This is a genomic window from Methylosinus sp. R-45379 (assembly GCF_001644125.1).
GTDB lineage: Bacteria > Pseudomonadota > Alphaproteobacteria > Rhizobiales > Beijerinckiaceae > Methylosinus.
On sequence record NZ_LUUM01000265.1, the window covers coordinates 1 to 52,215 of the forward strand.

Annotated in this window: 51 protein-coding genes; 39 read left to right on the forward strand and 12 right to left on the reverse strand. The window is 62.5% G+C overall.

Features of this window, described 5'->3' with window-relative positions; translation table 11 throughout:
- The 4 genes from repC to A1351_RS26225 form a co-directional block, all read right to left on the reverse strand.
- A partial coding sequence (repC, locus tag A1351_RS15625) for a plasmid replication protein RepC (RefSeq protein WP_256388646.1) occupies positions 1 to 745 on the reverse strand: 745 nt, incomplete at its 3' end.
- Between the two features lie 191 nt (positions 746 to 936).
- Entirely contained in the window at positions 937 to 1,929 is a 993-nt protein-coding gene (gene repB, locus A1351_RS15630; RefSeq protein ID WP_064033413.1) for a plasmid partitioning protein RepB, read from the reverse strand.
- Positions 1,930 to 2,000: 71 nt separating this feature from the next.
- Entirely contained in the window at positions 2,001 to 3,182 is a 1,182-nt protein-coding gene (gene repA / locus A1351_RS15635) for a plasmid partitioning protein RepA (protein WP_024881650.1), read from the reverse strand.
- A gap of 348 nt (positions 3,183 to 3,530) precedes the next feature.
- Positions 3,531 to 3,917, reverse strand: coding sequence for a Fic family protein (locus A1351_RS26225; RefSeq protein WP_083967361.1), 387 nt, complete (start codon positions 3,915 to 3,917; stop codon positions 3,531 to 3,533).
- Between A1351_RS26225 and A1351_RS25440 the strand changes: the two genes are divergently transcribed.
- The 6 genes from A1351_RS25440 (at position 3,831) to A1351_RS15665 (ending at position 10,608) form a co-directional block, all read left to right on the forward strand.
- The gene (locus A1351_RS25440) at positions 3,831 to 4,028 is read left to right on the forward strand and encodes a hypothetical protein (protein WP_024881651.1); all 198 of its coding nucleotides are present in this window, start codon (positions 3,831 to 3,833) and stop codon (positions 4,026 to 4,028) included. The genes A1351_RS26225 and A1351_RS25440 overlap by 87 nt on opposite strands.
- Before the next feature lie 394 nt (positions 4,029 to 4,422).
- Entirely contained in the window at positions 4,423 to 4,830 is a 408-nt protein-coding gene (locus tag A1351_RS15645) for a biopolymer transporter ExbD (RefSeq protein ID WP_024881652.1), read from the forward strand.
- A complete protein-coding gene (locus A1351_RS25445) occupies positions 4,830 to 5,522 on the forward strand; it encodes a hypothetical protein (protein WP_198022807.1) in 693 nt (230 codons plus the stop codon). Before A1351_RS15645 ends, A1351_RS25445 begins: the two co-directional genes overlap by 1 nt.
- Positions 5,523 to 5,541: 19 nt before the next feature.
- A complete protein-coding gene (locus A1351_RS15655) occupies positions 5,542 to 8,025 on the forward strand; it encodes a TonB-dependent receptor (RefSeq protein WP_024881654.1) in 2,484 nt (827 codons plus the stop codon).
- Positions 8,026 to 8,027: 2 nt separating this feature from the next.
- On the forward strand, positions 8,028 to 8,639 hold the full coding sequence (locus A1351_RS15660) for a MotA/TolQ/ExbB proton channel family protein (protein WP_064033414.1): 612 nt from the start codon (positions 8,028 to 8,030) through the stop codon (positions 8,637 to 8,639).
- Positions 8,640 to 8,700: 61 nt separating this feature from the next.
- Positions 8,701 to 10,608, forward strand: a complete 1,908-nt coding sequence (locus tag A1351_RS15665; RefSeq protein ID WP_064033415.1) for a bifunctional 2',3'-cyclic-nucleotide 2'-phosphodiesterase/3'-nucleotidase — start codon at positions 8,701 to 8,703, stop codon at positions 10,606 to 10,608.
- Between the two features lie 115 nt (positions 10,609 to 10,723).
- Here the strand turns inward: A1351_RS15665 and gspD are convergent, their stop codons facing one another.
- Positions 10,724 to 13,051 (reverse strand): type II secretion system secretin GspD, encoded by a 2,328-nt coding sequence (gspD, locus tag A1351_RS15670; protein WP_245291662.1) that lies wholly within the window; start codon positions 13,049 to 13,051, stop codon positions 10,724 to 10,726.
- A 172-nt stretch (positions 13,052 to 13,223) separates the two neighbouring features.
- On the opposite strand from gspD, the gene A1351_RS15675 reads away from it, so the two are divergent.
- The 14 genes from A1351_RS15675 to A1351_RS25875 all read left to right on the forward strand — a co-directional run bounded on the left by A1351_RS15675 (position 13,224) and on the right by A1351_RS25875 (position 28,508).
- Entirely contained in the window at positions 13,224 to 14,894 is a 1,671-nt protein-coding gene (locus tag A1351_RS15675; protein WP_064033430.1) for a GspE/PulE family protein, read from the forward strand.
- Position 14,895: 1 nt separating this feature from the next.
- Positions 14,896 to 16,101 (forward strand): type II secretion system F family protein, encoded by a 1,206-nt coding sequence (locus tag A1351_RS15680; protein ID WP_024881659.1) that lies wholly within the window; start codon positions 14,896 to 14,898, stop codon positions 16,099 to 16,101.
- Complete coding sequence (gene gspG / locus A1351_RS15685; protein WP_064033417.1) at positions 16,098 to 16,562, forward strand: type II secretion system major pseudopilin GspG; 465 nt, start codon at positions 16,098 to 16,100, stop codon at positions 16,560 to 16,562. The genes A1351_RS15680 and gspG overlap by 4 nt, the downstream gene beginning before the upstream one ends.
- Positions 16,549 to 16,992, forward strand: a complete 444-nt coding sequence (locus A1351_RS15690; protein ID WP_064033418.1) for a type II secretion system protein — start codon at positions 16,549 to 16,551, stop codon at positions 16,990 to 16,992. The genes gspG and A1351_RS15690 overlap by 14 nt, the downstream gene beginning before the upstream one ends.
- The gene (locus A1351_RS15695; RefSeq protein ID WP_024881662.1) at positions 16,982 to 17,401 is read left to right on the forward strand and encodes a prepilin-type N-terminal cleavage/methylation domain-containing protein; all 420 of its coding nucleotides are present in this window, start codon (positions 16,982 to 16,984) and stop codon (positions 17,399 to 17,401) included. The genes A1351_RS15690 and A1351_RS15695 overlap by 11 nt, the downstream gene beginning before the upstream one ends.
- A gap of 13 nt (positions 17,402 to 17,414) precedes the next feature.
- Positions 17,415 to 18,188, forward strand: coding sequence for a prepilin-type N-terminal cleavage/methylation domain-containing protein (locus A1351_RS24830; protein WP_198162436.1), 774 nt, complete (start codon positions 17,415 to 17,417; stop codon positions 18,186 to 18,188).
- Positions 18,185 to 19,087, forward strand: a complete 903-nt coding sequence (locus A1351_RS15705) for a type II secretion system protein GspK (protein ID WP_198162437.1) — start codon at positions 18,185 to 18,187, stop codon at positions 19,085 to 19,087. Before A1351_RS24830 ends, A1351_RS15705 begins: the two co-directional genes overlap by 4 nt.
- Position 19,088: 1 nt before the next feature.
- Complete coding sequence (locus A1351_RS15710) at positions 19,089 to 20,135, forward strand: PilN domain-containing protein (protein ID WP_198162438.1); 1,047 nt, start codon at positions 19,089 to 19,091, stop codon at positions 20,133 to 20,135.
- A gap of 3 nt (positions 20,136 to 20,138) precedes the next feature.
- Entirely contained in the window at positions 20,139 to 20,699 is a 561-nt protein-coding gene (gene gspM, locus A1351_RS15715) for a type II secretion system protein GspM (protein ID WP_024881666.1), read from the forward strand.
- The gene (locus tag A1351_RS15720; protein ID WP_024881667.1) at positions 20,696 to 21,172 is read left to right on the forward strand and encodes a hypothetical protein; all 477 of its coding nucleotides are present in this window, start codon (positions 20,696 to 20,698) and stop codon (positions 21,170 to 21,172) included. The genes gspM and A1351_RS15720 overlap by 4 nt, the downstream gene beginning before the upstream one ends.
- A 645-nt stretch (positions 21,173 to 21,817) precedes the next feature.
- Positions 21,818 to 22,672, forward strand: coding sequence for a molybdate ABC transporter substrate-binding protein (modA, locus tag A1351_RS15725; protein WP_024881668.1), 855 nt, complete (start codon positions 21,818 to 21,820; stop codon positions 22,670 to 22,672).
- Between the two features lie 559 nt (positions 22,673 to 23,231).
- Complete coding sequence (locus tag A1351_RS15735) at positions 23,232 to 26,510, forward strand: S-layer family protein (protein ID WP_024881669.1); 3,279 nt, start codon at positions 23,232 to 23,234, stop codon at positions 26,508 to 26,510.
- Between the two features lie 28 nt (positions 26,511 to 26,538).
- On the forward strand, positions 26,539 to 28,260 hold the full coding sequence (locus A1351_RS15740; RefSeq protein WP_024881670.1) for a ShlB/FhaC/HecB family hemolysin secretion/activation protein: 1,722 nt from the start codon (positions 26,539 to 26,541) through the stop codon (positions 28,258 to 28,260).
- A gap of 71 nt (positions 28,261 to 28,331) precedes the next feature.
- Positions 28,332 to 28,508, forward strand: coding sequence for a hypothetical protein (locus tag A1351_RS25875; protein ID WP_245267458.1), 177 nt, complete (start codon positions 28,332 to 28,334; stop codon positions 28,506 to 28,508).
- Between the two features lie 670 nt (positions 28,509 to 29,178).
- Here the strand turns inward: A1351_RS25875 and A1351_RS15750 are convergent.
- The 7 genes from A1351_RS15750 to A1351_RS15780 form a co-directional block, all read right to left on the reverse strand.
- Positions 29,179 to 29,490: a hypothetical protein gene (locus tag A1351_RS15750; protein ID WP_157096330.1), complete on the reverse strand. Its 312-nt coding sequence runs from the start codon at positions 29,488 to 29,490 to the stop codon at positions 29,179 to 29,181.
- A gap of 6 nt (positions 29,491 to 29,496) precedes the next feature.
- The gene (locus tag A1351_RS15755; RefSeq protein ID WP_024881673.1) at positions 29,497 to 30,087 is read right to left on the reverse strand and encodes a hypothetical protein; all 591 of its coding nucleotides are present in this window, start codon (positions 30,085 to 30,087) and stop codon (positions 29,497 to 29,499) included.
- A gap of 76 nt (positions 30,088 to 30,163) precedes the next feature.
- The gene (locus tag A1351_RS15760) at positions 30,164 to 30,958 is read right to left on the reverse strand and encodes a hypothetical protein (protein WP_024881674.1); all 795 of its coding nucleotides are present in this window, start codon (positions 30,956 to 30,958) and stop codon (positions 30,164 to 30,166) included.
- Between the two features lie 51 nt (positions 30,959 to 31,009).
- Entirely contained in the window at positions 31,010 to 31,618 is a 609-nt protein-coding gene (locus A1351_RS15765; RefSeq protein WP_157096331.1) for a hypothetical protein, read from the reverse strand.
- Between the two features lie 272 nt (positions 31,619 to 31,890).
- On the reverse strand, positions 31,891 to 32,280 hold the full coding sequence (locus A1351_RS15770; protein ID WP_064033424.1) for a hypothetical protein: 390 nt from the start codon (positions 32,278 to 32,280) through the stop codon (positions 31,891 to 31,893).
- 155 nt (positions 32,281 to 32,435) lie between these two features.
- Positions 32,436 to 33,755 carry a hypothetical protein gene (locus A1351_RS15775; RefSeq protein WP_157096332.1) on the reverse strand — a complete coding sequence of 440 codons (1,320 nt, stop codon included), beginning with the start codon at positions 33,753 to 33,755 and terminating at the stop codon, positions 32,436 to 32,438.
- Between the two features lie 41 nt (positions 33,756 to 33,796).
- Complete coding sequence (locus A1351_RS15780; protein ID WP_134188231.1) at positions 33,797 to 34,288, reverse strand: hypothetical protein; 492 nt, start codon at positions 34,286 to 34,288, stop codon at positions 33,797 to 33,799.
- Positions 34,289 to 35,179: 891 nt separating this feature from the next.
- On the opposite strand from A1351_RS15780, the gene A1351_RS24835 reads away from it, so the two are divergent.
- The 19 genes from A1351_RS24835 to A1351_RS15860 all read left to right on the forward strand — a co-directional run.
- Positions 35,180 to 35,629, forward strand: a complete 450-nt coding sequence (locus A1351_RS24835; RefSeq protein ID WP_134188209.1) for a hypothetical protein — start codon at positions 35,180 to 35,182, stop codon at positions 35,627 to 35,629.
- 107 nt (positions 35,630 to 35,736) lie between these two features.
- Entirely contained in the window at positions 35,737 to 36,237 is a 501-nt protein-coding gene (locus tag A1351_RS15785; RefSeq protein ID WP_024881679.1) for an RNA polymerase sigma factor, read from the forward strand.
- Positions 36,238 to 36,302: 65 nt separating this feature from the next.
- Positions 36,303 to 37,292: a FecR family protein gene (locus tag A1351_RS15790; protein ID WP_245267459.1), complete on the forward strand. Its 990-nt coding sequence runs from the start codon at positions 36,303 to 36,305 to the stop codon at positions 37,290 to 37,292.
- 155 nt (positions 37,293 to 37,447) lie between these two features.
- A complete protein-coding gene (locus tag A1351_RS15795) occupies positions 37,448 to 39,958 on the forward strand; it encodes a TonB-dependent receptor (protein ID WP_036309976.1) in 2,511 nt (836 codons plus the stop codon).
- 63 nt (positions 39,959 to 40,021) lie between these two features.
- On the forward strand, positions 40,022 to 40,999 hold the full coding sequence (locus tag A1351_RS15800; RefSeq protein WP_064033425.1) for an MbnP family copper-binding protein: 978 nt from the start codon (positions 40,022 to 40,024) through the stop codon (positions 40,997 to 40,999).
- 419 nt (positions 41,000 to 41,418) lie between these two features.
- Positions 41,419 to 41,517 carry a methanobactin gene (gene mbnA / locus A1351_RS26230; protein WP_161912153.1) on the forward strand — a complete coding sequence of 33 codons (99 nt, stop codon included), beginning with the start codon at positions 41,419 to 41,421 and terminating at the stop codon, positions 41,515 to 41,517.
- Positions 41,518 to 41,596: 79 nt separating this feature from the next.
- Positions 41,597 to 42,430 carry a methanobactin biosynthesis protein MbnB gene (mbnB, locus tag A1351_RS15805; protein ID WP_024881683.1) on the forward strand — a complete coding sequence of 278 codons (834 nt, stop codon included), beginning with the start codon at positions 41,597 to 41,599 and terminating at the stop codon, positions 42,428 to 42,430.
- Positions 42,402 to 42,986, forward strand: coding sequence for a methanobactin biosynthesis protein MbnC (gene mbnC, locus A1351_RS15810; RefSeq protein ID WP_024881684.1), 585 nt, complete (start codon positions 42,402 to 42,404; stop codon positions 42,984 to 42,986). The genes mbnB and mbnC overlap by 29 nt, the downstream gene beginning before the upstream one ends.
- Positions 42,983 to 44,263 carry a hypothetical protein gene (gene mbnM, locus A1351_RS15815; protein WP_024881685.1) on the forward strand — a complete coding sequence of 427 codons (1,281 nt, stop codon included), beginning with the start codon at positions 42,983 to 42,985 and terminating at the stop codon, positions 44,261 to 44,263. The genes mbnC and mbnM overlap by 4 nt, the downstream gene beginning before the upstream one ends.
- A gap of 66 nt (positions 44,264 to 44,329) precedes the next feature.
- Positions 44,330 to 45,985 carry a methanobactin biosynthesis FAD monooxygenase MbnF gene (mbnF, locus tag A1351_RS15820; RefSeq protein WP_064033426.1) on the forward strand — a complete coding sequence of 552 codons (1,656 nt, stop codon included), beginning with the start codon at positions 44,330 to 44,332 and terminating at the stop codon, positions 45,983 to 45,985.
- 120 nt (positions 45,986 to 46,105) lie between these two features.
- Positions 46,106 to 46,468, forward strand: a complete 363-nt coding sequence (locus tag A1351_RS15825) for a hypothetical protein (protein WP_157096333.1) — start codon at positions 46,106 to 46,108, stop codon at positions 46,466 to 46,468.
- Positions 46,465 to 46,725 carry a hypothetical protein gene (locus tag A1351_RS25450; protein ID WP_064033428.1) on the forward strand — a complete coding sequence of 87 codons (261 nt, stop codon included), beginning with the start codon at positions 46,465 to 46,467 and terminating at the stop codon, positions 46,723 to 46,725. The genes A1351_RS15825 and A1351_RS25450 overlap by 4 nt, the downstream gene beginning before the upstream one ends.
- A 161-nt stretch (positions 46,726 to 46,886) precedes the next feature.
- On the forward strand, positions 46,887 to 47,162 hold the full coding sequence (locus A1351_RS26235) for a DDE-type integrase/transposase/recombinase (protein WP_371441497.1): 276 nt from the start codon (positions 46,887 to 46,889) through the stop codon (positions 47,160 to 47,162).
- Positions 47,131 to 47,334, forward strand: coding sequence for a hypothetical protein (locus tag A1351_RS26240; RefSeq protein ID WP_371441498.1), 204 nt, complete (start codon positions 47,131 to 47,133; stop codon positions 47,332 to 47,334). The genes A1351_RS26235 and A1351_RS26240 overlap by 32 nt, the downstream gene beginning before the upstream one ends.
- 475 nt (positions 47,335 to 47,809) lie before the next feature.
- Positions 47,810 to 48,412 carry an energy transducer TonB gene (locus A1351_RS15840; protein ID WP_245267460.1) on the forward strand — a complete coding sequence of 201 codons (603 nt, stop codon included), beginning with the start codon at positions 47,810 to 47,812 and terminating at the stop codon, positions 48,410 to 48,412.
- 138 nt (positions 48,413 to 48,550) lie between these two features.
- A complete protein-coding gene (locus A1351_RS15845; protein WP_051592398.1) occupies positions 48,551 to 49,282 on the forward strand; it encodes an STN domain-containing protein in 732 nt (243 codons plus the stop codon).
- A gap of 176 nt (positions 49,283 to 49,458) precedes the next feature.
- Positions 49,459 to 50,001 carry an RNA polymerase sigma factor gene (locus A1351_RS15850; RefSeq protein WP_024881690.1) on the forward strand — a complete coding sequence of 181 codons (543 nt, stop codon included), beginning with the start codon at positions 49,459 to 49,461 and terminating at the stop codon, positions 49,999 to 50,001.
- Positions 50,002 to 50,375: 374 nt separating this feature from the next.
- The gene (locus A1351_RS15855) at positions 50,376 to 51,362 is read left to right on the forward strand and encodes a FecR domain-containing protein (protein WP_245291663.1); all 987 of its coding nucleotides are present in this window, start codon (positions 50,376 to 50,378) and stop codon (positions 51,360 to 51,362) included.
- Positions 51,363 to 51,658: 296 nt separating this feature from the next.
- Positions 51,659 to 52,215, forward strand: a 557-nt coding sequence (locus tag A1351_RS15860) for a POTRA domain-containing protein (RefSeq protein WP_371441499.1), incomplete at its 3' end; no start/stop codon positions are given.

Here is a 52,215-nt window from a genome sequence, read left to right on the forward strand (position 1 = left end):
TATTTTGAGCTTTTATGTGTATTTCCAACGCCTTGTGGATTTCAGCCGCCAACGTGGCAAGTTCCTCCGCCAAAGCCTCCAGATCGACACGGGAAAGCCCACGTCCGTAGCGCCCCGAGAGCGCCGCATAGCGCTGATGCGCGCCGTCCCAGTCGCCCGCTACGCCCTCCTCCAGTCCGGTCTCGATCATCTTGACGATGTCGCGTCTGGTGAGCGTGATCTTTTCCCTGAGCAGCGCGATCGCACGGTTCTCGGCCCGCACCTCCTCGGCGAGGTTCTCGATTTCGCTCGAGCGCGCCACGAGCGGCGCGAGATCGAAGCCAAATGCGTCCTCTATGGCTCCCCCCTGCCCTTTTCTGGCGAAGCGCTTCCCGTTCGGGGAATCGCGGCGGATGATCAACCCGGCGTCGACCAGGCAGGCGAGATGCCGCCGCAGCGTCGCCGGCGCCATGCCATGCGCACGGATCGACAGTTCCTTGTTCGACGGGAACACGACGATGCCGCCGCCAGCTGAGCCGGCTTCCGCCGCCTTTGCATTGGTCTCCGGCAGACTGAGCGCGGTCTCCTGATGGAAGCTCAACAACGCGTGCAATACGGATAGCGCGCGCTCGGTGACGCCGAGCGGCTCCTTGGCTTCGGTGAGCGCGCGAAACAGCCGCCATTTGTGGACGACGGTCTCGGATGCGCCCGGCTTTGCGGCGAAATTTTCGGTCGCGGTCTGGCTCGCCACCATGGCGAGCGACAACGGCCGCCGCCCGAAGGGCGTCGTTGGACGTGTCTGCATGTTCCTTTGCCTCATTCAGGCAAAAGAAATCCGCTCACCGAAACGGTGCCAAAATGCTTGACAGCGATTCGCGGAAGTGTGATTCTCTTAGGTGCGAACTTTGAGAAGGGCTTCCGGGACGTTACGTTTCGGGGGCCTTTTTCTTTTGCTGGTCAATCTCCATTATTGCCGATTGTCTTTTCCTGCCGAAACGCCTGATACAGGTCGGCCAGTCGTTCCGACAGATATTCTCCGAACGCTTTTGCGTCAGGGCCCTTCGCTTTTAGCGACACCGTATACCGCTTGCCTTCGGCCTTCATTTCAGCGGCCAACAATCCATCTTCGGACGCCCACTGCAGCTGATGTCCGTTTCTTACGCGGTTCATCGACTTTTTGGATTTGAGCCGAGCCACAATGGCGTTGAATCGCTCATCGCTGGAAAGGCCAGAAAAGCTAGCGTCCTCGATTGCTGTCAGCGCGCCATCGATCGAACCGGGCCTTTCGAGAAGCGCCTTGAGTTCATACCAACGATCCCGTCCGACCCCCTTTGCTGGCCCAATCGCTTCCAGGACTCGCTGGGGCAAGCTCGCAACCGAGAGCATTTTGGAGAGCGTGCTTCGGTCGATTGCAAGAGCCGTGAGGATCGTCGAGCTGTCTTCGTCATAACGCAGCTGCGAGAGCTTTGCGGCGAAGAGCGATTTCTCGATGAAGGACAGGTTTGCTCTGGCTGAATTTTCCTGCCCTTGCGCGACGACGTGCTCCCGATCCCCAAGGTCTTTGACTACGGCGCGAACTTTTCGCTCGAGTATCTTTGCTGCCCGCGCGCGTCTATGGCCGAATACGATCATGTAGCGACCGGCCTTAGAAGGATTTGGTCGAACTAGGATCGGAGAATCCTGCCCGCGCTCACGAATAGCCGCCAAAAGCTCATCGAACTCTCGATCATCCTCGGCGAGACGATCACGAACAAACGAAACATCGACGACGTCGGGGTCGAGCTCGACGACCGTCTCGCCTTCCATGAGCTTGTCCGCTCGGGCGGCCAACTCGTCGATCGAGCTCAAAATCGAACGAGATGCGCCTTTCAACGCATAATCGAGGGCAGGGGTCTTTTCGTCCACGCCACCTTGATCCATGAGGTTGGCGAACGGGTTTTTTCGAGCCACGATCCACTCTCCTCACTGATCTAGTTTATTGAAAACAAATCTCGTTTTCGCTGATTTTACGGCCGTCAACATCAGAGCCTCCCCCACGCCTGGTGAATGAGGCCTTGGATTTCAAAATTGACGGCGTCCATGCACTCGATCGCTCGATCGTAGGTGTCTCTGTTAAAATTCGCTCTTTCCACCTCATACAATGTCTGCTTCGTTAGCCCGGCGTCGGAGATCGCTGTCGACTTGAGCATCGGGCTTTTTAGAATCTCCTCGGCCAACATGGATTGCATGAACCCGAGCATTTGAGCTTGAGGGACATCCGTCGGCTCGTAACGCGTGATGAGGTATCGTAACCAGTCCATCTGCACGCGAGCCCCGACCTGCTTGATGGTCCGGGTGATATTGCCGAGCATGAGCAGGAATTGACTCATCGACATCAGGTCCAGCATTTGCGGATGCACGGTGATCAATACGGACGTTGCGGCGGCGAGCGCAGTCAAGGTCAGATATCCGAGCTGGGGAGGGCAGTCGATAATGACCGCGTCATACCGGTCATCCACCTCCTCCAGAGCGTTCCCGAGCCGGACGAAAAACCGCTTGCCTTCCTTCGAGCCCTGCATCGCGAGCGGCGTGGCATATTCATATTCCTGCAGCTCAAGATTGGCAGGAATAATGTCGAGAGAAGGAAAGTTCGTCGCCAAAATCACATCATGGATAGGCCTCTTGTCCTCGTCATAGCGAATGGCGTCGTAGAGTGACGGATTGCGGTCGATTTCTGGCTGGAATCCATGCAATGCGGAAAGAGACGCCTGTGGATCCAGGTCGATGACCAGCGTCCGATGCCCGGTCAAAGCGAGGTGTTGCCCGAGATGGGCGGCCGTCGTTGTCTTGCCGGATCCCCCTTTGAAATTAACCACCGCGATAACCTGAAGCTTCTCTCCGACTTTTCGGTGTGGGACGTATTTCTTGGCGTCCGAGCGACCATTCTTGTCCAAATATTGCCTCAGCTCGAACATTTGCTCCGCAAGATAGAACCTGCGGCCGCCAGCAGCGATCGTAGGCTCCGGCCCCTTCTTCTCGAGGTGAAGCCGCTTCAGATTATTTGGACTTACCCCGAGGTAATGCGCCACCTCGGCCATCGAGAATTGACGAAGAGTCTTCTTGGCGTTGGGAGGAAACTTCTCCAGCCGGAGCTGGTTGAGCTTCCGCGATATCTCGGCGCCCTGCGCGAGTATCTTATCGTCGAATTCGAATGTCGGAAGCATGCGTTATTGCCCAGTGTCGTCAAATAGCGCCAGGAAGACCATTCCTGCAGATTTAGCGCCATTATGTGCGATTCTCTCAGGCTGGCAAGAACAATAGGATTACCAAAATCCTAACGCCCTCGAGCTCTCGGGCTTTTGCGCTCTTGCTCGCAGAACTCGGCGGCCTGCGCATATCCAACTGAATTAGCGTTGCTTTATTCGATATTTTACGGCCGTCAACGCGTCGACAGACGGATGCCGCCGTAATGACATGTACGGCGGCAAAAAATGCTCGCGCCCGAGAGCTTCGACAGAGCGCCTCCTTCAGCGAACGGCGCGCCGTAGCGCGGGAGGACAAAGACCCCGCCCTCATAGATCAACGTTGCGAGATGGGTCTTCAGATAGTGGCCAAGAGAGGAGGGGAGCGCGCAGCACGTCATTTGCGCAAAGGAACAACATCGCCAAAAAGCCGTTGCCGTCGAGCAACGGATGAATGGTCTCGAACTGGACGTGCAGTAGACAGGCTTTGATCGGCGGCGGAATTGCGATCGGTTTTCGTGAATGAATTGCGCAAGGCGCCGAGAGAGCCGCCGAGTTCGCTCGGGGGCACGAACAGCGCGTCGCCCTTGCGCGCCGCCGATCCAATTCACCGGAGTCTTTCGTCTCACCATGCCAGCTCTGGAGGAGGAGGGCGTAAAGCTCACGAATGAGCAGAAGCGAGAACGAAACCTCTTCCTCTCGGATGTCGTCGATCATCTGAGCAGACTGCGCCTCGGCTGCTCCGTCGAGGCGGCCGAGCGCAAGCTCTTTGGCGCCGAGGCGACCGGGCCGATGGGCGGAGCTGGAATTTTCGCGCCGAGCTTCTAGCGAGAAGCAGATCGAGCTGCCGCGGCGAAGACACCGAGCGGGTTAAGCACTCCAAGCACCAAAGCCACATGTCGAGCCGCGTCGCATGCTGCACGGCGCTCGACAGCGGTCGAAGCCGTGGAAAGCCCCCAATCGCCTCCGCAGACAAAAATCGCCCCCCACGAGCGTGGACCGAGCGCATAGCGTCGATTTCTCTGCGCCTGTGGCATAAGCGCAACAATCACGCATCCCGCGCCGCGATACGTGTTTCTCCTAAGAAGATCGGGCTTCCCCAAAGAATCAAGGCGGAAACGCGTCAATTTTCTGAATTTTAGATGACTTTTTCGGTCATGAACCTGAATCAATGGTTCTCTCATGAGTAGATCGACGTCGAAATCTACCTAGGGGATCGTCGATGCGGAACTGGCCAGCGCGCCGCGAAAGACACGCGCGCATCGAAATCATTCCTATGATCGACGTGATGATGTTCCTGCTGGTCTTCTTCGTGCTGATCAGTATCAATGTGCTTCCGGCGCTCGGGCTCAAAGTCACGCCGCCGACCTCTGCACATCCAGACAAGGTCGTCGAGCGCACACGCGTGACGATCGGCATCGATCGCGCCGGCGATACCTATATCGACGGCAAGCCGATCTCGCTCGCCGAGCTTCCCGAACGCCTGCGCGGCCTTGCGAGCGAGGACAGGCCACTCGCCGTCGTCATCAGCGGCGACGAGGGCGCGGGACTTCAGAGTCTCGTCTCCGTCCTGGACGCGCTCAAGTCGGCGAAGGTCGCGAGCGCCTCCATCGTCACGAGGCCGCAATAGTGCGGGCCAGACCAGCGATGGACAGGCTCGATGTCGCGAGCAACGCCGCCGGACTCGCCGGCGCGCTGACGCTGCTCGTTTTGTCGCTGACGATGGCGCCTGAGACAAATCGTGTCTCGCCGGCCGACCCCGGCGCGCAGACGATGGAGATCGCGCTCGATCTGCCGGTCGAGGCGGAGGCGTCCGAGCCCCCTTCGCCGGAGCCGCTTCAAGAGACGCCCATTGACGCGCCGCAGCCGCAGACGCTCGAGGAGACGCCGCCGCCGAGCGATGCGCCCGCGCCCGTAGCCGCGCAGCCAAAGCCGCAAAAGCCCGAAAAGCCGAAGCCGAAAGCCGAAGTGCGTCCGCGCAAGGAACGCGAGTCCAAAGCCGATTTTAAAAAAGAAGCGCCCGAAAAGCCTGCCGGCGCTCGGCGGGGCGAAACCGGGGCGGAGCGAACGTCGCGCGCCTCCGGCAATGCCTCCGCCTTCCGCGCCTGTCTCGCCGGCGCGCCCTATCCGACCTCCAAGGACGCGCGGCTGCAAAAGCCCTCGGGCGCCGTCGGCATCGCGGTCTCTGGCGGCTTGGCCTCCGTCACCCACAGCTCCGGCTCCGCCCTCCTCGATTCCGCCGCGCGCTCGCGCGCCGTCGCCTGCGCGTCCGCAGCGGGCGGAGGCTCGCTCAGCGGCGTCGTCGTCTTTCACCCGAGATAGTCGCAACAGAGGTCCACCGATGAAGTTCCGTGTCCTGACTTTCGCTCTGCTCGCCGGCGTCTCGACGCCGACTCTCGTTCTGGCGCAATCGGCCGGCGAGCCGCAAAAGCCCGCGCATGACAGCCGCTCGCAGAGCGGCCTCACCGCGGCGCCGACCGATTTCGGCCGCGTCGACATCTACGGCAACGGCGCCGCGCAGCCGGCGCCGGACGGCGTCAACCGCCAGGATCTGGGCGGCGGCTATATGATCGAGGAAGAAGCGGTGAAGACGCGCTCGACAGTGACGCGCGACGCCATCGCCAAAATGTCGCCGACCGCCAATCCCTATCAGATGATCAATCTCCTGCCGGGCGTCGTCATCACCAGCACCGACAACTCCGGCCTCAATGGCGGCAACATACGTATCCGCGGCTACAACAGCGATCAGCTGGGCCTCACCATCGAGGGCATGCCGGTCAACGACTCCGGCAATTACGCGCTCTATCCGCAGGAATATGTCGACAGCGAGAACATAGAGCAGATCTCGATCGCGCAAGGCTCGCCCGATCTCGACAGCCCGCATATCGGCGCCTCTGGCGGCGTCATCAACATCTATATGCGCGATCCGTCGAAGACGCGCGGCGGCTTCGTCGATTTCTCCTACGGCATGCACAGCACAGCCCGCGAATTCGCCCGCGCCGAGACCGGCCAGATCGGCGACTTCCGCGGCTATGTGTCCTATTCGCATTACACGGAAAATCACTGGTCGGGTCCGGGCTCGAACGAGCGCCAGCATGTCGACTTCAAAGGCGTGTGGGAGCCGAGCCAGGGCAATCGCGTCGGCCTCTCGGTGATCTTCAACGACGCGCTGAACAATTTCTATCAATATCCGACGCTCGGCAGCTACAATACGCTCGGCGCGCGGTCGGTCGGCTACAATAACGCGCTGCCGGCTTCCTATTTCGTGCCGTCGGCAGGCGCCTGGGACCGCTCCGCCAATCAAGCGAACCTCTATTACAAATGGCGCATCAACCCGTTCCGCAATCTGATCGTCAGCGCGCCTTCGACCTTCGCCATCAGCAAGGACGTCACTTACGACGCCATCCCCTATTTCTGGTACGGCTACGGAAGCGGCGGCGGCGTGACCTCGGTGACCGAAAACGCGACGACGTCGGGAAGCTCGTTCTATTACGGCCGCTTCAACATCGGCGCGGCGGATTGGAACAACAATGGCGTCGTCACCAAGAACGACAAGGGGATGTATTACAACCCCTCGATCACCGAGACGCTCCGCCCCGGCCTCATCAACAAATTCACCTTCGATCTCGGCGATCACAAGCTGATGCTCGGCTATTGGTTCGAATACGCGAACCACCGCCAGACCGCGCCTTACGCCTTCCTCAACGCGGACGGCTCGATCGTCGACCCCTTTCTCGACTCCGGCGCGATCACCATTCCAGGCGTCGGCGCGCCTCAGTATCGCGATCTGCTGACCCAGACCGTCACCAATACGGGTTTCGTCAGCGACACTTGGTCGTTGCTCGACGACACGCTGACGATCGAATCGGGCGTGAAGGTCGCGTCCATCCATCGCTCGGTCTATAATTTCCTGCCCGGCGTGACGCCGCTCAACACACAGAGCGATCTCGTCGCTCTGCCGCAGGCCGGCTTTCGCTACAAGTTCTGGGATTACCACCAAATCTTCGGCTCGGTCGGCACCTCCTTCCGCTCGACGCCGAATTTCGCGCTCGCCGACACGGTGAACACCAGCAGCGGCGCGCTGACGCCGGCCAATCGTCTCGCCCCGGAAAAGGCGGTCACCGTCGAGCTCGGCCATCGCTATCAGAGCCCGTTGTTCGCCACGTCGGTGTCTCTCTATGGCTCGCATTACGAGAACCATCAGATCAGCACCTCCGTGTTCCTGCCGAACTCCAGCTCTTCCGTGAGCACGACGATCAACGCCGGCGCGGTCGATCTCTGGGGCGTCGCGGCGGAGATCGGCACGCGGCCGATCTATAATTTCCGGCCCTATCTCTCAGCCAATTACCTGCAGACACGCATTCTCGACAATCTGTCGACATCGGGCACGACCCCGGCCGGCTCGCCCATCTCGTCGATCAACGACTTCCTGCCGACCAAGGGCAAGCATCTGCCGAGTTCCCCCACCTGGACCGGCGCGCTCGGCGTCGACTATGACGACGGCCATATTCTCGGCAATCTGGCCGCCAAGGTGACGAGCCGCCAATATTCGACCTTCATGAATGACGAATCCATCTCGCCCTACGCTCGCATCGACGCGATGGTCGGCTATCGCTTCGACGACATCGCCTTCGGCAAGAAGCCGGAGCTGCGCGTCAACCTCTACAACGTCACCAACACGCATGCGCTGACCGGCCCCAACAGCGTGAAGAACAATGCGGTGGCGACGCGCGGCATTTACGGCAACGTCGTTTCCGCCAGCGCGCCGACCTATTACGTCGGCCAGGGCTTCTCGGCGACGGCGACCTTCTCGATGGGCTTTTGACCATGCAGATCGATCACGCCTTCTTCCACGAGATCTGCATCGACATTCTCTATGGATGTCTCCTGCTGCTCGCCTTCGTGCTGATCGAGCGGCTCGTCTATTACGCTCTGCTGGCGCTGCGCGCGCGCAAGATCAACGATGCGATCAAAGCCTATGCGCTCGGAACCTCGACGACGCCGAAGCCTTTCGGCGACGACGAGCTCAGCCGCAGCTTCGCCCAATATGTCGCCGCGCAGAACATGCCCGGCTGCACCCGCGCCCGCGTCGAGGATTTGTCCTCGGCGCTGTTCATCCGCGTCGACGCCAAGGTCAGCGCGCGCCTGTGGATGCTCGACACGATCGTCACCGCGGCGCCGCTGCTCGGCCTACTCGGCACCATTCTCGGCATCATGGACACGTTCAACGCGCTGTCGTCGGGCGGCGTCTCCGATCCTGCCGCGGTGAGCCGCGGCATCGCCGCCGCGCTCGTCGCCACTGCAGTCGGCATCGGCACGGCGCTCGTCGGGCTGATCGCCCATAATCTGCTGCACCGCCAAGCCGATGTCCTCATCGAGGGCTTCAAGAGCGCGCTGCTCGCAGCTACCCGCGACCGCTTCCCGGCAGCCGCAGAATAAGCGCCATCTCGGCGTTGGAGAGAGATCGGGGCAAAAGAGCCGACCGACCGGAGGAGCGAGGATGCCGATCACCAGACGCGCGCTGCTCGCAGGAGGAACGGCTCTCGCCACCGGCTTTCCGACGATCGCGCGCGCCGCGCCGCGATTGCCGCTGCGCCTGCTGGAAACGTCCGACCTGCACATGTTCGCGCTCGATTGGGACTATTATCGCGAGCAGCGTGATCCAACCGTCGGACTGAACAAAATCGCAAGCCTCCTCGCGCGAGCGCGCGAGGAGGCGCCGAACGCTTTGCTATTCGACAATGGAGATCTCATCCAGGGAAGCCCGCTCGGCGACCATGTCGCGCATGAAGGCGGCCTCGCCGCAGGCGCGCGCCACCCCATCTTCCGCGCGATGAACTATCTGCGTTATGATGCGGCGACGCCCGGCAATCACGAATTCAATTTCGGATTGAACTTTCTCGAGCGCGCCTTGACGGGCGCCGCCTTTCCCTATGTCGGCGCCAATATAGAACGCGCCGACGGCTCCGCCTTCCTTCCGCCCTTCCACATTCTGACGCGTCGATTCACCGATGACGGCGGCGCCGCGCATGAGCTGCGCGTCGGCGTCATCGGCTTCGCGCCGCCACAAATCATGATCTGGGACAAGGCCAATCTCGACGGCAGGCTGCGCTGCTGCGACATGGTGGCCGCAGCGCGCCGTCATGTGCCGGTTCTGCGCGCGAATTGCGACATAGTGGTCGCGCTGTGCCATTGCGGAATCGACCCGCACGCCGGCGTGGGCGCGGAGAACGCCGCGCTGCAGATCGCCGCCGTGCCCGGAATCGACGCGATCATGCTGGGGCATTCGCATCGGGTCTTTCCTGGACCAGATTACGCCGGCGTCGAGGGAGCGGACGCCGAGCGCGGCGCGCTCGCCGGCATTCCCGCGGTAATGCCCGGCTTTTGGGGAAGTCATCTCGGCGTGATCGACCTCGCTCTCGCACGCGACGGCGATCGATGGATCATCGATCGGTTTCATTCGCAGGCGCGACCCATCTATCGGCGCGAGACCGGCAAGATCGTCGCGCTCGCCGGCGTCGATCCGCAGATCGAGACGATCGTCGCGCCCGAGCATGAGGCCACGAAGCGCCGGGTCGACGCCCCTGTCGGCGAGATCGCGACTCCGCTCTACTCCTATTTCGCATGGATCGGCGTCGATCCGGTCGGCGCTCTCGTCAACGCCGCGCAACTCGCTTATGCGCGGCCGCTGCTGGAGGGAACGCCTTTTGCCGAGCTTCCACTGCTCTCTGCCGTCGCGCCGTTTCGCATGGGCTACACGCCGGACGCCTATATCGACCTCGATCCAGGTCCCGTAGCGCTGCGCCATGTCGCCGATATCTATCCTTACCCCAACACGCTGACAGCCGTGCGCGTGACCGGCGTGGAGCTGCGCGAATGGCTGGAATGCGCGGCCCGCGTGTTCCGGCGCATCGATCGCGACGGCGAGGGACCGCAGCTCCTCGTCGATCGGCGCACGCCCTCTTATAATTTCGACGTGATTGCCGGACTGCGCTATCGCATCGACGTCACGGCGCCCGCGCGCTATGACGCGAATGGCGAGCGTCGCCCCGAGAATGCGCGAATCGTCGATCTGCGTTACGCCGACCGGCCTGTCGATCCAGCGCAGCAGTTCATCGTGGTGACGAATAATTATCGCGCCGACGGCGGTGGCAAATTTCCCGGCCTCGACGGACGCAATATCGTGCTGCGCGCGCCCGACTCCAATCGCGACGCCGTGGAACGTTTTCTTCGCCGCGGCGCCGCCGTTCCCGATGACCGTCCCTGGTCATTCGCGCCGATCGGACGCCGCGTGACCATCGCTTTCGATTCCGCGCGAGCGGCGACTCGCCGTCTCGCCGAAGCGCCCGGCCTGCGCGCGACGCGTGAAGAAGCCGGCTATCTGCGCTACGAATACGACCTCGCCTGACGACGCGAAAACCGCTGCTTTCGCTCCGGCTGCGCCTCGGCGAACGAATAGGCCGGAGGTCGCGGTCCGCAACCGCCGAAAGCGCGCCGGCTGGCGGACATGCTTCGAGGCCGGCTCACTTGCGAATTCTCGTCGCATCATTGCCAGTGACCACCAAAGGCGCGCTCCGCATCATATCGAGGCGCGAACGGAACTCCTCGGCGACGCCTTGCGCGTCGAGCGAGTCACGAATAATGCGGGGCTTGATGAAAATGATGATTTCAGAGCGATCCTTGTTCCGGGTCGTGCTGCCGAACAGATCGCCGAGATAGGTGAGATGCCGAAGGCCAGGAATGCCGTCCTTGATGTTATTCTCCTGTTCGCTGATCAGGCCGCCGAGCAGAACTGTCTGCCCGCTCCGGACCGAGACGGTCGAATGCACGCGCCGCTGCGAGATCGTCGGGGTTAGGCTCGAGCTCACTGGATTGGAGATTTCTTGCTCGACCTCGAGCTGGACAACGCCATTGCCGTGCACATGCGGCCACACTTTTAGAATGACGCCGGTGTCACGCATTTGAATCGAGTTGACGATGGTGTTGGAAGTCGACAGCACCGTCGCCGATCCGGTCGAAATCGGGACTTGCTGGCCCACTTGCAGAAGCGCCGGTTGATTGTCCGATACGACGAGCGAGGGGGAGGACAGCACTTTGACGCTGGTCAGCGTCGTCAAGGCGTTCAGCACCACATGAGGCTGCGTCTCTGGTCCCAGCAGCAAATTGAAGCCCGGCAGCACGCGTTGAAGGACGAGGTTCGATACGACATCCGTCGTGGAGGAGGTGGTGGAGGACGAGGAGGTCGCGGCGGCGGTCGTCGCGTTCGTCAACGATCCATTGGCTCTCGAAGAGTTTCCGAGATAATATTGCACGCCATATTGCAGATCGTCGTTCAGCGTCACTTCCGCGACCGTCGCCTCGATCGAAACCTGCATCTGCGGCTTGTCGAGCGCGCGCAGCGACCGCTCGACGACGAGATAGTCGTCTTGGCTCGAGTAGACGACAATGGAATTGTTGGCGTTGTCGGCCGTGATGCGCATGTTTTGGAATACGCCCTTCGGCAGCGAGCCGGAGACGCCGCCGCCATTGCCTTTCTCTTCATTGTCGGCGTTCTTCTGCTCGGCGAAATTGCTGAAGGCCGCCGAGATCTGATTGCCTCCGCCGGAGCCGGCGGCGGACTGTTGTCCGTTCGCGCTGTTCTGTGAGCCAGTCGCCGAAGCGCTTCCGTTTCCCGAGAAGCTGCTGCCGGTCGAAAGCTGGTCGAGCTTGGTTTGGGCGACGCTGGTTCCAGGCGCGAGCTGGCTTGCAGCAGAATCTGTCGCCTGGCCCGCGCCCTTGCCGACGAATATCTCGTTCAAGATTTTTGCGATACGCGTCGCATTGCCGTTGACGAGCTGATAGACGCGCACCGTCGATCCGCTCACATCCGATCGATCGAGCCTCCTCAGCCATAGGGTCGCGCGTTCGAGAAGCTGGCGATTGCGGGTCACGATGAGAACGGCGTTCATCCGGGGCATGGGCTGAAAGGCGATCGTTCCGGCGCCCTGGCCGTTTTCGCCCGTGTCGAATATTCGCTCGAGCTCACGGATGATGTTGTCGGGAGAGGTCGATTTCAGCGGATATATGCCGACCGAACGATTGCGCAGCCATTCGACGTCGAAGCCGGAGACCATGTCGACGACGGCTTGGCGTTCACTCGAAGTTCCATGAACGAGAAGAAGATTGCGCGCAGCATCGGCGCGGATGGCGCCGGCGCGCGCGATAAAATTCTCCGCCGTTTTGGCGAGCGCGACGGCCGAGGTGTTGTGCAGCGGGATGATTGTGACGCCATAGCCCGGCTGCACGGGACCGATCGCGGTCGGCCCGGCGCCATTCGCTTCCGAAAGCGGAATGATGCGAATGATCCGGCCCTCGCGGAGAAGCGCGGCGTTGGACATGCGGATCGCATTTTCGAATGTGGGCAGAACGTCTTTTTTCGGGATGGGGCCTGCCGAGACAATGGTGATCGCGCCATGGACGCGCGAATCGATGGCGAAGTCGAGGCCGAGCGCGTCGCCGAGCAGCGCTTTGGCGACCGTTTGAATTTCCGCCTGCTCGAAATTCATTTCTATTTCATCGCCGCGCGACGTCACGCCGGGCTCCGTCGGCGCCTCGCCCGATGAGCGCTTTGGCGAAGCGTCCGCCGCGCCAGGATAGAGAGCAGGTCCGGCGGCGCTCTTGTCGAGACGCGAGCCGCCAGAGCTCGTCGTCGGAAAATAGGCGGAGAAGTCCTTCATGCGGGCGACATCGACGCTGTCGCCGGGACCGATCCCCATCAATTGCTCGGTAGAAGAGCAGGCCTGCAACAAGACCGCGATCAGGAACAGAAGCTTCCTGGGATGCGCCGTCCGAAACCGAAAAACTCGCGTCACTCTATGCACTCCGACACCGCCAACTATAGAGCTTTCATATATTGCGCAGGACTCGACAAGCCTTGTCGAGCAAGATTCGCGCCGCTAATTCGCTTGCGCCACGGCTTCGCTATGTATAAATACCATATGACGGTTGCGCAAGAATCTTGCATTGGCTGGCGACGTGAATTCGATGTCCCGCGAAGCGTTCTTGAAATATCTCGCTCATGAGGGTGGGCTTCGCGAGGCTGACGGGTTCGAGCCCGTCCGGCGCGCCAATGGGAGCGAGGCGTCCGCCGAATTCGATTGGGCGAGCGCGACAAAGCTATCGGCGTCGGCCTTCGCCGACGAGCTCGCAAAGTTCTACTCCTGCGAGCGCGTCACGCGCGGCGGGCTCACTGGCGTGACCTTCGGCGGCGGGCATTTGTCGACGCGCTTTCTCAAGGAAGGACGCCTCTTTCCCTTCATGCGTGACGACGAGCTGGTTCTCGTCATCGCCGCGCCTCTCGAGGACGAGATGCGCTCGGCCGTAGAGACCGCCCTCGGACGGAGCGCGCGCATCGCCGTCGCGACGCCGGAGGAGATAGAGGCTGCGCTCGGCTCCGTGCAGGAGCGGACGACGACCGAGAGCGCGGAGACAACCAGCGCCGAAGCCGCGTCCGACGATCTCGACGATCTTCGCGACCTCGCACGCGGCGCGCCCGTGGTGCGCGCGCTCGACGATCTGCTGCGCCTCGCGGTCGAGCAGCGCGCCACAGATCTGCATATCGAGCCCTTCGCCGGAGCGTTGCAGGTCCGCATGCGCGTCGATGGGCTGTTGAAGCCCGCGCCGGCGCCGCCGACGAGCATGGCCAAGGGCCTGCTGTCGCGCCTCAAAATCATGGCGGGCCTGAACATCACCGAGCGGCGCCTGCCGCAGGACGGACGCGCGCGTATCGTGGTCGGCGGCGCGGAGATCGATCTGCGCGTCGCGACCTCGCCCACTCTCTATGGCGAGGGCGCGGTCGTGCGTCTCCTGCGCAAAGGCGCCGGCGTCGTCGAGCTGAGCGAGCTCGGCCTGTCGCAGCGCGACGGCGCAATATTGCGTCGAACATTGCAGGCGCCTTTCGGCATGATCATCGTCACCGGGCCGACCGGCTCCGGCAAGACGACGACGCTCGCCGCATCGCTTTCCGAGATCAACGAGCCGACTCGCAAAATTCTCACCGTCGAGGACCCGGTCGAATACCAAATCCCGGGCGTCAATCAGATGCAGATCCATCCGGGAATAGGCCTGACCTTTGCGGCCGCATTGCGCTCCTTTCTGCGCCAGGACCCGGATGTGATCATGGTCGGCGAGATGCGCGACGGCGAAACGGCCCATATCGGCGTTCACGCGGCGCTCACCGGCCATTTGGTGCTGACGACCTTGCACACGAATACGGCGGCGGGCGCAATCACGCGCCTCATCGATATGGGAGTCGAGAGTTTTCTGCTGGCCTCTTGCGTGCGCGCCGTCGTCGGCCAGCGCCTCGTGCGCATCCTCTGCCCGGATTGCAACGAGCCGCACGAGCTCACCGAGGCCGTCCTGGAAGCCGACGCGCGCTATTCGGCGCTCGGCTTCCGCGCCGGCGAGATTCTGCATCGTCCGAAAGGATGCGAATGGTGCAATTTCACAGGCTTTCGCGGCCGCAAGGGCGTCTTCGAGGTCATCGAGGCTTCGGCCGCGCTGCGGGCCGCCATCGGGCCGAAAGTCGATGGTCATGAATTGGAGAATGTCGCGAAAGGCGAGGGGATGACGTCTATGACGCAGGACGGCGTCGCCAAATGCCGCGCCGGCCTGACGACGATCGACGAGATTTTCCGCGTCACCACGAGTCTCTAGAATGCCGCAATTTCGCTATCGCGCAGTGACGCAAACCGGAGAAATGGTGGCCGGCGAGGTCGAAGCGGCGACACGCGAAGAAGTGCTGCGACGTATCGAATATCTCGGTCATCTGCCCATAGAGGCGGAGGTTGCGTCTCGAAAGACGCTCGGCGCCGCCTCCACTGGAGGCGTGCGTGCGCCGGCGCGCGACGTCACGATCTTTCTACGGCAATTGGCGCTGCTCGTCGGCGCAGGGCTCACGCTGGACGCCGCCCTGCAGACGCTGGCGGAAGATGCGAGCAAGCCCATTCAGCGCTTCGCGACCGGGCTACGCTCGATGATCTCCTCGGGCGAGAGTTTCGCGGAGGCGTTGGAGCGACATCCGCATATCATCGATCCCGCCTATGTCGCCATGGCGCGGGCAGGGGAAGCCTCCGGCAAGCTGCAAGCGGTGCTCGCCGCGATCGTCGAGGATCGCGTGCGGCGCGAGCTGCTCTCCGAGCGCGTCGGCTCGGCCATTCGCTATCCTCTGTTTCTCATCGGCGCGGCGCTGCTCGTGCTGTTTTTCTTTCTGCTCTATGTCGTGCCGCAGTTCGAGCCCGTGTTTCACGATCTCGGCAATCGGTTGAATGGAGGCGTCGCCTTCGTGCTCGCGGCCTCCGCCTGGCTGCACGCCAATCTCTATTCTTTTCTCGCCGCATGCGCGGCGCTCGCGCTGGGGCTGCTCTACGCCTTCTCGCGGCCGGGCGCGCGCGCCGCGGCGATCTCCGCGGTCGGGCGCGTTCCGGGCGTCGCCGGCCCTATGCAGGATTGGCGCACGACGCGTGTCATCGGAGCGCTCGGCCTTCTCCTCGGCAATGGCGTGTCCTTGCCGACTACATTGAAAATTTTACGTGATGTCGTGGTGGAGCCACAATCGGTCGCGGCGATCGACAGGATACACGAGCAGGTTCGCAGCGGCCGCCGCTTCGCCGACGCGCTCGCCGAAACGCGGCTGCTTCCGCCGCTCGCCGTCCGCATGCTGCGGATCGGCGAGGAGACCGGCGATCTGCCCGCGATCGCAGCCCATGCGACGCAATTCTACGAGCATCGGCTCGGCGCCGGGCTCGATCGGCTCATGGGCGCGATCGGCCCAGCGGCCATCGTCGTCGTCAGCGTTCTCGTCGGCGCTCTCGTCACTTCGATCATGAGCGCTCTTCTCAGCATAACGGATCTCGCCCAATGACCCTCGCTTGCACGCCGCATCGCGGTCTCAGTCGCGTCCCGAAGGGCGGGCGCGGCGGCTACACGCTCGTCGAAATGCTGGTGGTTCTCACCATCATCAGCCTCATCCTCGGCCTCGTCGGTCCGCGCGTGCTCAATTATCTCGGCGAATCCCGCGTGAAGACGGCGCATTTGCAGATCGAGAGCTTCGCTTCGGCGCTCGATCTCTTCTACATCGACGTCGGGCGCTATCCCTCCTCTTCCGAGGGGCTTGCCGCGCTCGTGCAGCGGCCGAGCGGCGTGGATATTTGGAACGGTCCCTATGTGAAAGGCGGGCGCCTACCCAATGACCCCTGGGGCAAGCCCTATATGTATCTCTTCCCCGTCGATCACGTTCCGCCTTACGAAATCGTCTCGCTCGGCTCGGACGGGCAGGAGGGCGGCGTCGGCGTCGCGGCGGATATCTCCAATGTCGAACATTGAGCGGCGCGCAGGCTTCACGCTCGTCGAGATGATGGCGGTGATGATGATCGTCGCGCTGCTCTCCGCTCTCGTCGTCACATGGACCTTCGGCTCGGGCCGACCGACGCTGAAAGCGGTCGCGCTCGAGGCTGCGGCGCTGCTTCGGCGAGAACGGCTCGGCGCCATGTCGAGCGGCCATCCCCGTCACGTCGCGCTCGATGTCTCGACGCGGGTGCTGATCGGCGAGAGCGGCGGAAAGGTAGCCGTGCCTCGAGATGTCTCGCTCGATCTTCTCGCCGCAGAAGCGCCGAACGGCAATTTGCAGGGAGTCGCGCGGTTCGAGCCGGACGGCGCCTCGACGGGCGCCGTCCTCGCCTTCGCCAAGGAGCGCGCGCGCTATGACGTGCGGGTCGATTGGTTCAGCGGAAGAGTGTCCGTCGATGCGCCGTGACCGAGCCCGCCGCCGCGCCGGCTTCACCCTCATCGAGGCGCTGGTCGCGCTCGCCCTGCTGACCGCCTTCGCCGCGGCGCTCGGCCCGCAGCTGTTTCACGCGCGTGGCGCGCTCGCCAAGGGCAAGGGGCGAGTCGTGGCGGAGCAGCTGCTGCGCTCGCTCATCGAGGCTCCGTTGGACCGCGCCGGCCCTCTCGAGACGCGGGAAGGGGAGCGTGGCGGCTTTCGTTGGCGCGTCGCCGTCGAGCCGATCTTTCTCGAGACGCCGAGCTTCCGGGAGTCGACGCCGGTAAAAGAGGGCGCCGATGAACGCAAATGGTCGGCCTATCGCGTGGAGGCGCGGGTCGCTTGGGGCTCCAGTGGTCAATCCATCGCGGCGGAGACGATCCGCCTCGCGCTCGCCCCTTAACGGGAGGAAAACATTGCGAAGCAGGGCAGGGACCGGACGCCGCGCTGGCTTCACTCTCGTCGAGACGCTCGCCGCCCTCGCTGTGGCTTCGTCGATCATCGTCGGGGCGGCGGCGCTCACCCATCATGTCGCCGCTCATTTCGACCATGGGGCGCGCGGCGTGAACGAAGCCGAGCGTTTCGCCCTCTCTATGGAGCGTCTGTCGCGCGACTTTGGCGCGGCGAGCTATGTCGCGCTGAAGCCGTCCGGCCCCATAGCGCCGCCCGCGCCGGCGTCCGGTAGCGCGCCGGGTAAGAAGCCGGAGGAGCCGCCTGCTCGGGTGGCTTTCGACGGGGATGGCCAAAGCGTCGTCTTCGTGACGGCGAGCGCCATCGGCGCGCAAGCGGCGCTGGAGGAGATCGTCACGCTCTCCGTCGAGCGCGTCGGCGAGAGCGCGCGTCTCATCCGCCGGCGCAGGCCATGGCTCGGCCCACGCGCCGGGCTCGACGGAGGGCAGGCTCGAGACGATGTCGTGCTGCTCGAGGGGCGCTTCGACATCTCCTTCGCCTATGCGCGCGTCGAGAAGGGCGTTGCCAGCTGGAAGGACATTTGGCGCGGCGAGAGCGAGCTGCCGCGCCTCTTTCGCCTCGATCTGCGCGACCCGGAGACGGGCGCGAGCCTGTCGCCGGGAGCGGAGTTCCTGCTGCGCGCCGACGCGCCGGCCGGCTGCGCGAGCGCCAAAGCGCAATGCCTTCCGGCGGCAAAGAAAGCGCCGCAGTCGCCGGCGCCGCGGCGGGCGCCGACATGAGGCCCCTTCGGAGCCTCCGCTCGCGTCGGGGCGTCGTCCTCGTCGCCGTCTTGTGGACGATCGCTCTGCTCTCGGCGCTGGCCATGGCGGCCTCGGCGAGCCTGCGCAGCTTTGCGGGACTGCTGGCGGTCGATCGCGACCGCGTCCAGGCGGAGGCGCTGATCGCCGCCGGCATAGAGGCGGGCGCCGATCTGCTGATCAAATATCGCGGACGGCCGCTGCTTCCGATCGAGACGCGTTTTTCCCTGCGGAACGGCGAGGGACGCGTGCGGATCAGCGACGAGCTCGGCCGTATCGACATCAACAAGGCGCCGGTCGAGACGCTCGCTTCTCTGCTCGCCGGCCTCGGGGCGCCGGACGCAGAGGCCGCGGCGCTGGCGATCTCGCGCCAGCGTGACTCGGCCGAAGCGACCGCTCCAAAGGTGGCGCAAAAGCCCGAATCGTCCGAAAGACGCCATCTCGACCAGAGCTTCACCAATGTCGACCAATTGGCGCAGATTCCCGGCGTTCCTGCCGAATATGCGCGTCTCGTCGCGCCTTATGTCACCGTCTTCGGCGAGGAGACGGTGAACGCCGCGACCGCGCCGGCGGAGACGCTCCGGCTTCTGCCGCAAATGACGCTGTCGCGCGTAGAACGCCTGCTGGAAGCGCGCGCGGAGCGGTCGCTCGAGGCGGCAGATTACGAGCGAATTCTCGGTCCCGCTGCGCGTTACGTGAAACCCGCCGATCACAGCGTCGCGAGGCTCGAGATCGCGGTTGCGCTCGCCGACGGCTTCGCCTCCGAAGCCGAGGCGATCATCGTCACGCTGCCGAAGGACAGCGAGCCGTATCGAGTGCTCGCCTTTCGCCAATCGCCCCGGGCTTCGGCCTATGCCGGCGGCTTTTCGGAGGCGCGCTGAAATGCCGAATTTCGACATTCTCGTCCGCTGGCTGGACATTCTCTCGGGCCTCCTCCTGCGTCTCGCGGACGCGCGGCGCAACCGGAATATGTTGCGCGTCACACGCTCGGGCGATCGAATTCTGCTTCGCTCGGGCGCCGATCCCGATGCGCAGCCACTCGCCGCCGCCCCGATTGGCGCGACCTTGCCGGAGGAGATCCTGCAACATGCGCGCGGCGGCTTCGTGCTGCTCGAATGGCCGCGCGAGATGACCGTCACGCGCACTCTGGCGGCGCCGGCGCAAGCGCGCGAGTTTTTGGCCGGCGTCATCTTCAATCAGCTCGATCGTCTCTCGCCCTGGCCGGTCGGCCAGATATTGCACGGCTATAGAGCGACGCCGGCGGAGGCCGGACGTGTGACGGCGCGGGTGCTGATCGCGCGGAAAGCCGATATCGACGCCACGCGCGCCGCGCTCGCCGAAATGGGGCTTTCCGTCGATCGCGTCGTCGCCGCCGCGGACACGTCCCACGAGCCCATCATCTTCTGGGCGAAGGGGGCGGCGCCGAGCGACGCGGCGCAGCGTCGGCGCATGCGGCTTTTCGTCGGCGGCGGGATTGCCGCCTATGTCGCGCTCTGCGCGCTCACCGTGCTGGGCGCGTCGCTTTCCGCCAACGCGCTCCAGGAAGAGGCGTCGATGCTCGCGGCGCGCGCCCATGCGCTGCAAAAGCGCGCCGACGCCGCCAAGAACCCAGCCGTCGTCGCCGCTCTGCCGCCGCCCGAGCGCGCCTGGGTCTGGAAAGAGGCCTCGACGCCCGCCGTCGCTCTCATCGACGCGCTCACGCGCGCCATTCCCGACAACGCCTTTCTCGAGAGCCTCGGCTTGGAGGGCGGCAAGCTGCGCATATCCGGGCTCGCCGAAGACGCCCCGCCGCTCATCGACGCTCTGGAAAAGACCGGACGATTCTTCGACGCGCATTTTTCTGCTCCGACGACGCGCGCTTCCGACGGGAGACTGTTTCGCTTCGGCATAGAGGCGCAGCTCGCCGCCGCCACGAAAAAGGGAAAGTGATCCATGCGGAGCGATTTCGATTTCGAGCTCGATCGCGAACAGAGTCTCGCGCTCGGCGCGCTCGCACTTCTCGTGGCTTGCTTCGCCGCCGCCGCGGTCTTCGCCCTCGGTTCTTGGAGCGAGGCCGCCGAGGAGGCGGCGCAGCGGCGCGCTATTCTCGCGCAGGTGGAGGCGGCGCAAGGCCGCGGCGGCGCCCGAGGCGGCAAAGCAGCGATCGCGCCCGAGGCGGCCTTTTTCGCCGCGCCGACGCAAGGCCAGGCGAGCGCCTTGTTGCAGGCCCATCTCACGAGGCTGGTCGTCGCGCAGCATGCGAGCGTCACGACATCGGCCACGCAACCGACGACGCGTGAGGACACGTCCGACGTGGTGCGGCTCCGAGCGACCTTCGATTTGGGTCTCGCCCCCTTGCAGAAGCTGCTCTACGAGCTCGAGACCGGCGCGCCCTATGTGTTCGTCGATACGCTCTCCATTTCGCCACAAGGCGGCGGCCAGAAGGGCGCCGAGCCGCCCGCGCTGCGCGTCACCTTGGATTTGCGCGCTCTCTGGCGGAGGACTCGGATATGAGGCGATGGCTTTACCACACGCTCGCCCTGATCGCGGCCTGCGCCGTCGCCGAAGCGCAGCAGACCGGCGAAAGCACCTCGGCCAATCCGCTCGCGCGCCACGAGCTGAAGGATTTCGCGGCAACGCTGCAGCGCCCGCTGTTCGCCGCGACGCGGCGTCCGCCGGCTCCTGCCGCGGCTCCGAGTCGCGAGACGCCGCCGCCTCCCCCGCCGTCGCCGCCATCTCTCACCTTGGTCGGCGTCGTGAACGACGAGAAAGGACATCGCGCGATTGTCGAGACAGGTCTGCCGGCGAAGGTGCGCAGCCTGCAGCGCGGCGACGAAATCGAAGGATGGCGAGTGCTGGAGATCGCAGCGCAGCGCATCGTGTTCGAACGAAACGCGCGCATCCATGCCGTTGCGCTGTTCTTGCCTCGATCCCACTCTTCACGAATAGCTTCGACGCCGCCGCCGCCGCCCCTCGACGGCGACTAGAGGCGCGGCCGCCTTCTCCGGCGTCTCTCAAGAGCCGAGACGCCCAAACGATATACAGCGCTGTTATATGTCATGGCGTCCCTGCAAAAACAAAAATAGCGTGCATCATCTGCCGAGCGAACAGGCACCCGCGCTGACGATCTGCGAATATAGTGAGCATTATATTGGACGACAGCTTAGAATATGCCTCGACGAGCGGGAGCAGAAATAAATTTTCTGTGGCGCATTAGGAATACACACCAAATAATATTTACAGTGTAATGAATTAATATAACTACAATTATGCTGCAGTATCGTTCTTCCACGCAGCACGAGGCGTTATATGAGGGGACTGGTGAGAGATAAGCACGTAACGACCTATCAGGGTCTCATTCAGCGGTCGCCAGAATGCCGAGAGTGAATAGGAAATCTACCACACTGGAGGCGCTAGTCCTGCGGCTCCGGTCTCCGAGCGAGGCTGTCGCCCCGATGTTGTAAATTTGCCCAAATGCTCGCCTTGACAGATATGCGTAATGTATCGTAGTTATATATTGCTCGACGGCAGCGATAAATCTGTCGCAACCGGGCAATTACAAAACATATTGGACAACTTTGCGGCGACACATATCGTCGTCGTGAACGTTTTATCGCGAGAGAGGTAGCAATATGCCTAGCAAATATAGCGCCGTGCTGGCCCTCGGCGTGTCGTTTCTCACACTGACGATGGACTCGTCGGCAAATGCGACGTCGATCAACGTGGCGGTGGCGGCGAATTTCGCCGGAACCTTGAGCGACATCAAGTCCGCCTTCGAAAGCGACTATCCGGGAGACACTTTCGTCATCACCTCGGCATCCTCGGGAGTCATCACCACCGCTATCACGTCCGGCAACAGCCCGGGATATGATCTGTTCTTGTCTGCCGACACATCATATCCTGCGACCGTCGCGTCCGCCGGATGGGCGACGGGCACGCCGTTCACCTACGCCAAGGGCGAAATTCTGCTATGGTCCTCCACCAACGCCGGTTCCAGTCTGAATGTCAGCGCGGGACTCGAATCGCTGGTATCTGGCAGCTTCCCACACAGTCTGGTGATCGCCGACCCGAGCAAAGCGCCTTACGGCGTCGCGGCCAGCACCGTGCTGTCGCAATCTCCGTGGAGCATATCATCGGGCTCGCTCCCGTGCTGCAACGTGTCGTTTGCCACCAATATCGACAACACCTATACGGCCGTGGCGAACGGCACCAACAAGCAAGGCTTCATCGCAAAATCGAAGGTCTGCAGATATGATGCTTCGACGAACACATATACCTTCAATGCGACAGGAAATACCTATTCATACAAAGAATATCCTTACAACGACACAACTCATCCGTACAGTCAAATCGTCCAGAATGCGGTCGGCGTCGTGAATAGCAGCCGCACCTCCGCCCAGGACACTGTGCTGGCCAATCTCATCAGCTATCTGACGGGATCGACGGCTCAAGGTTACATCACTCAATATTGCTATATTCTCCCGTAATCGGATCAACGAGGAACCGCCTGCTGTTTCCGAGCGGTCGCGAGAGACGAGAGGCGCCGTCGTAGTCGAGCTACGGCGGCGCTTTTTAGCGTCGAGTCTCAGCGAAACGCCGCCACGCCGAAATATGGCTCGGGCTATGTGAACGCGAAGACCTCCATAATCGACGCGCGCCACCGGACTATTTATCCATACTATATTTACGCACAAAAATCCGCGGCCCGGGTTGAATTAAAATGCGTCAAGAGCCGACTTCGAAACAGGCAAAGGCCTGCGTGATAGTCAAGCATTGGCCCAGCGCCGCCTGAAATAGATGCAAACGCTTTCGCGCTTGCAATATGCCCTCGATTATTTGCGTCCATGCTCCATGGTTGTCACGCGAATCTCACGCGCAGCTGATTTTTTTTAATTGACTGAGGCTTCGCCATTCATAATATAACACAGATACATATTGTCGAAATCCCGAGACGCCCCGATGATCCCCAAAAAGAGCAAGTCATGTGCCGCGACATCCCCATCGCGATTGGCCGGCCGGCCGCCGTTTTCCGATCGCGCGCGAGGCATGCAAGTTTCTTTCGCGACGATGACGGCGATTGCCGCTCTGATGGCGCCGCCTCGGGCGCTCGCCAATCCGACGGGCGGCGTCGTGGTCGACGGCGCGGCGACCATCTCCTCCACGACCAGCGTCACCAATGTCACCCAATCCACCAATCGCGCCATCATCAATTGGCAGACCTTCTCCATCGGCGTGGGCGAGACGGTCAATTTCTATCAGCCCTCGGCGCTCGCCGTCACGCTCAACCGCGTCGTCGGCAATGAGCAGAGCATTATCGCCGGCGCGCTCAACGCCAATGGCAAGGTGTTCATCATCAATTCCAACGGCATTATGTTCACCAAGGACGCCCAGGTGAATGTGGGCGGGCTCGTCGCCTCCACGCTCGACATCTCCAATTCCAATTTCATGGCCGGAAACTACACTTTCTCCGGCTCCTCCGCCGCCTCCGTCGTCAATAAGGGGACGATCAGCGCCGCGGACGGCGGCTATGTCGCCCTGCTGGGCAAGACGGTTTCCAACGAAGGGACGATCAACGCCAAATTGGGGACGATCGCGCTCGCCTCGGGCGATGCGATCACGCTCAATTTCAGCGGCGATTCATTGCTCGATGTGACGATCGACAAGGGAACCTATGACGCCCTCGTCGAGAATAAGGGACTGATCAAGGCCGACGGCGGCAATGTGGTGATGACCGCCAAGGCGGCCGATGCGGTTCTCTCGGCGCAGGTGAACAATAGCGGAATCATCCAGGCGCGCACGCTCGCCGATCTGACCGGCGGCTCCTCATCCACGGGAAGCGTGAAGATCGGCAAGATCAAGCTGCTGGCGCAGGGCGGCACGACCAAGGTCTCCGGCACGCTGGACGCTTCCGCTCCCAATGGCGGCAAGGGCGGGACCATCGAGACCTCCGGCAATAAGGTGACGATCGCCGACAGCGCCGCGGTGACGACGGCCTCCTCCACCGGCGAGACCGGCTCGTGGATCATCGATCCCGACGGCTTCACCATCGGGACCGGCGGCGACATCACCGGAACGCTGCTCGGCAGCCTGCTCGCGAGCAATAATATCACGCTCTGGTCGACGAGCGGCAGCGGGACGGACGGCAATATCTACGTCAATAGCGCGGTGAGCTGGTCCGGCAACACGATCCTCACGTTGAATGCGACCAACAACATCTACGTCAATGCGCCGATCACCGCGACCGGGACGAGCGCCGGCCTCGTGATGAATTACGGCAATTACGCCTCGGCCGGCAGCGCGACCTCGGGGACCAATTATTATGTCGACATCGACAATGGCGCGAAGGTGACATTGAGCGGGACGAGCGCGAGTCTCACGATCAACGGCAAGGCCTACACGCTGTTTCACAGCATGGCCGATCTGGCGGCCTATTCGAGCGTAACAGCGACCGGATATTATGCGTTGGCGCAGGATATCGACGCCTCCGGCACGACCTATTCCAAAGCCGTGATCGGCACGCTCACCGGCACGCTCGCCGGCCTCGGCCATACGATCAGCAATCTGACCATCAACGACACCACGGCGACTGGCTTCGCGGCGCTCATCGGCACGCTCGGCTCCTCCTCTGCGACATCGGCGACGGTGCGCGATATCGGCCTCGTCAATGCGAATGTCTATATGAGCTCCGGCTATGCCGCGACGCTGGTCGGGCTCAGCTGGGGCACTGTGAGCAACGCCTATGCGACCGGCACGGTCATCGGCACCTCGCCGGTCGGCGGCCTCGTCGCGCGCAACCAATATGGATATGTCACCGATTCCTGGGCCGATGTGGACGTCTCCGGCTGGTACAACGTCGGCGGCCTGGTCGGATCGAACTACGCCAATAGCGCGACCAATGGCGTCATCAGCAATTCCTATGCGATGGGCGAGGTGACCGCCCGCACCGCTCCCGCCGGCACGGTGCGCACCGCTTTCGGCGGCCTCGTCGGGCTCAATTACGGGGGTATGATCAAAAGCTCCTATGCGACGGGAGATGTGGCCTTCGGAGCGACCGACGCCGTCCTCGCGAACAACGGCGGAGTCGTGGACGGCAGCGCCCTCGGCGGGCTGGTCGGCCAGAACGGGGTGAACGGCAGCTATATCGGCACGGTCGTCAACTCCTATGCGACGGGTGATGTCTCGGGACCCGGCAACTATATCGGCGGGCTCGTCGGCTATAATTACGGCGGAAAGATCGACAGCTCCTACGCGAGCGGCGATGTGACGGGAAACGCCGTCAACAGCAGTCAGAACGTCGGCGGTCTGGTCGGCGGCAACCTCGTCCCCAATTCGACACTGGCCGCATTGGGATCAGGCTCGATCACCAATTCGAGCGCTTCCGGAAATGTCTTCGGCTACACCCAGGTGGGAGGGCTGGTCGGCACCAACTTCGGGACGATCACCGGCTCCAGCGCGACCGGAAATGTGACGGGGCAATATGCCGTCGGCGGCTTCGCCGGCGCCGCCGCCGGCGGAGTCATCAGCAACTCCACCGCCAGCGGAGATGTCACGGCGAAGGATGTCGGCGGCCCCGCCGCGGAGACCACCGCAGGACAACAGGCCGGCGGCTTCGCGGGAACGAACGGCGGCACGCTCGACCACGTGTCCGCGAGCGGCAATGTGACAGGAATAAACCAGGTCGGGGGGCTTGTCGGCATGAATGTCGGCGGCGTCAGCAATGCTTTTGCGTCGGGCGACGTCTTCGGAGTGAGCGCTGTCGGCGGCCTGATCGGCTTCAACGGCTCCACTCAGCTGAGCATTGGCACGGTGAGCAACTCTAGCGCAATTGGAACCGTGAACGAAGGTGGCGGATCGCTGATCGGCAGCAACACCAGCACGGGCGCGGTCACCAACAGCACCTATCGTGACGAGAAGGCGGCGGCGCGCACCGCCGCGCAGCGCGCCGCCGCGCAGCGCGCCGCGACGCAGCGGACGGCCGCGGCTGCCGGCAATGTGATCGCCAACGCCGCGGAAGTCGCCGCGACGAAGCGACAGAATGCGGCGGCCTCGACAGCCGCCGGCAAAGCCGCCGTCGCCTCGGCCAACGCCTCGGCGAATGTCGGTGATAATCTCACGGGCCAAGAGTCGACGCAGACGCAGCTTCCAGCCGCGCACGCGCCGGCGCGCCATGCATCCGCGGCGACCGCGGGCGGCGCGCGCGGGACCCATGCCCCTTCGCCCGGCGCCGGCTATCGCGCGCGCATCCGCAGCATCGAGGTCGACGGACAGCATTTCGACCTCGGTCCCAATAGCAGGGATCTCGCGCCCGCGCCGAAAGCCCAGTGAACCGCTTCCATCAGAAAAGTCGATCCAAATGAAACTTCGTGTTCTTCTTCTCTCCCGCGTCACCGCGCCGGTCCTCCTCCTCGCCGCGCCGCAGGCCTTCGCGCAGAGCGCGCCTACGCCCATTCTGCCCTATAATATCGGCGACGCTGTCCGTCAGGCGGAAGAGTCGCGGCCTGTGGCGCCGCGTCCGAGCGCGCCCGTGCTGCCGCAGATCGCCGAACCGCGCTTCACTCTCGCCAGCAAAGAGACGCTCTTCGTCAAGCATTTCATTGTCGAGGGGCCGCTGCTCGTCGAAGAATCCGAGCTGCGCGAGATTCTCGCGCCCTATGAAGGCCGCAAGCTCACGCTCGGCGATATCTATGGCGCCGCAGATAAAGTCACGCTGCTCTATCGCGCCAAAGGCTATCTCGTCGCCAAGGCCTATGTGCCGGCGCAGGATGCGCGCAGCGGATCGTTGAAGATCAAGCTCGTCATCGGCAAATATGGCAGCGTGCTCGTCAAGAACTCTTCGGCCGTCGACACCGACTTTCTGCAAGGCGTCGTCGACACGGCGCTCGAGGATGAAGCGCTCATCCACAAGGACGCCCTCGAGCGCGCGCTGCTGCTCGTCTCCGATCTCCCCGGCGCCGGCGTGCCGCGCATCGTCGTCTCGCCCGGCAAGGCGCAGGAGACGTCGGACTTTCAATTCGCCGTGCCGGAAGGAAAACGCGTCGAAGGCTATCTGCTCGGCGATAATTTCGGCTCGCCCTACACGGGCCGCGATCGCCTGAACGGCGGCTTCAACATTAATTCGCCGCTCGGCTTCGGCGATCGTCTGTCGGGCTCGGCGATCGTCTCCGAGCGCGCTGCGCTCGCCAATGGCCGCGTCGCTTATTCGCTTCCGCTCGGGCCGGATGGTCTGCGCGCCGAGATCGGCGCCTATCGCACCACTTATGCGCTCGGCGGAACCTATAAGGATCTCGACGCCACCGGCAGCGCCTATGCGCTCACCGGAACTCTGAGCTACGCCTTGCAGCGTCAGCGCGAAGAGAGCATTTCCATTTGGGCGAATTTCACCCACAAGTGGCTGAACGACAAGATCGCCGACACATCGACCGCCAATCGCAACATTGCCCTCGGCACGCTCGGCGTGACGCGCGACACGGCGCAAGATCTGTTCGGCCTGCCGCTGGCGACGAGCTCGACGCTCTCCTTCACCTCGGGCTATGTGAATTATCTCGATGTGACGCAGAAGATTCAGAACCGCGCCGGCGCCGACACGGTCGGCAATTTCTATCGCATCAATCTCTCGGTGAATGCGACGATCGCACTCGATGAGAAATTCTCGCTGTCGACTTATCTGCGCGCGCAGAAGGCGCTCTATGGCAATCTCGACAGCAGCGAGCAGTTCAGTCTCGGCGGCTTCTGGGGCGTGCGCTCATTCGACGAAGGCTTGGCCGGCGACAGCGGCTATATCGTGACGCCGGAACTGAAATATGCGCTGCCGCAGATCGAGAATTACCGCCATGCGCTGGGCGTCTTCACCGACATAGGCGGAGTCTGGCTGGAGAATGGCTCCTATACGACAACGCAGCGCAGCTATACGGGCGTCAATGATGTCGGCGTCGGCTATTATGCGACCTATGACATTGGCGGCGGCAGTCTTCTGGTGCTGAAGGCGCAAGCCGCGCACACCTATGGGACGAACAGCGGCGCGACGGCCTACGACCGGCACACAAAGGGGCTGTTGCAGGTCGGCTTCACCTTCTGAGCAAGGTGGCGTCAGGCGATAAGTCGAACGAAGGAAAGATCGGCGCGTAAAGCGAACAAATGGAGTGCAGCGTGGCGTATCTCATAAGCGAGCGTGGCGAACAGTTCGATCGGCGATTCCTCGCCGCGAGTGAACAAAAGCTCGCCGATGTGATCGTCGCGGCGCTGCCCGACTCGGTCACGCCTCTGCGCCTGACCAAGGTCGGCGTCATTCATTCTCGCCTGCTATCTGCTGTTCTCGGCCTATAATTACGTACGGACGATCGCGCTTCACGCGCGGCCAATGAGCGACATCGGTCTCGGCCCCGACCGAGTTTCGCATTCTCATGGCCACGTGGCCATTCGTCGCGCAGGCTGGGGGTATCGACGCGGCCACGAATGACGCCCCGACTCGGCGGGATACGGCGATTCTGATCCTCGCCGCGATTGGAGTTGCCGGACTTGCCGTCAAGGTTCTCTCCGACGCCCGGCAGCTCGCCGCGGAGGAATAACTTACGAGAAACCGCGAGGCTCGTGGTGGCTCAAATCCGGCGATGAGGCTTTTGGATCCGGAAATCCTGACGGCACATTTGGACCGGTTTCGAAAAAGTCGGCCGCCGCCAGCCGTCGGGGACACAAACTCGCCAAGAGACCTTTAGCCGGACCGCGCAGGCTTCGGGTGTCTATAGCCAGCCGATCCGTTCCGCGAAGGCCCGCGAAATCCAGGAAAAGCGGACCTCCGGGTCGCCCAGACAAATGGCCGCTATTGGCGCGAGTTCCCCCTTCCCGACGGCGACGGGGGAACTGTTACCCCAAGCGGGCATTCGCGGAAGCTGCGCCACTTTGGACCGAAGCAGCAGCGCCACGTCTTTTGCACGACCCGACCCATCGAAAATTCGGCTGAGCGGAGACCGCGCAGACGCGCCGGACGCGCCTGCGATCAGGGGTTCTTGCATTCCGTCACGGCGCGACGCCCCCGGCCGAGGTCCGAAATCGGCTCCACGACGACGACCTTGCGGAAACCGCCAAAAGCCGCCATCTGCTGCTCGTTGACGACATGGCAAATGTCCGCGCCGATGTTCGGGGCGACGCCCTGTCCGCTGAGCCGGTAGACGGCAGGTTCGTTGCTGCGACGGTAGAATCCATTGGGCCAGCCGCAATCGCCCGTCTGCCGACCGACCATCGCGAGCACAGGGACTTTCTTGACCTGCGCGAAGCCGCCATAGGCATTCATCTGGTCCGGGCTATACACATGGCATCAGAGAGAGTCGGTGTATTGGTACATCACCGCCGGCTGGCCCTTTTGCTGGTAGAATTGGCCTTTCACGGCGGGTTGATCCGGGTCGTTCGGCATGGCCGCCGCATTTTGCGACGCAGCGGCGACGAAGGCCACGGCGAGGCCGGCGGAAAGAATTTTCGCGACTATCTTCAAGACACGGTTCTCCTGTTGGCCCATGGCGTCGTGCTCGCGCTCCGCTCGGCGCCCGTGATCAGGGCGGCGCTCGGCGGTGGGCGACTTCGTGAGCACGATTTTTGCTGCTCTACCTGACGTCGACGCCCTGGCGCGCGCAGCGATGCGCGACGCCGGTAATATGGATGAGCGCCCCTTTTGCATCGATTGAGGGGATTGGCCCAGACACCAGCGCGCATGGCGTGGTGCGTCGAGCCATTCATTGTTGCGACGCACATCGCAACCCTTGCCTTGCGCGCGCTTGATGATCGAGACTGCCCATTTGCCATATTCGCCGCAAGACATCTCGCCGTTGCCGAACGCCGGAAGCCGTTCCGCCGACGCTGGCGTCACCGCCATAAAATTCACGCCGATCATCGCGCTGCGCCACGTGATCATCTTCCGTCCTCAGCTTTGTGGCCCGACCGACATTTTCAGTCCCGCCTCATCGATTCGCGTCCGCGCGCCAGCACGGTCAATCGAACCAGACTTGGAAATTGTTGTTCTCCGGCCCGCCGTCCGGGTCCGGCATGAACACCTCGCGGAAGCAATTGCCGCGCGCGTCGGTCGCGACCCAAGGATGCGTCGCGAAGGTCTTCTGGTTCACGTTTTTGTCGGGTCCGAGCGTGTGGTATTTCTTCCACTGCCCATCGAACCCGATCCAGTATATCTCGACCGGACGCTTCGAGCCGTTGAAAAAAGTCACCGTCACGGGGCGGGCGCTGTTCTGCGACCGGTATTTGCCGGGCGGCGGGCAGTCCCGGCCGGTCCCGGGCGTCGGCGATACAGCGGCCGCCGCCTGCTTCTGGCCTTTGCTACGCGCGCATGCGCTCGCCTTCTCGATCGCGGCGCCGGCGCCGGACAGCTTCCAGCTTTGCAAGCCGCGATCGAGATTGATCGAGAAGGACGGATTGCTCAGAAACGCGTTCAACTGGTCGCTGTCGATGGCCAGAAACGCCCAGCCCTCTTCCGACACCTTGAAGTCGGCCTGCTCGGCGGCGTCGCCGAAGCCGTAATAGCCGGCGATTTTCTTCTTGCTTTCGTAATAGGGAACGCCGACGCGCCAAGTGTCGCCATTGGTGGCGAGCCGAAGCTGCACTTTCCCATTGTCGACATCCGCGGAGCAATAGGCGAACTTGCCGCCGTTCGAGACAGCGGCGACGGACCAGCGGCCCAGTTGCTCGAAGGCCGTCTCGTCCGCCGAGGCCGATAGGGGAGAACCGAGAGCTGCGAGGACGATTCCTACGGCGAATGACTGGCGAATGGTCACGTCTTTTTGCTCCTGTTTGTACGCTGATCGCGTTCGGATCGCGGTCGAAACTCAGTTCGAGCCGATGCAGGCGTAGAGCTTTTCGAGCGCCGTGTTCGCGCCGGCCAGAGGAAAGGCTTGGTTACGCTTTTTGCCTTCGTCCGGATAAGCGAAAGTGATCTTCGTGAGCGTCCGCAGCTTGTCTTTTAGGCCGGTCTCGCCGCCGCTCTGCGACGCGCTCAGCCATTCCATGTCATCCGGCGATTTGACGATCCTGGCCTCGATCGTCTGCGCGCCCGCCATGTCGTCGTCGAACCAATAGGTCACTTTGACGGGCTTCGTGATCAGCCCGGTTCCAACGCCCATGAAGCCATAAGTGAGCGCTCGGCTGGCCTTGTCGACAGAGACTCGCAAGCCGATCTCCGAACCGGTCAATTTCACCGCGTCGCAACCGACGACGGTCTTGCCGGCCTTGTCTTTCGTGAAGTGAAGCAAGGCCCAGTCATGGGACAGCTTTTCCCAGTTTCGGAACAGACCCGGCGCGATTTCTTCTATATCCGCGGCGGTCGCGACGACCTCGGCCGCCGGCGCTCCGGCGCGCGGGGCGGAATTGGCTTCGGGAGCGCAAAGGCTCGTCGCCAGCGCAGCGAGGATGACGGGCAAATGGCGGCCGTTTCTCAAGACTGCTTGCTCCAATTCACACTGCTTGCTCCAATACACTTGGGCGCCCCGGTCGCGCCGGAGGCCGATGCTCGAATGGAACGCTTCGCCACATCCCTCGAGTGAACCATTTCCATCAAGCTTTTCCGATGCTTGAACTAGACCGTTCGACTTGTATCAAAGTTTCCGCCAAAGACGCAAGCGCCGGCAGACGGACGAGAAGGAGCGACCCCTATGTCATCGATCAGGCCGATTGTGATCGTCATGATCGCGAGCGCCGTGGCAACCTCGTCCTATCGGATATTGGCGGACCAAGGCTTGGGGCCTTTCGCCCAGTCGCAGCTGTACTGCCCGGTGACGTTGGAGCCCTTGATCGTTCCGCTGTATTGACAGCCCTTGCCGACGCCTGGGCCGGATGTGTCGCGGCGAACGATCGACACCGCATCGCCGGTGATGCTCATCGTCAAATCTGCGCGGACCTCGCGATCCCCCTTCGTCCAGACTGCTTTGTATTTTTCGGTTTTCCCGACACGGGTCCAGCTTCCCTGCCATCCGGCTTCAGTCTCGTTCCAGACCGTGCCGAGAGCGGCCGGCGACTGATCCGGATCGTTAGGCATCGCCAATGCGCCCTCTATGCTGGCGAAAACCCCGAGAGCGAACGATAACGCGACATATTTTTTCATCTTCACCCTCTTTGAACTCGATCTGGCGGGCGATCCCCGCTCGAATCTTCCCAAATTTGCCGCCTTTGACAAAGCGACTTCACCTATCGAGAGCGGACGCCGCCACACTGCCGCAGATGACGCCTGCAAGCTCCGCTCTCGCTGTTGGCTGCTGCTCAGCAACCTTCCTCCCACCGCAGCGGCAACGCGCCCGCGCCTCCGGGGCCGCTCCATTCGAGGCTTCCGTCGCCGCCCTGGCCGCCGCCGTCGTTCTTGTATTTCGGATCGCGTTTGCCCTTGATCAGACGCAAAACCGCGCCACCCGAATTCCCTGTCCAATAGGCGCCGGGGCTCGCGGCGGACGCCTCGATGGTGGTCAGCTTGCCGTCGATCTTGAAGACCGCCCTCTTCTTGGGATGTTCGATGTCGACGAGAACGAGCATGTCGTGGCCGCGCGACAAGGTAAAGCTGCACCCGCCAAAATCCAGCTTCGACAGGTCATCGTTGGAGACCGGTTTGAAGCTCGAGGCCGAAAGACCGCTGGCCGCGGTTTGCGTCTGCGCACTTGCCGGCGCCGTCGCGTTGGCCACGGGCTGCGCTGCGCCTTTCACGCCTTGCCAGCTCAGCGTCTGGTCGAGCGCTTTCGCGCAGGTCTTGCTGACGAAGGGCTGTCCTGACGCGATCTGGCTTTCCTCGGGACGCCCTTTCAGGCCGAGGCAAAGCGCTTCGCCGGCCACGGCGCCGACGGATCGCTCGTCTGCGTTGTAAACGAGAAGGCTGGCGGTGGCGCACTCACCGACAAAAGCGGGCTCTCCGGCACGATCTTTGGAGGCGACGCAGAAATCGGGAGCTTGTGCGAGTTGAACGATATTGTCGGAGCCGAGGACGAAATGGGCATTCGGCCCGCTGCACTCGTCTCCCTTGCCGATCACCAGATGCGCGCCCTTCTTGGGACTTTCCGCGATCATGCACGCCGTCCCGCTGCGCATCCCCGACAGCGTCAGCAGGCCGGCCTTTTGCTCCGCCGCCTCGAGAGAGGGAGTCGCGATGCGAGGCGCCGTCGCCTGCGTCGCCACTGGGGGGACGACCTCGGCGGTCGGGCGCGTCGGCGCTTGGCCAGGCTGCCACGCACAGAGAATCGTGCGCTTATTGGACCAGCAAGCGCCTTGCTGGCGAACTTCACCGAGCGGCGCTTGCGCATGCGTCGATGAAGGCTGCTCATTCCAACTGGCGTCCGCGACGCCGGGCGCGTTGACCGTGACGTAAACGAAAATGCCGCTCTTAGCTCTGAGAATGAAAGAGCCGTCCTTGCCCAGCGCTTCGAAGTCGCAATCGCCGTTCGTAAAGCTCTTGCCGTCGACCGTCAGCTTGCATTGCACCGGCCGCGCCGCCGCCGAGTGCAGCATGATCGGGCTCGCCGCGAGCGCCAGCCCGACCAAGGCGCAGCGATACATGCGTTCAGCACTCCTGAGAGCGCCCGAATTCAACACGTTCATTATCAATTCCTGCGTTGGCTGGATCACGATCCAGACGGCGGTCAACCTCCGTTGGCGACGATGCATTCCTTCAGGCGAATGAAGGCCTTGGCCGCCTGACTGCCGAGCGGCGCCTTGTCGGTGTCCTCGCTGCCGCCGAGGTAAAGGTCATAGCCGCCGCGCTGCATGATGGTCTCGATGAAATTGCGGTCGACCAACATCCACATGCGCTTGCCGTCGGCTTCCACCGTGCCTGGGTATTGCTGACCATTGGACGGCTCGCGGAAGGGGACGATGAAGGATTCGGCCCAGCGGCCTTTGCGGTCTTCAGCGCGAACGCTCACATAGTCCTTGCGATCTGTCTTCAGCGCGATGATGTCGTCGCGCCCGCCGACCCTGCGCGTAGCGCGGCAATTGGTGACGCCCTTCCCCTCTTTCGTCGCGGTGAAATTCCAGTTGTCGAAACCCGGGCCAAATCCTTTGACCTGCGCCGGCGCAGGGCTGGCGCAGACGAGCGTAGCGGCGACGACCAGCAGCGGGAGTTTCATGTTCATCGTTTCCTTATCTTCCGATTTGGGCGGAACGGGCTCGTGTCGGCCGCCGGGGGAAATGCTCGCCGACATCCGCCAGGACGCCAGTCGTTCTGGAGCTCAAGCTCGCTGATTTTGCCGCCCTCGACAAGGGCCGGGTCAATTCCAACGGGGATTTCAACGGGATTCGAGACAGGGGCATTCCAAAAGAACGGCGGTCGAGCACGCGCCGCCCTCGCCAATGCTCTGTCGACGCGTCCTTGCCGAGCGACGGCGCGACCTCCCCTGTCGGGCCGCGAAGTGGGATCTATGACCCATTGCGGCCCCGTCGCGCCCGCAGGGCCAACGTCTGGTTACGCCGGAAGCTGACATTCCCGGATCCGGCGTCACTGGGCGTAACGTACGGACGCTCTTGGTTTGGGTCGGGGGGAAAGACCGCTGGAAAAGTCCGCACCTCTCGCCACGTTGGGATTCTGCAACAGACAAAGAGCTTTTGCTGGTCCGCCGGCCCAGACGTTTCCTTTCGTGACGTTGACAAGCTCACGTCGGAAGTTACCAATGCGCCTATGGTCGAAGTCGAGGCGGTCAGGCGGAGGAGAAGACGGGCGCTCGGCGCGGGTGTCCGAAGATGTTCAGAAAGACCGAGGGAAACAAGGCGGCGATCGCGATCTGGCCGAATGGAATCGCCCGCGTGTCGATCGTGGGCCTCTTGGCTCGGTCTCTCTTCATCGTCAGGTAAGGCGGCGGCCGCTTTGTCCGATGCCGTCGACCGCGGCATGTCGCTGCGAGCGTCAGTCATTGCGTCGGCGACGACCGTCGCCATGCCCCCGGCGGCATTTTCCTGTCCCTGCCGCATTCCTCGCGAGTCCGCTCGGCTCGACGATCGCGCTGGAACTTTCTCGGTCCTTCCTAAACTTGACCAATGACAAGGGGCGGGCTTACAAATCACGCATGATGAACTGGGGCGCACAGCGAAAACTATCGGCGAGCGCCATTATCGGCGCTTTGATCTGTTTCGTCGCATTGCAGAGCAGTTTTGCCTATGCGCGCAATGTGGAAGCGCTCCGTTCTCACACCTCCGCCGCTTTCGAGTCTGGAAATTATGAGATTTGCAGACTCGCCTCCGCGTCGGATCCAAAAGCGCCGATCCAGGACCACCATACCGCCGATCAATGCTGCCTTCTCTGCGCATCGGGTGGTCGTGACGATCAGCCTACTCTGCTTTTCTTCCTCGGCGTTGTCTCCGATTTTCTCGCCCCTCTGACCTCGACCGACGTCGCCGATACGTGCGTCGACGACATCGACCGTCACCTTACGACCTGGACGAGTTCTCACTCTTCCCGCGCTCCGCCGCGTCTGTCCTGAACGCTTCTCCCGCTCTGGAGCGGGAAAATCGTTCGGGGCGGGGCCCGCTCGGGCGGCCTCTCGCTTCGCCGCCATCGCGAGTTCGAGGCTCCAGCGGAAGCCACATCATGTTCAGAACCAATGGCCGTTCGATCGGCGAGCTCTTCGAGCGCAACAAGCGCGATCTTCTCGACTGTCTCACGCGTCGCGTCGGTTACGAGGACGCTTTCGATCTTCTACAAGAGACCTTTGTGCGGATGCTGCGGCGTCGGGAAGTCGGACCGATCGCCGACGAGGACGCCTATCTACGAACGACGGCGATCAATCTCGCGCGCGACTTCTCCCGTCATTCCAAGACCATGGCCAAGCACGTCGCGCCAGGCGACATCCCGGCCGAGATCGCCGAGACCGGACTCGATCCGTCACAAGTTTGCGAGGCGAAGGAAAGCGCCCGCTTGCTGTACGCCGCGATGAAAGGCCTGCCCCCTAAGTGTCGGGAAGTCTTCATCTTACGTCGCTTCCATGATCTTTCGCCGGACGAAATAGCTCAACGGCTGGGCATTTCCCGAAACATGGTCCTCAAGCATCTGCGGCTGGCGCTGGAGAGGTGCCATGCGGCGCTCGACTAAATTTTCACATCGAGACGCCCACCTTATATCACTGTCGGCATCCGTCCTGCTAAAGTAGTGGATCAATGGCGGCGATAACGCCCTATAAGAGGCAGATTGGCGCGGAGATGGAGGAGGATGACGCTCCCCGTGATCGGGCGAACCGTCGGAGAGCGGCCATCGAATGGTGGACGCGCCTGGACAGTCGCGCTCCGACTCCGCAGGAGCGCGAGGCGTTCGTCATTTGGCTGACGCATGATCCGGCCAACCGCGAGGCATTCGAGAAGGTTTGCCGTATCTGGGGCGATCTCGAAGACCTGCGGCCGCTCATAGACGCCTTCGAAGTGCTTCCGCCGCGCCGAACGCGGCGCGTTCGCGTCGCCGCCGTCCTCGCGGGGCTCGCCATAACGCTGTTGTCCTATGTCTTTTTCGACGACGCCTGGATCATGTTGAGGGCGCAGACCCGCACCGGCGTCGCGGAGACGCGGACCATTCGGCTCGTCGACGGATCGCGGATCGAGCTCGGCCCTCGCTCGGCCATCTCGCTCGATTTCGACGAAGGCAAGCGCAATGTGACCCTCCTGAAGGGCGAGGCTTGGTTCGACGTCGCGCCGGACGCCGGCAGGCCCTTTTCCGTTCTGGTCGCCCGCGGCTCGGTGACGGCTCTCGGCACGAGCTTCGACATCTCGACGACGGGGGAGCGAACGGAGATCACTGTCGCGCAGCATCGGGTGCGCGTCATGACGGGTGGCCCGGCGATCATCGTCGATGAAGGCGAGCAGAGCGCTTTTGGGCCGGGCGTCGCCGCGGTCGATCCATACCGGGTGCAAGTCGACCATGTCGCCGCATGGCGTCGCGGAAAGCTGATATTCGACGACAAGCCGCTCGCCGAGGTCGTCTCTGTGCTCGGACATTATCTGAGCGGATATATTCTCATTCTCGATCCATCGATCCGAGAAAGGCGCGTGAGCGGCGTGTTCGACGCGGCAGATCCGATCGCCGCCATCTCCGCGATCGAGAAGGCTCTCGGCCTTCGCGCTCTCGATCTCGGCTATCTCGTCGTGCTCACGGGATAAGAGAGGATTTTTTTTGCTCGTCGACCTCCCCGCGGGAGGGGTCGGTTCGTCCTTGTCTGAGTGGGAGGCGTGGTGTCTGCCGCCAGGAGACGGGACAGGACCAAAACGAGATGTCGGATCGGATTCCTCACGGCAGCAAGTCAGCGAAGGGTGGGATGATGGGGGCGACGGCCATCCTGACCGCGATGGGCGCTCTCGCATTCGGATCGAACGCGGATCGCGCCGAAGCGCATGCGCAGATGCCGCAGAAGGAAATCGCCGAGATCGTACGAAGCTACGACATTCCGGCCGGCCCCATCTCGACTGCGCTCAACAGCGTCGCTGACGCGAGCGGCGTGCGCATCGTCTATGACTCACGCTTGACCCGCTCGTATCGGACGAGAGGCGTCTCGGGATCGCATAGTCTCGCGGCGGCGCTGTCGGAAGTCCTGTCGGGAACGGGGCTGAGCTACGAGCTGTCTCCCAACGGCAAGTCGGTGCTGATCGTCCTGGCTCAAGCCGGCGACACTCGCAACGATGCGAGCGCTGGCGGCGCCACGCCTCTGCCGACGATCGATATCGGCTCCGAGCCCAATCGTCCGACAAGCCGCCCCGGCTCGGGCGCAGGCAGCCAAGGGCCGGGAGATCGGCACACCGGCTACAACGCCGTCCGCGCGCCCTCGACGCTGAAGACGGACACGCCGCTACTGAAGACTCCGATCACGGTCGAGGTGGTGACGCGCCAGACGATGGACGATCAGCAGGCGATCTCCGTCAACGACGCCTTGCTCTCCAATGTCAGCGGCGTGACGCAAGGGATCAGCGGCATCGAGCTGTTCAAGGTTCGCGGTTTCTACAACACCGTCGGCAACGTCTACAAGAACGGGCTGATGGAATATAGGCTGCGCAATCTCGACACGACGAATCTGCAAGCGATCGAAGTGCTGAAAGGTCCGGCCGCCATGCTGTTCGGCAGAGGCGAGCCCGGCGGCATCATCAATCTGGTCGTCAAGCGACCGCTCGAGACGCCTTATTATTCATTGCAGCAACAGGTGAAATCCTTCGGCGGGACACGAACGACTCTCGACGCTACTGGGCCGCTGAACGACGAGAAGAGCGTTCTCTACCGGTTCAACGGGGAGTTCTACAGCACCGATTCCTACCGCAATTTCGTGACCGATCGAAATCTTTTCATCGCGCCGACGATCACCATTCGTCCGGTCGAGCAGTTCAAGATGAACATCGATTTCGAATATCAGAACAAGACCTATGTCGACGATTATCCGACCTTCCCTGCGATCGGCGGCGCTCCGGCCAATATTCCGGTGAGCCGATATTTGGGCGAGCCGTCCATTATGAAATCGACGCCGAACCACTTCGAGCGCAAGCGCATCGCCTATGATGCGACTTACGAATTCCTTCCCGGCTGGAGCCTGACGAACCGGCTCAGCTATTACCACATCGACACGAACAACGAGAATCTCTCGATACTGGGCATCAATCAGGCGACGGGAGTGATGAACCGTGTCGTGAATTTCCTGCCCGGCTATGGCGAGGACAGCTTCGGCGCCAATGTTGATTTGAAGGGCCGTTTCACGACCGGGCCGATCGAGCATTCCGTGCTGTTCGGATATGATTATTTCGGGACCTACCTGCCCGTGAACATCACCTATTTCTTCAGCCCGATCAGCACGATCAATATTTATGCGCCCACTTATTGGCTGCCGGAGAATCCCTATCGAGGGACCGCCAGCTACGGCGCCGCGGGTCAGAAATGGACCGGCGTCTACGGCCAGGACATGCTCTCCTTCTTCGACGATTCGGTACATGTGCTGCTCGGCGGCCGCTACGACTGGACGGAAACGGGCTCGAACAAGATCGGCACGTCCGACTATGCCGCGCGCGCCTCTTATGTGAATGTCTACTCCAACGCCTTCAGCCCGCGCGTCGGAGTCGTCTACCAGCCGCTTCCCTGGCTTTCGCTGTTCGGCGATTTCACGCAGTCCTTCGGCGCGAACAACGGCACGACGCAAAATCTCGCGCCACTGGCTCCGCAGAAAGGCGAGCAATATGAAGCAGGCATCAAGGCGGAGCTCCTCGACAAGCGCCTCTCGCTGACGATGGCCTATTTCGACATCGTCAAGTCCAACGTCCCCTATACCGATCCGACGAACACGCGAAACACGCTGCTGATCGGCAAGGCCCGCAGCCAGGGCTTCGAATTCGATCTTACGGGCCGCATCGACGACAATTGGAGCGTGATCGCCAATTATACGCATGACGATGTGCGCACCGTGGAGGGATCGCCCTCCTATAATCCGCTCACCCTCATCACGACCCAGCTCGCCGTCACCGGAAAGAAGCTGGCGGGAAGTCCGCGCAATTACGGAAATCTCTGGATCAAATATGACGCGGACGGCGCTTTCCGCGGCCTTGGCCTCGGAGCCGGCGTGTCGGTCTCGGAGAGCTATCTCGGCGACAATGCGAATTCCTTCGTCGTGCCGGGCTATGCGATCGTCAATGGCATGATTTCCTACACGACGCAGATCGCCGGCCTCACCGTCACGGGTCAGCTGAATGTGAAGAATATCGGCGATGCGAGATATTTTCCGGCCTCTTACGACCGCTACACCATCCAGACCGGCGCGCCGCGCACTTTCCTCGGCTCTCTGCGCGTGGAGTTCTAAGTCCGTTTGCGAATTCGGCGGCCGACTGAAACGAGGGTGCGATCCAGCTGGTAGGAGCGACGAATGATGCGGGAACAAAAGTCGAAGCTCGCGGCGCTGCTGATGGCAGCTCTCACAGTCGGAACCTGTCACGGCGCCGCAGCGCGGGACCAGGCGGTGACGCTCCGCTTCGCGCTGACGGCGGATGGTAAGGATGTCGGTTGCGCTGCGCCTCTGTCCAATCTCGGTAGCGGGCGTCTCGAGACGAAGCTGCACGACGCCCGCTTCTATATTCACGACGTGAAGCTGATCGACGCGAAGGGCGTGCGCACGCCCGTCGCTCTCGCGCAGAACGACTGGCAATATGCCGGCGTCGCTCTGCTCGACTTCAAGGACGCGCGCGGCGGCAACACGCCTTGCACCGACACCAATCCCGCAAAGAACACGACGGTCGGCGGAACCGCGCCAGCTGGCGCCTATGCAGGACTCGAGTTCTCGATCGGCGTGCCGGTCCAGGGCATGGCGGACGACAAGATCGTCTCGCTCAATCATTCGAGCACGGAAACCGCGGTCCCGCCGCTCGACATCGCCGCCATGGCGTGGAACTGGCAGGCCGGCCGCAAATTTCTTCTCGTGGAAGTCATCCCGCCCGCGCCGTACATCACCAAGTCCGACGGCTCGAAGACGCGGATATGGATGACGCATCTCGGCTCGTCGGGCTGCAAGGGCAATCCGGCGACGGGCGAGATCGTCTCCTGCGCGCGCGAGAATCGCTTCACCGTCACCTTCGACCGATTCGATCCCAAGACCCAACGCGTCGAGTTCGATCTGACGCGCCTGTTCGAGAACACCGATCTTCTTGTCGACAAAGGTGGCGCGATCGGCTGCATGACCGCGCTGGACGATCCAGAATGCCCGGCGATCTTCTCGGCGCTCGGTCTCAATCTCGCGGAAAGCGCTCCAGGCGCTGGCGACGCCGGCAAGCAGACGAAGCCCGGCGTCTCGCCGGTCTTCAAGGTCGGCGCCGCCAAGCCGGCGAAGATCGTGGGCGGCAAGCAATGAAACGCGCACCGCTTCGCTCGCGTTCGTAGCCGATATCGCCGCAGCGGCGACCGCGCCGCAACATTGTGGCGCGGTCGCCCTGCATGCATGACGGGACGACCGCGACGCTCGAAGAGTTCATCGATAATCACGCGCAGCGCTGCCGCTGGATCGATCTCTCAGCGCGCGTCTCCGGCCCATTGGAGGCCTGCGCCACAAAATGTATTTGTGCAATCTATACTACGTACGCAATGTATATATTTTTTACACTCAGCTATTTTCGGCCAACGGCGAGAAAAATATGCGGTTTTGTATTGCAATTGGAGAATTTTCAGCCATTATATATTTGTCGCATGGCTGAACGCCGCAGATGCGCTGCTTTGTCTATTCTGTATAATACAGTCAGACTGGCTCAACTCGGCGTTTTTCAGGAGGAAGCAATGGCTATCAAGATCGCCAAGAAGGAAGTTCTCCCGGTCGTCGGTCGTCTGGGCGCGATGTGCAGCTCGTGCCCGATGTGCGGCCCGCTCTGCCCCTGATCGGCAGGCCGCCCCCGTCGCATTCGCCGGGGGCGGCGTCTCGAGACCTACGGTCATTTTCTTGGAGGCCTGTTTCGATATGCTGATCGGCTTCAATTTCACGCTCAACGCGACCCTCGACATGGTCCAGCGGATGATCAAGGCGCGCCAGATCGACTATTGTGAGCTATTGATCGACAATTTTCTCCATGTCCCCCCAAAAGAGCTGGAGACGACTCTCGATTGCCCGATCGCATTTCATATCATGTTCTCGAAATTTCTCGAGAGTGACGACGAGGTCCTCGGCAAGCTGGCGAAGCGGATACGGATTCTCATCGACGCATTGAACCCGATCTACGTGTCGGACCATTTGCTACGTTTTACACATGAAGGCAGATGCTTCTACAACCTGGGCGAAATAGATTACGAGACGCAATTCGACGCCGTTCGACGGCGCGTCGAGAAGTGGCAGGATTTGCTCGGACGTCGCCTCTATCTCGAAAATTTTCCATCGATCATGGAGGGCGGATGGGATGCGCCGGCCTTTTATCGGCGCCTATCCAAGGAGACCGGCGCGGGAGTTCTCTTCGACGCATCGAACGCCGTCTGCGCGAAGCACAATTGCGGCGCGCCGCTCGACCTCTGGAACGATATCGTCGAGACGACGCAGCATTTTCATGTCGCGGGCTATGCGCAGTCATTCAGCGCGCCTCATGTCATCGTCGACGCGCATGATCGAGAGATGGCGCCGGATACGATCGAATTTCTGTCCTCGATGCGCTCGTCATTCGACAAGCCCGGCGCGACGATCACCTACGAGCGCGACATCAACATCGACTATGATTCGATTGCAGTCGATCTGCAGCGTCTGCGCGAGATATTCCCCCACACTCAGGAGCTCGAGCATGCCGATCTTGTCGCCTGCGCCAGCTAGAATCGACGCCGATCTCTATGCCGATCTTATCGACCCTGCGCGGCTCGCGACCTATCCACGCGAGTCACGTTCCTATATCCGCATCGACATAAGCCTTCGCGCCTATTGGCACACGCTGTTCGACACCTGCCCATTGCTGCTCGATCTGTCCGGCCCGGACGGAGCGTCGATCTTCCATCCTTTCATGGCCTGGGCCAGACAGGAGAAGCTGTCCTTCGATTGGACCTATTTTCTGTGGGTCTATCAATGGCTGGCGCAGTCGGAGTTTCGGGACCGGCTGAGCGAGGAACTATTGTTGTCGATGATGACGGCCTCCGCCGCTCGCTGGCTCGGCTATGATCGCAATGTCGATGACCTCGGCGTCGTGATCGGCACGCCTCTGATCGATGGAGTGGTGGTCGGCTGGAAGATGGACAGCGTCTATTGCGGCCTGAACCAGGTGGAGCGCCTCGAGTTCGAGGAGCCGCTTCCGGCGCCGGACGGCCTGTTCGGCTATTTCTTCACGCCAAGTCTCAGACTCGGCCATTTTCCCGGCTGGCGGCCGATACCGCGATGATCGAAAGCGGCTTCTGGCGCGGATATTGGCCATTGCTCGTCAGTATCGGCTCCACGCAGCTCGTGCTGCAGGTGGATATCGTCACGCTGGGGTGGCTGGGAGGCGACGCGCAGAGCGCCTATGTTCTTCTCACGCGTCTGGCGCTGCTCGATCTCGTGCTGATGACAGCCATGGGAACGGTCGCCTCGACCATCGTCGCGCAAAGGCGACGCACAGCCGACGGGGCGACAGCGATCGGCGGCGCGCTGTTCCTCTCGGCGATCGGCGGCCTGTTCTGCGGGCTTCTCGGCTTCATGTTCTATCCCAGATTGGCTGCGTTGGTGGCAGGCGAGGGCGAAGTCGCGGCGCAGATCGAGACGGCTATCTACCTGTACACGGTCGCCACGCCCCTGCGCTTCTCCGTCACCGCCGCCATTCTCATTCTCCATGCGCTGGACGAAGGCGTTTCCATCGTTCGCTGGAAATTGATCGAAGGCGCATTGAAGATCGGTGGCAATCTCCTCTTCATCGGCGTTCTGGGCTTGGGGCTTCGGGGCTGCTTCGCGAGCGGGCTCGTCGTTGCGATCGTCTCGTCCATATGGTGTTGGCGCATCCTCTCTTCGCGTCACGCAGCGCCGTTCCACATTCCGAGCTGTTCCTTGGCTAGGAGTTTCTTTCGTTCGACGGCGTGGGAGTCGCAGCGAACTGTCGCGGTGCATTTCGCGGTAACGGTCGGCGTCATGCTTTTCGCGGCCCCCTGGCTCGGACATTACGACATTTCTCGGCTGAGCGCCTATGCCGCCGGACAGACGCTGATGCTCCTTGTCTTCGCGCCATTGCTGGCGCTCACGCGCTTTCTCTCTTTCCGACTGGCGCGCGTCGGGGACGACGTCATCGCGCCGCTCGTCCGCGCGCTTTGGCTTCGCGGCGCGCCCGTCTCTTTCTTCGCTGCGCTCGTGCTGTTCACAAGCCGCGATCTGCTCGGCGATCTGTACGGTCAGCAGGGGCCTTGGTGGTCGTCCCTGATCGTGGCGCTCGCCGTTTCACTACCGCTTCGACACGCGGCCAATGTGACGAGGGCCGCGCTGCTGTCGCGCGGAGCTTTCGCCGAGGTCGCGAAAGCGGACAGCGTCGCGCTCTGGTCCTGCGCCGTGCCTCTTTTGGCGTTGGGACTCGCGGCCGATTCGCCGCCGTTGACCTATACGTCGCTGATCGTCCCTGAGGCTATCTGCGCGCTGTGGCTCTGGCGGCGTCTCACACTGCCCAGGAGCAGCGTGCGCGCGAACGCGGCCCTCTGAAAAGCCATGATCCGCGAGGGGCGCCGAGAGAAGACGCGACGCGAGAGAGCAGGAGGTTGCAGGACCATGCCATCCGAACATGCGCCAGTTTTGATCGTGGGCGGCGGATATGCGGGGCTGACGGCCGCGCTGATGCTTTCCATCCGCGGCGTTCCGTGCCGGCTCATCGAGCGCCGCGCCGCGCTCTCCGATCATCCCAGAGCGCACGGGTTCAATCTTCGCAGCCTCGAGCTGCTACGGCAGGTTCCTGGCCTCGAAAACGACCTGCGCCTCGTCACGCGAGCTGCGCCCGGCGACACGACGATCATGGTCGCTGAGACGGTCACGAGCTCGCCCATAAAGATAATGGCGACGCCGGGCGGATTCGATCCGCGCCCGCTCTCGCCGGCAATGCTTTGCAGCGCCGGCCAGGATCGCGTCGAGCCGGTGCTGCTTCGCCATGCGCGAGCGCATGGCGCCGACATTCGCTTTTCGACCGAGCTCATCCGTGTATCGCAAGACGTGGACAATGTCCGCGCCTGTCTGCGCGACACGGAGAGTGGAGAGGAGACGATGGTCCATGCCGACTATCTCGTCGCCGCCGATGGAAGCAGCAGCGCTATCCGCAGAGCGCTCGGCGTCGACATGATCGGACTCGACGGCGTGTCTCACGCAGTGTCCATTCTCTTCCAAGCCGATCTGTCGATCGCGATGGGGAAGCGCGGCTTCCTTCTCTGCTACTTACGTCATCGCGACTTCACGGGAGCCTTCGTCAGCTGCGACGATCCCGACCGTGGGCAGCTCAATGTCGAATATGACGCGGCTCGCGAAACCGTGTCGGACTTCGATGCCGAGCGATGTGAGAAGCTCGTGTGCGCGGCGTTGGGTCAACCCAATCTCGACGTCAGAATTCTGAACGTCCTTCCCTGGCGGATGTCGGCGTTGCTCGCCGAACGAATGAGCCTCGGCCGTGTGTTTCTCGCCGGTGACGCGGCCCATATAATGCCGCCGGTCGGAGGACTTGCCGGCCAAACAGCGATCCAGGATGCGGCCGATCTCGCCTGGAAGCTCGCCATGGTGATCAAAGGCGAGGCCGGCCCGGCTTTGCTGGACACCTATGACGCCGAGCGCCGTCCCGTCGCGCAGCTCTCGATCGCGCGTGCGACCGAGAATTATGTCGAGCGGCTTCGTCAGGACCGCTCCGATCTCTCTGACGCCTTCGGTCGAGTCAACTATCTCGACGCCGCGATGAGCTATCGCTATCGATCGCCGGCTATTTCCTTGGACGAGCCAGACGATGGACTGCCGGCGGACGATACGCTGCATCCCAGCGGAAAGCCCGGGTCCCGACTCGCGCATGTTCCGCTCGTCAGAAACGGCGTCGAGATTTCGACGCATGATCTCGTGGGACAAGGATTTGTGCTGCTGGCCGGTCCCTCCGGATCCGCATGGATCGAGGCCGCGCGAGCGCTCTCTCGCGAAGAAGACGCGCCGTTGAGAGCCTTTCTGATCGGAGTGGATGTCGATGATCCGACCGGCGCATTTCTCTCGCGAACCGGGCTCGGACCGAGCGGAGCGCTGCTCGTGCGCCCCGACGGCTTCATCGCATCGCGATCAGTCGACGGGAGCGCGGATTCCGAAGCAATTCTGAGGCGTTCCCTCGATCGCGCGCGCTGTCTCGATCGGCGCGAAATCCCACCTTCGCCGCCTGCTTACGCGTCGATGGCCAAAGTCGTGCCGTGAGGAGCCATGTCAGCCCCAAAAAGCCCGCTTCCTAAAATCCCGCCAGCTCGCAGAGCGTTCCGAGGCGTTGTTTTCGCACGCAGCCGAGCATGCTCGGCTTTTGTCGGCGCCGGAGGCGTCATGCTGGGGCTCGCCGCCACATACGCTGCGCTCGCGCTCGAACCGACAGTGAGCTGCCCCGCGCCGGCTATTGGAGATGGGACCGGCTGTCACGACAAAATGATCGAGACGACGCGAGGAAACGCCGAGGCCGACTCGGACATTCTGCAGCTCCTGGTGAGCTGGCAGGCCTGCTTCACGAAAGAAGACGTGACGGATCGGAATGTCCAGGCGATAATCGAGGCGTGCGATCGCGCCGCGACCTCATCCAACTTGAGCCGCAAGGAGAGAGAAAGGCTCACCTATCGGCGCGCGAAAATCCTTCAGACGGCGAGCAAGGCGCAAGCTCCGGCGGCAGGAAAAGTCGGCCCGGAGGCACAATGAGCGTTCCTTTATCGAGAGCGCTCGCCAACCGCGCCGGAGGGGCGCTCGCCGAACGGCGCGGGTTATTTCGCCAGGTCCTAATTGATGCGGCCGAGCATTCGGATCAGGGCGGCGCCGTGGCGATATTCGACGCCGACACGGGCGCGCGCTCGCTCTCGTCGTTCTCCCTGCCAACCGACGAGCGCCACAGGGCTCTGGTGCAAACGGCGGGAGACGAGCATACTCGCTCGATACGAGGAGCGATGTTGCACGGGTGAGGACCGATGTTGAGCGTCGACGATCTTTTCAAAGGCCGCCATTTCGATCGCGAGATCATCATTCTATGCGTGCGTTGGCATCTGCGCTATAAGCTCAGTTTTCGGGATCTCGTGGAGATGATAGCCGAACGTGGAGTGTCGCTCGCTCATACGACGATCTCATGCGCTGGGTCCAACGATATGCTCCAGAATTTCGAAAGGCGGTGGAACGGCTTCGCTCGCCCAGTCGGCCGAGCGTGGATGAAACCTATGTCAAGATCAAGGGCCGCTGGACCTATCTCTGCCGCGCCGTCGACAAGGCAGGAAAGACTGTCGATTTTCTTCTGCGCGCCAAGCGAGACGTCGCCGCGGCCAAAGCGTTTTTCCGTCGGGGCATTCGCGAACCGAGGTCGCGCGCCACGCAAAATCACGTTCGACGGCTATCAGGCCTCGTATAGAGCGGCGCGTGAAGTCCTCGGAGAGCATCGAGGCGGCGCTCGAACCAAAATACGATCGTCGAAATATTTGAACAATCTCATTGAACAGGATCATCGAGCGATCAAGCTCCGCTTGGGGCGATGCTCGGGCTCGAGCGATTTCGGCGCGCGTCGGTCACTATCGCCGGGATAGCGCTCATGCATCGGATCAGGAAAGGTCAATTCGCACTGAGCAAATTTAGAACCGCTGGACGAACAGCGCCTGATATTTGGAGACGGTGCTCGTCGCCGACGAAATTCCGAACCAGATCGAGCGGCCGTTCCTAAGATTTGTACCGCAACCCTACAGCGAACTTGGCGGCGGCTTGTCATCAAACGGAGACATTTATCGCATGTAAATGGGGCGATCTAGGCGGAAGGCGGCGCGGAAATGGGCCGAGTGCGCCTCGTTGCGGTCACAAAATGCCGTATTGGGTCGACTGTAAGCTCGCTCGCTAGTGGGCGTCGGGATTACGTCCGTTGGCGGATGTCTTGCTCTTTCGTCGCGTGGGACTGGGGTAGCTGGCATGTCGGATCAGGGTTCGCCGACTCCCGAGCGCGGGCAGGGGGCGGCTTGGTTCGCTGTCGCCCAGCCGCTCGAGGTGAGATGGCTGGTCGGCGTAACATTGATGGTGCCGGCGCTGCTCGCCGTGGGTGTCTACTTGCTGCGCCAAACGCCGTCGTCGATCTATTCGAGGACGCAGGATTCTGTAATCGACGTCCGCTTGCTTCCTCCGCGCGAGCACGTCGACCGCCCGCAGGAGCCGGCTCCGCCGAGGAACGGGACGGCGTCCGCTATGCTGTCCGAGCGCTCCGTCGAACGATCCGAGCCGACCGTTGTCGCCCCGGACACGAGGCCAACGCCACGGGAACGGACCGTCGACACAACGTCTGTCGCAGAGGCCCCCGCTGCATCCTCGACCCGAATGCTCACTTCGGATAATCGAGCGGCGATCGCCTTCCAAAAGGCGTTGCTGGCCCATATCGCCCGGTTTCGGCGGTATCCAGAAGAGGCTCGGCGAGCGGGACAGCAGGGAACGGTGCAAGTGCTCTTCGCCATGCGGCGGGACGGCGCCGTCACCGATGTGCAGATTCGGACCAGCTCTGGCCAGAGCGCTCTCGATGCGGCGGCAGCCGAAACGATCCGGCGGGCGCAGCCGCTGCCGAGAATCCCCCGCGAACTGCCCGACCGGCTGACGATTCTCGCGCCGATCGCTTTTGATATGCTCTGACGCGCGGACCATTCATCGCAGGAATGCGAGCGCAGATTGGAACGCGATGCGGCAGCGTCGTTGCGGATCGTAGAGTTGAGAGTCATGCGCATCGATTTGTCGGTCAAACGGGTTTCTGCGACCGGGCCGAGGGCTTCCGTGGGCGAGGCCGATCGCATTCGCGCCGCGCGGGCGTCGTTCCTGCCACCGTTTTTCGTAATGGCGTGGGTCGCCGCTTTCGCCTATGCGGCGTCGGCCCAGGACGAGGGCGCACGGGAGGAGTCGGCCCGCTTCTTCGACATTCCCGCACAGTCGCTCGCGAGCGCGCTGGAGGCCTATGGCCAGGCGGCCGGCGTGCAAGTGCTCTTCGAGAGCCGCTCTGCGGCGGGGCGCCGATCTGCGCCGCTGCATGGAAGCTTCACGGCGGACGCCGCGCTCGAGCGCCTTCTGGCGGGAACCGACATCAAAGCTCGCTATGTCGGACCCAATGCGATCACGCTCGAGCGGCTTGCGGCCCTCTCTGATCTGCCGCCTGCTCATCCTCTCGCATCTGCTGATATGTCTCTCGATCCGCTGCAAGTTGAGGCGTCTAGGGACGGCGAACAAGAACAGGCGCTCTTGCGAGATTATAGTGACGCCGTCCGCAGCGACATCGAGAGGGCTCTACGCAAAAATGCGCGGACGCGCTCGGGAAACTATCGTATCGGCGTCAAGCTCTGGGTGGACGATGCGCGCAGGGTCGAACGCGCTCAACTGTTCCAGTCGACCGGCGACAGCGAGCGGGACGCTGCGGTGAGCGCCTCTCTGCAAGGGCTTCTCATCAGCCGGGATGCGCCGACGCATCTGCCGCTGCCCGTTCGCGTCCTGGTCGTCGTCAAATCGCTCAAATAGACGCAGCTGTTCGTCATAACCGTCGAGATCGTGTCACCGCAGCGACGGAACCGAGTTCGCATAAAGGATATTCGACGACGCCTCGAGCGGGGCTGTCATAAATTCGTCGTTCAACACCGTTAGTGACTGCACGCTCTCGAGGTCTCGAGGGCCGGCGTCGTTGGGGCCCGAGTTCCGTGATACAGACCAATCGTGCGCGTTTGTGCAGTCAGCTCGTCGAAAGCTACGACGAATTGCTGAGACGACTCACGAGGCGATTGGGCTCGGCGGATTTCGCCTACGAAACGCTTCACGAGACATTCCTGCGATTGGACCGGGTGGGCGAGGCGGCGGACGTTCGAAGCCCGAAGGATTATATTTTTCGCACGGCCGTCAATATCGCCAAGGATCACAAGAAAGCCGGGCGTAATCGCGTGAGCGCTGCTGCGGTGGACGCGATCCTCGACATTTGCGATGAAGCGCCGGGACCGGCTCAGATCGCCGAAGCGCGTTCAGAGATCGAAGCTTTCACGCGCGCGATGGCCGAGCTGTCGCCGCGCCGCCGTGAAGTGCTGAGGAAAATCGCCGTCGAGGGTCGGACAGCGCAAGAGGTCGCAATCAGTCTGGATGTCACCACCCGAACGGTCGAGGCTGATCTCCGATATGCTTTGACGCATTGCGCGGAACGTCTGAGTCGTACGCGTGTGGTCCGTCTGGGGGGGCCACGGCCGAAGTCATAATGACGCGGATGCGCCGTGACGATGCTCTCTAAGAGATCGGCGCGCTATGCGCCGTCCAAAAGCTCTCCCGCAAAATCGTCTCACTTTGGTCTTCGTCGCGCTTCGGGATAGGCGCGAGCCAGTCGTCTGATGTTCAGGAGCACCGAACGCTTTTGCGAGCGTCCGAGCGGAGCTTCGACGACAGGAGCGGCCGTTGTCTCGTTTGCAGCGGCTTCGGTCTAGGTGATGACCCGATCGGACGGCTCCGCGCAGGACCGAAAGATGCGATGCGAGAAGATTGCTCCAAACCCATAGAATCGCATAAAGATACGCGACGCTCTCGCCTTCTGACGGAGGATTCTGGCGTGGCTGGCGCCGATGACGAGCCTCGATCCGTGATTGAGCCGGCCGATACGTGCGAGCCTCGCGCCCTGCTGGACGACGCCCTCGGCTGGATCGCGCGACTGAAAGCCGGCGAGCCCTCCGCCGTGGATCTCGAAGAACTGCAGCATTGGCGCGCGCAGAGCCCTCTTCACGAAGAGGCGTTTCGGGAGGCCGTGCGCGTCTGGCGTCTCGTCGGCACGGCCGGCCGCGAGCTAGCCGAAGAAGCGAGCCAGAAGAATGCATCGCCGCCGCAAATAATGTCGCAGAGCAGGGCGTTGTCGCGTCGCGTGTTTGCCGGAGGCGCGATCGCCGCCTCGGTTGCCGGCGTCGCTGTCTTGCACCCGCCGCTCGATCTGTGGCCCTCACTCCAAGAACTCTCAGCCGACTACCGGACAGGCAAAGGCGAGCGGCGAATGGTGGCCCTCGCTCCCGATGTTTCGCTGGAGATGAACACCCAGACGAGCATCGCGGTTAAACCGACGCAGTCCGCGTTGCAGATCGAGCTGGTTTCCGGACAGACGGCTGTCTCCGTCGACCTGCCGCAGACCCGGCCGCTCGTCGTCCTTGCGGCCGGGAGCAAGATCACGGCGAGTCGAGCGCGCTTTGACGCGCGCTGCATCAACGGCGTTGTCTCGGTGAGCTGCCTCGAGGGCTCGGTGAGCGTCGCGCAGGGCGAATTCACGTTGCGCTTCGGCAAGGACGAGCAAGTGTCTTACGGCGCCGACGGCGTCATGCGATCCTCGCGCGTCGACCCGCGCCGAGTGACTGCTTGGCGGGAGGGGTTGCTGCTCTTTCACGACACGCCGCTCGTCGAGGTCATAGAAGAGGTCAATCGCTACCGTCCGGGCAAGATCATCATCGCCAACGCCGATTTGAGCCGACGCATCGTCGACGGCGTTTTTCGCGTCGATCGGCTCGAGGTTCTCGTGGAGCAGGTTCAGCGCCTGTTCGGAGCCCGCGCGCTGGCGCTGCCGGGCGGTGTCGTCCTTCTCGGTTGACCGGCCGCCGCACCACGGCGCGCAAATGCGATCCTCTCGAAATTCTCGCCGATCCGATTCCGCGAGGTGAGGGCTCCGTATTTTTTCGCAATTTGATTTTCGGGTCCGGGCTAACCGAATCGTCTTTCCAACGAGGGAGCGCGTTTGATCATCGCATCGGGCAGCGATCGACTGCCAGGTGCGCGCTTCCTGCGTTGGTGAGGAACCGAATGGTCATGTCCAGTAGTGGGTCGCGCAGTCGTGCATATCTGCAGTTTCGAAGCGATGTTGGTCGTGACTTTGTCGCGGTTCTGGTGATGTGCGGCGGTTTGTCGGCGTCAACGTCCGCTTGGTGCATCGGAAAAGCGCGGAGCGCGGTGGCCGAAGGCGCCGCCGAGGCGACGTCCCCGGGAAAAGCGGTCGCGGAAACGACAGCGCCCAAGTCGCCCGCCTCCGCGAAAGCCGCGTCGGAGAGTTCCGCGTCGTCGGCGCGTTTCGATATAGATGATTTCGTCGTCGACGGAGCCGATCGACTGACGCAGCTCGAGGTCGAGGAGGCGATCTATCCATTCGTCGGCCCGGGTCGCACTGCCGCCGATGTCGAAAAAGCGCGCGCGGCCCTCGAAAAAGCCTATCACGACAAAGGCTTTCAGACGGTCGCCGTATCCGTTCCGCAACAAAATGCGCAAGGCGGGGTCATTATCCTCAAGGTCGCCGAGCTCAAAATCGGCCGCTTGCGCGTGAAGAGCGCGCGCTTTTTCGATGTCGACCAGATCAAGGCCAAGGCGGCCTCTCTGAAGGAAGGCGCCGTGCCGAATTTCAGCGAGGTGACGAAAGACATCGTCGCGCTCAACCAATGGCCCGACCGGCGCGT

Bases quoted from the DNA above. Each gene is read 5' to 3' on its own strand.
- gspG (WP_064033417.1), top strand. From the start codon at position 16,098: ATGACCCTCGCTTGCACGCCGCATCGCGGTCTCAGTCGCGTCCCGAAG.
- A1351_RS15755 (WP_024881673.1), bottom strand. From the start codon at position 30,087: ATGATCACGTGGCGCAGCGCGATGATCGGCGTGAATTTTATGGCGGTG.
- A1351_RS15655 (WP_024881654.1), top strand. From the start codon at position 5,542: ATGAAGTTCCGTGTCCTGACTTTCGCTCTGCTCGCCGGCGTCTCGACG.
- A1351_RS26235 (WP_371441497.1), top strand. From the start codon at position 46,887: ATGCGCTGGGTCCAACGATATGCTCCAGAATTTCGAAAGGCGGTGGAA.
- A1351_RS15840 (WP_245267460.1), top strand. From the start codon at position 47,810: ATGGTGCCGGCGCTGCTCGCCGTGGGTGTCTACTTGCTGCGCCAAACG.
- A1351_RS15790 (WP_245267459.1), top strand. From the start codon at position 36,303: ATGGCGGCGATAACGCCCTATAAGAGGCAGATTGGCGCGGAGATGGAG.
- A1351_RS15800 (WP_064033425.1), top strand. From the start codon at position 40,022: ATGATGCGGGAACAAAAGTCGAAGCTCGCGGCGCTGCTGATGGCAGCT.
- A1351_RS15690 (WP_064033418.1), top strand. From the start codon at position 16,549: ATGTCGAACATTGAGCGGCGCGCAGGCTTCACGCTCGTCGAGATGATG.
- mbnA (WP_161912153.1), top strand. From the start codon at position 41,419: ATGGCTATCAAGATCGCCAAGAAGGAAGTTCTCCCGGTCGTCGGTCGT.
- A1351_RS15770 (WP_064033424.1), bottom strand. From the start codon at position 32,280: ATGAAAAAATATGTCGCGTTATCGTTCGCTCTCGGGGTTTTCGCCAGC.
- A1351_RS15825 (WP_157096333.1), top strand. From the start codon at position 46,106: ATGCTGGGGCTCGCCGCCACATACGCTGCGCTCGCGCTCGAACCGACA.
- A1351_RS15675 (WP_064033430.1), top strand. From the start codon at position 13,224: ATGTCCCGCGAAGCGTTCTTGAAATATCTCGCTCATGAGGGTGGGCTT.
- A1351_RS15710 (WP_198162438.1), top strand. From the start codon at position 19,089: ATGCCGAATTTCGACATTCTCGTCCGCTGGCTGGACATTCTCTCGGGC.
- repA (WP_024881650.1), bottom strand. From the start codon at position 3,182: ATGCTTCCGACATTCGAATTCGACGATAAGATACTCGCGCAGGGCGCC.
- A1351_RS15720 (WP_024881667.1), top strand. From the start codon at position 20,696: ATGAGGCGATGGCTTTACCACACGCTCGCCCTGATCGCGGCCTGCGCC.
- A1351_RS15705 (WP_198162437.1), top strand. From the start codon at position 18,185: ATGAGGCCCCTTCGGAGCCTCCGCTCGCGTCGGGGCGTCGTCCTCGTC.
- A1351_RS15775 (WP_157096332.1), bottom strand. From the start codon at position 33,755: ATGAACGTGTTGAATTCGGGCGCTCTCAGGAGTGCTGAACGCATGTAT.
- A1351_RS15795 (WP_036309976.1), top strand. From the start codon at position 37,448: ATGATGGGGGCGACGGCCATCCTGACCGCGATGGGCGCTCTCGCATTC.
- A1351_RS15780 (WP_134188231.1), bottom strand. From the start codon at position 34,288: ATGAACATGAAACTCCCGCTGCTGGTCGTCGCCGCTACGCTCGTCTGC.
- mbnC (WP_024881684.1), top strand. From the start codon at position 42,402: ATGCCGATCTTGTCGCCTGCGCCAGCTAGAATCGACGCCGATCTCTAT.
- A1351_RS15740 (WP_024881670.1), top strand. From the start codon at position 26,539: ATGAAACTTCGTGTTCTTCTTCTCTCCCGCGTCACCGCGCCGGTCCTC.
- A1351_RS15695 (WP_024881662.1), top strand. From the start codon at position 16,982: ATGCGCCGTGACCGAGCCCGCCGCCGCGCCGGCTTCACCCTCATCGAG.
- modA (WP_024881668.1), top strand. From the start codon at position 21,818: ATGCCTAGCAAATATAGCGCCGTGCTGGCCCTCGGCGTGTCGTTTCTC.
- A1351_RS25440 (WP_024881651.1), top strand. From the start codon at position 3,831: ATGCCAGCTCTGGAGGAGGAGGGCGTAAAGCTCACGAATGAGCAGAAG.
- mbnF (WP_064033426.1), top strand. From the start codon at position 44,330: ATGCCATCCGAACATGCGCCAGTTTTGATCGTGGGCGGCGGATATGCG.
- A1351_RS15680 (WP_024881659.1), top strand. From the start codon at position 14,896: ATGCCGCAATTTCGCTATCGCGCAGTGACGCAAACCGGAGAAATGGTG.
- A1351_RS15665 (WP_064033415.1), top strand. From the start codon at position 8,701: ATGCCGATCACCAGACGCGCGCTGCTCGCAGGAGGAACGGCTCTCGCC.
- A1351_RS15645 (WP_024881652.1), top strand. From the start codon at position 4,423: ATGCGGAACTGGCCAGCGCGCCGCGAAAGACACGCGCGCATCGAAATC.
- A1351_RS25450 (WP_064033428.1), top strand. From the start codon at position 46,465: ATGAGCGTTCCTTTATCGAGAGCGCTCGCCAACCGCGCCGGAGGGGCG.
- A1351_RS15660 (WP_064033414.1), top strand. From the start codon at position 8,028: ATGCAGATCGATCACGCCTTCTTCCACGAGATCTGCATCGACATTCTC.
- mbnM (WP_024881685.1), top strand. From the start codon at position 42,983: ATGATCGAAAGCGGCTTCTGGCGCGGATATTGGCCATTGCTCGTCAGT.
- gspM (WP_024881666.1), top strand. From the start codon at position 20,139: ATGCGGAGCGATTTCGATTTCGAGCTCGATCGCGAACAGAGTCTCGCG.
- A1351_RS15735 (WP_024881669.1), top strand. From the start codon at position 23,232: ATGCAAGTTTCTTTCGCGACGATGACGGCGATTGCCGCTCTGATGGCG.
- mbnB (WP_024881683.1), top strand. From the start codon at position 41,597: ATGCTGATCGGCTTCAATTTCACGCTCAACGCGACCCTCGACATGGTC.
- A1351_RS26225 (WP_083967361.1), bottom strand. From the start codon at position 3,917: ATGATCGACGACATCCGAGAGGAAGAGGTTTCGTTCTCGCTTCTGCTC.
- A1351_RS15785 (WP_024881679.1), top strand. From the start codon at position 35,737: ATGTTCAGAACCAATGGCCGTTCGATCGGCGAGCTCTTCGAGCGCAAC.